The following is a 57,308-nucleotide window of genomic DNA, read 5'->3' as shown; positions in this document are numbered from 1 at the left end:
TCTTCTGAAGGTGCGCGGCGAAGAGACGGGTATGGTCTCCATTCACCCTTATGGCGCGCTGACGCGCGGCTGTGAGGGTGGAGACATGGCTGAGCTGGGCTTGTTGCAGGATGCAGGAGCTGTTGCCTTCACCGATGGCACGCGTGCTATCACAGACGCCAAGCAGATGCGCAATCTGCTGTCCTATTCGCGCTTTCTTGACGCGCTGGTTGTGCAGCACCCGGAAGAACCTTCGCTGGCAAAAGGCGCCTGCGCGACCGCCAGTGCGCTGGCGGTCCGGCTAGGCCTGCCGCAGGTTCCGGCCGCTGCTGAGGCGATCATGATTGCCCGCGATCTTCGTTTGGCCGAGATGACTGGGGCGAGACTGCATTTCGCGCACGTCTCTACGGCCGAAGGGCTGGATCTGATCCGAACAGCAAAAACACGTGGCATCAAAGTAACATGTGACACAGCGCCCCCTTATTTCGCCATGACGGAAGAAGACATTGGGGACTTCCGTACCTACGCGAAGTTCTCCCCACCGCTCCGTGCGGAATCAGACAGGGCAGCGGTTTGTGCGGCTCTTGCCGATGGCACGATTGACGCCGTGGCATCTGATCACGCCCCGGCAGATGCGGACGACAAACGTCTTCCGTTCGCGCAGGCGCGTGCAGGGGGGACAGGTCTTGTCACGCTCCTGGGTGTTACGCTGGGCGCGGGGCTACCTCTGATGGATGCCCTGCGTCTTGTCACCTGTGCTCCTGCCGCTCTTCTGGGCATTTCGGCTGGAACACTGGCAATTGGTCAGGATGCCGATCTCTGCCTGTTCGACCCTGATGCCGTTTGGGAAGTAACGGCTGGCGAACTACCGGGCCGGGCTCAGAATACGCCGTTTGATGGTCAGAAGCTGACAGGACGAGTCCTGCGGACCTTCCGACGAGGCCGCGAGGTTTTCACGGCTGAGGGCTTGGCATGACGCTGTCTCATCCCAACCTGCTGCTTGTCGCGGCAGTCGCGTATGTCTTGGGCAGTATTCCGTTCGGATTGATTTTGACCGCCCTCAGCGGCGGCGGGGACATTCGCCAGATCGGCTCTGGCAATATCGGCGCCACGAACGTTTTACGCACCGGTCGTAAGGGATTGGCTGCGGCTACCCTTCTTCTAGATGCTCTAAAAGGGGCGCTGGCGGTCTTTCTGGCGCTTCGGTTCGGTGGTGGCCCGCCGTCACTCGCCATGGCCGTAGCGGCAGTCTCAGTGGTGGTCGGACACTGTTTCCCCGTCTGGCTGGGATTCAGGGGCGGTAAGGGCGTTGCCACAGGACTCGGGACAATCTGGGTTTTGTGCTGGCCTGTTGGTGTGGCGTGCTGCGTGGTCTGGCTCGCCATAGCGCGGATAAGCCGGATTTCGTCGGCTGGAGCGCTTTCAGCATTTCTTGTCGCGCCGATTTTGATGGTTGTCGTGCTGGGCCGGGGTGCCAGTTCTCCCGTTCCTGTCGCGACGTTTCTCATCGCCCTCCTGATTTGGGTGCGACACTATAGCAATATAGTCCGTCTGCTGACGGGCAACGAACCTCGGGTGAACGCCAAGACAAAATCATCCTGATTTTAAGCAACCGTTAATGAAATTCGGATAGGAGCGAGAACATGACGACGTTTTCTGCTCCACCGTTCCGGTTGTCTGATCAAGAGCGACTCGACGCGATGCGTCTTGCTCGCACGCCGGGCGTGGGTCCGATCAATTTTTCCAGGCTGCTTTGCCAATATGGCAGCCCGACTGCGGCTCTCTCCGCACTTCCTGAACGGATGCGTCATGCTGGGCGTGTGGATCTTCCGGTGATTCCATCGGCTAACCAGATGGCCGATGAAGTTGAAACCCTCCGGAAAATGGGCGGAAATGTTTTGATCCGGGGGGACGCCAATTATCCCCTGATGCTGTCCTTCATCAAAGACGCTCCACCTGTGCTCTTTGTTCAGGGAGATCCAGCTAAACTCTCTCTGCGCTCTGTCGGCATTGTGGGAGCACGCAATGCTTCTGCTGCGGGCATTCGCATGGCCGAAAGCCTCTCTGCCGAGCTGGCGAACTCGAAAATCTGCGTTGTTTCAGGTCTGGCCCGTGGGATCGATTCGGCGGCTCATGAGGCAGCCCTTTATCCCGGCCTGACGGCGGCGGCTGTCGCTGGAGGGCTGGATCACGTGTACCCGCCAGAAAATGCAAAGTTGCAGGCCAGTATTGCCGAACGCGGGTGCCTGGTGACAGAGGCGCCATTGGGGACCGTTCCCCAAGCGCGGCACTTTCCTCGCCGCAATCGGCTGATTGCTGGGATCTCTCTCGGATGCGTTGTTGTGGAAGCCGCACTGCATTCCGGAACGCTGATTACGGCCAGTCTGGCGATCTCATACGACAGAGAAGTCTATGCCGTTCCCGGCTCGCCACTCGATCCGCGGTCTCGCGGCGGCAATGAGCTTTTAAGGCGCGGAGCGACGCTCACGGAAAATGTGCAGGATATTCTTTCTTGCCTCCCTTCCGAGCTCCCGGCTCCCCTTTCACCTCCATGGGTAAAGCAGCCGCATCAACCTGGTATTTTGCAAGGCTTTTCAGAACCTTACACAGCATGGAATGTGAGTGCGGAGGATCACTGGGAAGACCCCGATCTTGTACTGTCTGAGGTGCTTCCGCTTCTCTCCATGACACCGGTAACAGTTGACGAGGTGATGCGCCGCTGCCAGTTCTCCGTTTCGGCAGTACTGTCGACACTGACTGAGCTTGAGCTTGGGGGTGTCGTGGAGTTCGTGCCCGGCGGGCGCGTGGCGTTACAGCCGAACAGGAAGTGACGCGGAAGACCGGAGTGGCAATGACAGACGTTGTGGTAGTCGAGAGCCCATCAAAGGCCAAGACGATCAACAAGTATCTGGGAAGCGGGTTTACCGTTCTTGCTTCCTTCGGCCATGTGCGGGATCTGCCGCCCAAGGACGGGAGCGTACGCCCGGACGAGAACTTTGCCATGAGTTGGCAGACGGACGACCGAGGCGCCAAACAGATTGCGGCCATTGCCAAGGCTCTCAAGGGAGCAAAGAACCTTTATCTGGCCACTGACCCGGATCGCGAAGGTGAAGCAATCTCGTGGCATGTGCGCAGTGTTCTTGAAGAAAAAAAGCTCCTGAAGGGAATCGATGTTCATCGCGTCACCTTCAACGAAATTACGAAATCTGCCGTCACTGCTGCGATGGCTGGCCCGCGTGAGCTGGATCAGCCCCTGATTGACGCTTATCTGGCCCGTCGTGCGCTGGACTATCTGGTGGGCTTTACGCTGTCGCCAGTGCTTTGGCGCAAGCTGCCGGGCAGCAAGAGTGCTGGCCGTGTGCAGTCCGTGGCGCTTCGCCTCATTTGTGAGCGTGAAGCCGAGATTGAGGTTTTCAAGCCGAAGGAATACTGGACCGTTACTGGCGGGTTCAATACTCCGGCGAAAGCAGCTTTTCAGGCGCGCCTTACCCATCTGCGCGGTGACAAACTCGACCAGTTCGATCTCAATAACGAACAGCTGGCCTTTGAAGCTCGCGACATCGTACAGGCAGGTCAGTTCACCGTTCGCTCTGTCGAGCGCAAACGGACGAAGCGCAACCCACCGCCGCCATTCACGACCTCTACGCTTCAGCAGGAAGCCTCCCGCAAGCTTGGCATGAGCGCGCAGACAACGATGCGCACGGCCCAGCAACTTTATGAAGGCGTGGATCTCGGTGGTGAGACGATCGGTCTGATCACCTACATGCGAACCGATGGCGTCACGATGGCCAAAGAGGCAATCGGTGCGATTCGCGGGCATATCGGCAAGGCGTTTGGGGACGAGTACGTGCCGGATTATCCACGCGCCTATTCGACCAAAGCCAAGAATGCGCAGGAAGCGCATGAAGCCGTGCGCCCCACGGATGTGTTCCGCACACCTCAACAGGTCGCTCATGCGCTGTCTCCTGAACAACGGCGGCTGTATGAACTGGTCTGGAAGCGCGCCGTTGCGTCACAGATGCAATCTGCCGAGCTTGATCAGGTTGCAGTCACCCTGGCGGATGCCAGCGGACAAACACTGCTCCGGGCAACGGGTTCGACGATTGCCTTCGATGGCTTCCTGAAGCTTTACATCGAAGGCAAGGACGATTCGAAGGCGGAAGACGACGACGGAAAGCTGCTTCCTGCCATGAAGGAAGGGGACCGCGTCGCGACGACGGCTGTTGATGCTGAACAGCACTTCACCCAGCCGCCGCCGCGCTATTCCGAAGCGTCTCTGGTCAAGAAAATGGAAGAGATCGGCATTGGTCGTCCTTCCACCTATGCCTCTGTTCTGGGTGTCCTGCGGGACCGTAACTACGTTCGACTGGAAGCCAAGCGCTTCCTGCCGGAAGACCGAGGACGCCTTGTCACAGCGTTCCTGACGTCCTTTTTCGAGCGTTATGTCGATACCGGCTTCACAGCGTCTCTCGAAGAACAGTTGGATGACATTTCCGGTGGCCGGGCTGACTGGCACGATGTCATGGCAGCCTTCTGGCATGACTTCTCAGCAGCCGTAGATCAGACAAAAGATCTGAAAATCTCGGACGTCATTGACGCTCTGGACGAAGATCTGGGCGATCACTTCTTCCCACCCAAGGAAGACGGCACTGATCCACGGGTCTGCACATCCTGCGGCACAGGCCGTCTGGGGCTGCGTCTTGGCAAGTTTGGCGCCTTCATCGGCTGCTCCAACTATCCAACCTGCCAGTTCACGCGACGTCTGGTCGCTGATGACGGTGCGGATGAGGGGCTCAAGGACGGTATCAAGGTTCTGGGCCAGCACCCGGACACCAGTGAGGACATCACCATTCGTCGTGGGCCCTATGGACTGTATGTCCAGCAGGGAGAACCCAACCCGGAAGACAAGAAGGCCAAGCCCAAGCGTACAACCATCCCCAAGGGGCTGGACGGCAACAGCATGACCATGGAGCAGGCTCTGGGGCTTCTGTCCCTACCCCGCCTGGTTGGGATGCATCCGGAAACAGGGGAAAAGATCGAAGCTGGCCTTGGACGGTTTGGGCCCTATGTGAAAATGGGTGCGATTTACGGCACGCTGGACAAGGACGATGACGTCCTGACGGTTGGGCTGAACCGGGCAGTCGACAGCCTGGCGAAGAAGCTCGCCTCCATCCGCAACCTGGGAGCACATCCCAAGGACGGTGAGCCGGTCATGATCCGCAAGGGTCGTTTTGGTCCGTATGCGCAGCATGGCCAGTTGATCGCCAATCTCCCCAAAGATCAGGACATGAACGACATCACGCTCGATGCGGCCGTGACGCTTCTAGCGGAGAAGGGTAAGCCTCTGAAGGGTGGAGCCAAGAAGACGACTGCTAAGAAGGCTCCAGCCAAAACGGCAACAAGCAAAAAAACTTCGGATGTGGATGCAACTTCTGGCGAAGAAGCTCCGAAGAAAAAGACGGCCCGTGCCACAACAAAAACTTCAACGGCGCGGAAAACAGCCGGGTCCGCAACAAAAAAGCGGAAAACGGCGGCAGACCCTTCCTCAGACGCCTGAACCGTTACTCTGGAGGGGGTGTGACTCACTTGCACTCCCTCCAACAATGTCATTGGTGTGTCTTTACCGGGGCCGAAGTTTGTGGCGTGGTCAAAAGATGGATGGGGTAACAACTTCCTTCTTTCCGCCTCTCCTCAAGGACCCCTCTTTGCGCCATGCCGCACGTCCCATGATCCTGCTTCTGTCGCATATTCGCGAGACGGCGTGCCGCCCGGTTTTTATCCTCAGCCTTGTCACGCTGGCGCTGGGGGCACCCGTCCGGCCAGTTCTGGCCCAAGGCACGCCGCCAGTAAGCACACCCACTGCTCCTGAGGCTGCACCGGCTTTCTCTGCCGGGGTAACGAGGGATGTTCTCGTGGCAGCTCTCGGGTTTCTGGCCCCTCGGACGCTGGACGCTCACTCCCCCCGCGAATTCTGCATCTGGGGGCTGGACGGTCTGACGGCGATTGATCCTACGATTATCGTGACAACGAACGCTGCCGAGGACCACGATGGTCAGCACACACCTGAGACCGTGACGCTGACGCGCGGTCAGAAGCTGTTCTTCAAGCGCTCCCTTCCCGCCGACAACAACCGCACTGGATGGGCAGATCTTGTAACTGCCGCCATGGACTCTGCCTGGACTCATTCATCCACAATCCGGGAGGCAGGCGATGATGCGCTGCTTCAGGGTTTCTTTGATGAGCTGTTCAACCACATGGACCCCTATTCGCGGTATCTGGGACCAACACCGGCTGTCGCGGACCGAACACGACGTACGGGTCAGAGCGGTACAGTAGGCCTAACACTGGGGCAGCAAGGCCATTCGATCGTCGTGACGGCTGTGAATGCCAACGGGCCCGCCTGGGAGGCTGGGGTGGACATGGGGCAGCGCCTGATCTCGGTGAACGGAAAGTCGACCCACGGTCAGTCTCCGGACACTGTGCAGAGCTGGCTGGAAGGCAACGAACGTACGGCCGTTTCTCTGGCTCTCGCGTCCAAGGGAAAACGTCCGGCAACCTTGAAGATCATGAGAGCGCAGGTTCCGCCTGAAACCGTTTTCGCGTCTACGGTGGATACATACACCCTTCTGAAAATCACTTCCTTTTCGACCCAGACGGCTGAGGAAATCAGTCAGTATCTCGATCAGGTTGTGGAAGACGATACACCCGATGGCTCCAGTTCCGGACAGCCAACCGGCAAAGCAAAGCGCCCTGCCGGGATCATCATCGATCTGCGCGGGGACCGTGGCGGCGTTCTTCAACAGGCTGTTACGGCTGCCGCCCTGTTCCTCGATCATGGCGTAGCAGTCACGACGCATGGCCGCGATCCTCAGGCCAACCACATCTGGGCCGTTCAAGGCGGCGACATGACAAGTGGAGCGCCGATTGTCATTCTCGTGGATGGTCGCACAGCAAGTGCAGCAGAAATTCTTGCGGCAGCCTTGGCGGATCATCGCCGGGCCGTCGTCATTGGTAGCGAGACTCTGGGTAAGGGTCTGGTTCAGGTGATTGGCCAGATGCCCAATGGCGGCGAGCTGTTCGTGACATGGAGCCGCAATCAGGCCCCGCTGGGCTGGCCCATTCAAGGTCTGGGCGTCATGCCTCAGGTTTGCACGTCGCGGGGGAGCGATGACCTTCATACACAGCTTGAAGCTCTGAAAAACGGAAATGCCCCGCAGGCAGGCGCCGTTCAGATGGCTCGGGCAGCGCGCTACCCTGTTCCTGTTGCCAGAATTCTGGACATTCGACGTCATTGCCCGGCAGCGATTGGGACAGACGCAGACATGGACACGGCAAGATTCATGCTATCTTCTGCTTCGGCCTACAAGGCAGCGCTTGAAGCTGTCCCTGACGAAAATACCGCACCTCTGCACTAACTTTTCAGGATATGGACGGAACTTTCATGGGTGCACGTTTAAAAACAGGTCTCTGGGTGCGCGCCGTGATGCGACGGATTTCTTCCGACGGCACGTCCGCCATGGTCCTGAAAAAAGGGGATGAAGATGCCGGAGCCGTCCTGATCGTTCTCAGGGACCGCGACGACAATGTCGCCCTCCTCCGTGAAAATGGTTCGGACTGGATTCGGGCAGACATTCAGGATGCAGCCGGTCTGGAAGACTATCTGGAACGCCAGCGGCGTTATGATCCAGACCTCTGGGTCATTGAACTGGAAGTCCGGAATGTGGCCACGCCGCTGGAACGAACACTCGGTTCGCGTCGCGCAGATCTGGACGTGATGCACTGAACTGTGGGAGGGAGGACACACTGGGCGACGAACATGCCCATTGTGAAACTTTCGCATCACCCATTAAAGGGTTCGGCGCGTTGCCATCGCCTGTAGTTTCGGCAAGAAGACTTTCAAATTGGGTTGGTTGGAGAGAAATGACATGATGCAGCGATCCGTTTTCAGGACCTGGCTTGCCCGGGCCGGGCTCACTGCAGGCGTTTCGATGCTGGTCATGGGGGCCGCAGAGGCGCAGCCGGTCAGGGGACTGTACGTTTCCGGGTCTGGCGGCGCGAGCTTCAACCAGGATCAGACAGTCCGTCTTTCTCCTGTCTTCCCGAGCGGCCGTGACCACTATCAGGCAGGCGTCACGGGACTCGGCAGCGTTGGCTGGGGCCTCGGAAACGGGTTCCGGGTCGAGGTTGAGGGAAATTACCGCAACAATCGTCTCCAGCAGTTCAAGAGCAGCCTGTTCCCGTCTTCTGTCGGCGGTCGCCAGCAGAGCTACGGCGTGATGGCAAATGCCCTGTTTGACATGGATATCGGGCAGTCCTGGGTTTATCCGTATTTCGGCGCAGGCGTAGGCTACGGCTGGCAGTCCATGAACACCTATGTTCATGCACCCAGCGGTGCATTCGACCAGCACGTCACCGGTACGGCAGGAAACTTCGCCTATCAGGGCATCTTCGGTCTGTCCTTCCCTGTTCCCTGGGTAGTTGGTCTCTCTGCCACGACAGAATACCGTTTCTACTCCCTGCTTGGGCCTAACGGTCATCACGCTACGGCGACAGGCGTTTACGGCGGCTGGGATCAGAAGCAGGCTTATGGCTCTTCCACGGGCAACCGCGATACCCGCACGAACTTCAATCACTCGCTGCTCCTCGGCCTGCGCTACGAGTTCAACCCGGCTCCGCCGCCTGCACCACCGGCTCCAGCAGTGATTGCTGCGCCCGCGCCAGCCCCGACACGCACGTATCTGGTCTTCTTTGACTGGGATTCGGCTGCTCTGAGCGAGCGTGCGAAGTCTGTGGTGGCTGAAGCTGCCAAGAACTCCACTTCGACCCAGGTCACGCATATTGAAGTCAGCGGATATACGGACACGTCCGCTGCCCAGCCAGGGGCACGCGGTCAGGCTTACAATCTCGGCCTCTCCAACCGTCGCGCCGAAAGTGTGAAGGCTGAGCTGATCCGTGACGGTGTGGCAGCTGGCCTCATTTCCACGCAGGGCTTTGGCGAGACTCACCCCCTCGTTCCGACAGGCCCGAATGCTCGTGAGCCTCAGAACCGCCGCGTTGAAATCGATTTCAAGTAAGGGTTAGCCTTACGTTTTAAATGGCTTTGAAAGCCGGCGCCCTTGACTGGGTGCCGGCTTTTTTCATGTCTGATCCGGTAAAAATGATACAAAAAAAGCGGGGATAAACCCCGCCTTTTTCGTCACGAAGCTGAAGAGCTTCAGTGCTTGCGACGTGTCGTCTGACGCGTAACTGTCTTCTTTTTCGTGGTGGTTGTAGCAGCCTTCGGCGTCGGTGCCGTAACAGCAGGCTTGGCAACAACAACGCCGGTCGCGTCCACAGTGATGTGTACAACGAGGTGTTCGCGCTTCTTGCCACCACCTGGGATCAGCTCCGCCGTGAACGTGTCTGCACCAGCATAAGCCGTTGCAGGGGTATAGTTCACGTAGGTGTGGCCATCGTAGTTGTAGAGGAAAGCCTTGCCGTGTGACGGCGCAGGATTCACACCGAAGGAGGAATAGCTGCTGCCGAAGGATTTCTGCACGGAGATCGCGCAGAGGCCATCGTCACTGCGAACGGTCATGTCCACGTTCATCGTGCCATCAGCGGCGGTTGTGACCGGCGAGACGTGGCAGACTGCAGAAACCTTCTGGTAGCCGAAGGGGTTCGGCGTCACAGAGCGTTGAACGATCGCCTGCTGTGCGCAGCCGGAAAGAAGCAGGGTAAAGGCAAAGGCCGATCCCAAGGTAATGACGGAACCTCGCAGGCGCACGGTCAACTCCAACGCTCGTGACAGACTTAATGCCGCGCTTCCCGCGACAAGATAGACGTTCGCATGTAGAACAGGACGAGGCGGGGTGAAAGCCTGTCCGTCTCCCTTATGCGCACTTTCAGGGCTTTTTCTGCGGTCGGCGCGATAAATTACAATTGAGAACGCGAACGCCCATTTTCCGCCACGAAATTATGTTGCAGGTAAAGAGCTTGCCGCACGTTTCTCACATGCGGATTCATCTTTCCGCGGGCCGCAAGCCCGGATTATGCTGTCTGTCTGTTTCCGGCCATCAGTCCCGGCCTTGTGGAGTTTGTCGATGCCTTCGTTTTTCCGTCGTTCCTTCGTCCGTCTGGCTGGTGCTGGCCTGGCGTGCACAACACTGTTCGCCGCTCATGCCACGCCAGCTTTCGCAGCTGAGTGCGGCAACTCCCCGGCTCATGAAGCTTTTGACGTCGCGGGCCTGAAGTCCGAACTGATGGTAACGGCTCTCTCCTGCAAGTCGCAGGACCGTTACAACGCGTTCGTGGCCAAGTTCCGCCCGTCCCTTCTGGATGCAGAAAAGCGCCTTGATGGCTATTTCCGCACCACATACGGTCGTCGCGCTCAGGCAGCGCATGATGATTACATCACGCAGCTTGCAGATGTGCAGTCTCTTGGTGGCCTGAAGTCCGGCACGGTGTTCTGTGAACAGCGCACAGCCATGTTCGATGAGATTGATGCACTCGAAACGGGTTCCGACCTGGCTCACTACGCCGAAGCCAAAGATGTCGCCCAGCCTGCGTCCTATGAGAGCTGTGCAGCACCTGCCACTGTTGACCGTCGGCCGCGCCATGGCACAACCAAAAGCACCACGACGCGTCGCACGCACCGCGCCTGATCTGCCGCCGAAAGTCAGTCGTTCTGTTCCATCCGGAAGCGTTCTCTTGACGTTCCGGACTGGGACGGCGACAACGCAGACATGAGCGATCTGTTCGAGTCAGGCAAAGCAGGAAATACCAAGGCGACTGGCGGCCGCAAAGGCGCCGTCAACACGGATTATGGCGCACAGGATATCGAGGTCCTTGAAGGACTGGAGCCTGTTCGTCGTCGCCCTGGAATGTATATCGGTGGCACGGATGATAACGCCTATCATCACCTTGCCTCCGAAATTCTCGATAACGCCATGGATGAAGCCGTAGCCGGCCATGCCAGTAGCATCGAAATGCGACTGGAAGGCCCGCGGACACTCATGGTGCGCGATAATGGTCGCGGCATCCCAACGGACCCTCATCCCAAATTCCCGGATAAATCCGCGCTGGAAGTAATCTTTACGACGCTTCATGCGGGCGGAAAATTCTCTGGCAAGGCGTATGATACGTCTGGCGGCCTGCATGGTGTCGGCAGTTCGGTTGTCAACGCGCTTTCCGACAAGCTTGAAGTGGAAGTCGCCCGGGACCGGGTACTGTATCGGCAGGATTTCTCCCGTGGTGTGCCGCTTGGCCCGTTGGCCGAAGTCGGCAAGGCTCCCAATCGCCGAGGCACCACGGTTCGCTTTTCGCCTGATCCGGAAATCTTCGGGAATCTTCATTTTTCCGCATCCCGCCTGTACCGACTCTGCTGCTCCAAGGCCGCTCTGTTCCGTGGCGTCATCATTCAGTGGAAATGTGATCCGGAGCTGATCAAGGCTGGCGACGAAACACCAGTCGAAGCCACGATCCAGTTTCCGAACGGCCTGGAAGATGCCCTGACGGCAGAACTCGGTGCCAACCCCGATCTATTGACGCCACTTTGGGCCGGAGAAGCCGAGCTTCCTCTGGCAGCCGATGGCCGGACAGGTGGCAAGGTAGAGTGGGCTGTCGCGTTTCTGGAAGCTGGCACATCCACACTCACCTCCTACTGCAACACGATTCCCACGCCGCAGGGCGGCACGCATGAAGCGGGCTTCCGGGCCGCTCTGGTCAAGGGTTTCCGTTCCTGGGGAGACCAGCGCAAGGTCAAACGCGCAGCAGCGATCACAGCTGAAGATGTTCTTGGCGCCGTTGCCGCCAAGCTTTCTGTCTTTATTCGTGACCCGCAGTTTCAGGGCCAGACCAAGGACAAACTGACCAATCAGGAAGCCTCGCGTCTTGTAGAAGGCGCCCTGCGTGACCGAATCGACCATTGGCTCGGCGGAAACCCGCAGCAGGCAGATAATCTTCTGGCGTTCATGGTGGAGCGCGCTGAAGAGCGTTTGCGCCGTCGTGAAGTCAAGGAAACAGCGCGGAAAAGTGCAACCCGCAAACTGCGCCTTCCCGGCAAGCTGACAGACTGCACCCGCGAAAATGCCTCCGAGACCGAACTGTTTCTGGTCGAGGGCGAATCGGCCGGTGGCTCTGCGCGCCAGGCACGTGACCGGGAAACGCAGGCTGTTCTACCACTGCGCGGCAAGATTCTGAACGTCGCCTCCGCCACCGCCGACAAGCTCCGCGGGAATCAGGAACTCCGCGACCTAACGGAAGCTCTTGGCTGCGGTCTGGGGTCGTCTTTCGACATCAGCCGCCTTCGCTACGGCCGCGTCATCATCATGACAGACGCTGACGTCGACGGTGCGCATATCGCCTCCCTTCTGATGACGTTCTTCTATCGCGAAATGCCGGAACTGATCCGTCATGGGCATTTGCATCTGGCTCAGCCGCCGCTGTATCGCCTGACGCATGGGGCAAAGACGGTCTATGCGATGAACGATCAGGACCGTGACAAGCGCATCAAGGCGGACTTCAAGTCCAATGCGAAGGTCGAAGTGTCCCGATTCAAGGGGCTGGGCGAGATGCCTGTGAAGGACCTCAAGCAGACGACGATGGACCCTGCACGCCGGACGCTTCTGCGAGTGGTCGCTCTTCCTGAAGATCGCGCGCTGACAAGCGAACGCGTGGAAAGCCTCATGGGACGCAAGCCGGAACTCCGATTCCGCTTCATTCAGGAGCACGCCCGTTCCGTCGAAGATCTTGACGTCTGAACGTGACCACTGGTGTGCAGCCTGTTGAAAAATACGGACAACTTAAGGCGGTAGGGCTACTGATCGGGGGGATATCTTCCTTCCAGATCGGCGCCACGCTGGCGAAGGGGCTTTTCCCGCTCTTTGGTCCAACCGGAATGGTGGGGCTGCGTGTCTGCATGGCCGCACTCATTCTGCTGGCCATCTGGCGCCCGACTCGCATGACCCTGACACCAGCAGCCCTGAAGCTGCTGCTGCCTTATGGCGCGTCTGTCGCGGTCATGAACTTCTGCTTCTATGTGGCGCTGGTTCGCCTGCCATTGGGAATCGTGGTTGCACTTGAATTCACGGGCCCGCTAACGCTCGCACTTGCTGGATCACGTCGCTGGCTCGACCTGTGCTGGGTACTCTTTGTGATTTCCGGACTGTATCTGCTGCTACGCCCAGAGACGGCATCCGTTGCCGGATCTGCCCATGCTCTGGATATATTCGGAGTCTGTGCAGCACTCCTGAGTGGCTGCGGGTGGATCGTGTACATCCTCACAGGCACCCGCATGGGGAAAATTCTGGATGCGGGGCAAGCGACGACGCTGGGTATGGCCACGGCGGGGATTTTTCTTCTCCCCTGCCTGATCCCCACAATTCCCACCGTCATCACACATCCGTGGCAGGGAGGAGCGGCCCTCAGCGTGGCCGTTCTCTCCTCGGCCGTGCCTTATATTCTTGACATGATGGCCATGCGTCGCCTTCGGCCGAAAGACCTTGGAATTCTGCTGAGCATGGAGCCCATGCTCGGCGCCGTTTCAGGCTGGATCTTTCTGGGCGAAGCGCTGTCGATCACACGATGGGCAGGCGTTCTGTGCATCGTTGTTGCGTCTCTCGGCAACGTTCTCACAGCCCGGAAAGCCACTCTGCACTGACCGTCCGGGCAAAGGATAATCAGACGCTTTCAGCGACCCAGTTCCGGCGTTTGGTGGCTTTGCCAATACCCGGATTAAAGCAGTTGCATGGGTCCAGACTGCGATAGTGTTCGATCATCTCTTCCGGCGCATCGTAAAGATGACCGACGTTATGCTCGGCAGGATAACGGGCACCCCGGGCTTCCAAACCTGGCAGCATGGAGTGCTCCACGGCCATGGCGTTGTAACCCTTTTTCACCACGTAATCCTGATGCATCACGTGGCAGAAGAAGTGGCCGTAGTAGAGTTTGACGATAATCTTGTCTTCAATCTCTTTCGGCAGGGTTTCAAACCACTCCCGGTCATTGCGGCGCAGCGCCACATCAAGAGCAACAATGTCTTCTGCCGTCTTTGAATGAACGGCACGGTAACGGATGGCCGCCCCGGCTGCGGCAAAGCGATGGAGGAAGGCCAGCTTGCCTTCTTCCGGGGTGCAGGCAAAGAAATCGCCAGACGTTTTTGAGTGCCATTCTTCAAGATACGCTTTGACGGGCGCTGCAAGCTCCGCCGATACCTTGAGCATGAGATGATGCTCGAAACGATCCCGGAAATCACACATGCGTGCCGGGAGCTGCTTGGGAATGACCTTGCTGAACGCCTGAAGCAACAGGTCACTCAGGTGGCCTGAAATGCCGGGGATGCGCTGTACGGCAATATCGAACCGGGATTTCAGACCGAAGAACGTGGGCAGGAACCGTGTACCCATGTAGCGAATGATGGCTGTCGTGTCCTTGCCATACACCTCGGCAATATTGAACGCGTCGCGGTGGATATATTCTCCGGCGATTGGCAACTCATCGAAGCTTGTCAGGATATGACGACGCAGATCTTCCAGATCCTGCGTGCTGTTGGTCCCGATGTAGAATACTGCTGGATTCTTATTGGCCTTGAAGGTGTCGAGGCGAACGGCGAACACAACTAGCTTCCCCGCGCATCCAGCGGCTTCATGCCAGCGGCTGGGGTCCGCATTAAAGCGTGCAGGCGTTTCAGCATCCACGTCCCGCACATGCTGGGCATAGCCCGCGTCATGGCCACGCCCTGCGTTCCAGTCGATAGCGCTATCCGGAAGCTGCCCAGCCTGAACGGCAGAAAGAATCTGCTCCGGATCGCCCACGAGGCGGATCCCCAGATGGTTGACGAGATGCAGTTTCCCATCTGCCCCCATCTGACCGAACAGGGCCATTTCCGTGAAAGCCGGGCCGCGCTGCACCAGAGCGCCGCCGGAATTGTTACTCACACCGCCCAGAACGGAGGCACCGATACAGGATGAGCCAATAACCGAGTGAGGCTCGCGGCCAATTTTGGCGAGTTTTTCTTCCAGATCATGCAGGGTCGAGCCAGGAAGACAGACAACCTGCCGCCCCTCACCGATCAGGTGGATGCCATCCAGCCGGTTCGTGCTGATGATGACGATCTCGCGGTCATAATCGTTGCCATCCGGTGTAGAGCCACCGGTCAGGCCGGTGTTAGCGGCCTGCATGATGATGATCTTGCCGCTTTCAGCACAGAGCTTGGCAGCTTTCCACAGTTCAACAAGGTTTCCCGGCTGCAGAACGGCCAGCACATCGCCGAGCCCAAACCGGTATCCTTTACGGAAGCGATAAGTCGCGTTGGGCTTGGTCAGAACATGACGGCGGCCAACGACCGAACGAAGGGCATCAAGGAAAACCGTGTTCCCGCTGGAGCTGGCCGGCATGTCTGTATTCTTCCTTCAACGTTTCTGGCGTTGCTACCGTCAAAGCGCAGCCAGCGGACTCCATGGTTCCAAAATTTACGCCTGTTCAGCGACAGGCTTACAGACACACCCGCAAGAGCGCGCCGTCCATGCCTCAGATCAAGCAATGGGATCACAATTGGGCGACTATTTAATACGCCCGAAAAGACGCTCGATCTCACTACGCGTCAGTTTTAACCAGGTTGGACGGCCGTGCGAACAGGTATTGGCGCGCGGAGTACGCTCCATTTCCCGCAAAAGGGCATCCATTTCTTCCGGTTTCAGGCGTCGGCCCGCGCGAATGCTTCCATGACAGGCCATCCGGGCCAGAATGGCATCCAGACGATTGGAAAAACTATCCGTATTGCCAGCATCAAGGTCCGGATCATTGGCGAGTTCGTCCGCCACATCCCGCAAAAGGCCCTGAACGTCCTTTGTGCCGAGAAGGGCGGGGACTGATCGGAGCAGCACGCTCCCTGCACCAAAGGATTCGAGGTCTATCCCCAATCTGGACAGATCTTCAGACCGTGCCAGTAGAGCCTCAGCATCCCGCCGTGGCAGATCCACGACTTCAGGCAGAAGGAGCGCCTGAGACCGTAGAGTCCCGCTGGCATACTGCTCTCTCAGGCGCTCATGAGTCAGACGTTCATGAGCCGCATGCTGATCCACGAGAACCAGATCCCCATCAGGGGCAACGGCAATAATGTATGTGTCAAAGACCTGAGCCACCGAAGCGCCGAGCGGAAAAGAGGCGTCAAGATGCTCTGGGACAGGTTGGGGCGCACGCGCAGCCGGCGCAAAACCGGCTTCCTGTTCAGCAAACCCCGATCGATCGGGAGCGAATGGCGCTGCCTTTGGCACACTTAAGGGCAACGATGCTGCTGACTCTGCCCGGAACTCATTGAAAGAGGGCAGTTCAACAGGAACGTCTGGCCGCGACGGATAGGAAATTGAAGGACGCGCTGGACGTGACCCAAAGCTGGCGTGGATTCCCCCTCCGCCGCTGGACCCATGGCCGAGGGCCCGACCCAAACCGCCAATGACGAGTGCCCGGACTTCAGCTTCATCGGCAAAGCGCAGTTCCGTCTTGGCAGGATGTACGTTCACATCCAGTCGCTCCAGAGGCACCTTGAGATGAAGAGCCATCACCGGAAAACGCCCCCGCTCAATGACGGGACGATACGCCACACGGATGGCTGTCCGCAGCATGGGATCTGTAACCGGGCGGTGATTGACCATGATAAACTGGCCCGAACCGGTAGCCTTGGTTTTGGCAGGGCCACATGCAAAGCCGGACAGGCGTATATGGCCGCGCTGTTCATCAAGCGGGATCAGCGTGTCGGGTGTTGTCTCCAGAACCGTTGCCGTCCGGGCGATGGGGCTCTGTTCGGGCAGGTCAAACAGGACCTTGTCGTCCAGTGTGACGCGCATGGCGCAATGCGGTGCGCTCAGAGCCAGCCGCCGCATGACCGATTCGGCATGACTGTTTTCAACACGCGGGCTTTTAAGAAATTTGCGTCGCGCAGGGGTGGCGAAGAACAGATCCGTAACCACAATCCGCGTGCCCACCGGGCCGGAGGAGGGGTGCGGCGGCGTAATGACGCCTCCATCGACACGAATGCACCAGGCCGTGTCAGATTCGGCTGTTCGGGATGTAATGGAAAGGCGTGCGCTTGCTCCAATGGATGGCAGGGCTTCTCCACGGAAACCAAGCGTGCGGATCTGAACGAGACGTTCGTCCTGCAATTTGGATGTGCAATGGCGCTGGACAGCCATGTCCAGCTCTTCCGGGGTCATGCCGCAACCATTGTCCGTGACATCGATACGATCTGTACCGCCAGCGCGAAGGGCGACCACAAGGCGCGTGGCGCCAGCATCAATCGCGTTCTCGACAAGCTCTTTCAGAGCCGCAGCCGGCCGTTCAATAACCTCACCCGCCGCGATCAGATCAACAACATGACCTGACAGCCGACGGATGACCGGGCGTACAAGGGAAGGTTTTTCAGACAGGACGGTGACTCACAATCCTGAAGGTCGGGAGAGTGCCGTTTACAGCACGCCCAGAAAGTGGCCGCTCTTTTTCTTGACGGTCGGGGTGGCGCCTGTTGCCGGGTTACGACCCAGAGCCGAGTTCTCACGAATACGACGGTTTTCAGCATCTCCGTCGACCACGGAGCCAGCCTGCCCCCCCCTCCAGAACATCAGGTTATCAACAAAGCCGGCGTCAGCAGCACCGAGTTCGGCATTGTTGGGAGCACCCGAAGCCTTATCCACCTGCCCGACCAGAGCGGACTGGCCGCTGCTGTTTTCGCCGCCAAAGGGGTGCAGCGCTGCATCCGGAGACAGCGTTTCAAGAGCCTGCATCCGCGGGCTTTCGTCCGGGCGGTGCGCATCGGCAGCGCCGGGAAGCTGCATCTTCTCTGAAGGCGGCATGGACAGCGGAGCACGCGTCGTGACGGTATATTCGTCCGGCATGTAGCGTTCCATGCCGAAGGCCCGCTCCAGATCGCTGCCTGAGCAACCAGACAGCATCAGGCCGAATGAAGCAATTGCACCCATCTGTACGCTGAGACGGGCAACTGGAAGACGGTTACGGCGCATTGAGGGACCCTGGGACGCAATCATGATGGGTATAGTCCTACAGTCCGCACAGCGTGGGGGCAAGCTCCCCTTGCTCACTGCGGCTGGCTGTTACGTTCAGCAAGAAGGGAGTCAATCAGCCAGACCGCCACCCCGCACACAATACCGGCATCGGCAATGTTGAAGACATACCATGACCAACCGAAAGCGTGGGCATGCAGAAAGTCCACAACGGCACCATACCGCAAGCGGTCAATGACGTTACCGATGGCACCACCCGCGATGGCCCCGCAGGCCCCCGCGACCAGTGTCCGGCGCGTTTTTGTCATGGTCCAAACCAGCAGGCCCACGGCCAGTAAAGAGACCGTACAGAAGACCAGAGGCCCTTTACTGCGCAGACCACCAAACATTCCAAACGTCACAGCATGGTTCCAGACCATGGTGAAGTTCAGGAATGGGAGGATCTGGACAGACCCTTTCTCCGGCAAATTATAGCCGTAAAGAATCCAGTCCTTGCTGGCCTGATCCAGAACGAGGACCAGAACTAGCAGGGCGAGCCCGAGAACCAGCCGCCCTATACGGCTCATACCTTCCTGCCAAAGGGACATCAGGCACTCACCACACTGACGCAGCGACGGCACAGAGCCGGATGTTCGGCGCTTTCACCAACGTCCGGCAGGACCTTCCAGCAACGGGCGCATTTATGACCCGGCGCACGCTCGACCTGCGGACCGCCATGAGCAGTTTCGCCGGGCAGAAGCTCAATCTCCGCGTGGGACGTGATGAGCAGCTCTGCCCAGTCAATTCCGGTAAGAGACGCTGCTTCTTCCTGTGAGATCGGAAGCGTTACACTGGCTTCCAGAGAGGCGCCAATGACGCCGTCACGACGGGCTGTTTCCAACTCGGTCGTGACAAGACGGCGGTAGGCGCGGATCTCGTCCCAGTTGGCGCCCAGTTCCGGGTTGTTCCACTCGGCATCAGGCTCAAAGAACTGCTCAAGATGAATGCTGCTCTCTTCACCGAAACGGGCGCTCCAGGCTTCTTCCGCTGTGAAGACCAACACGGGTGCCAGCCAGGTGCAGAGCGCACGGTGCAGAGCATCCAGAACCGTGCGGGAGGCGCGGCGCGTCAGATCAGAAGGAGCGTCACAGTAGATCGCGTCCTTACGGATATCGAAATAGAATGCGGACAGATCCGTCGTGCAGAAACCATGCAGGGCCGGATAGACACCCACCCACTGATGCGTTTCGACGGCCGTGCTGATCAGGCCGCGCAGTTCCGAGAGGCGGTGCAGGATATACTGCTCCAGCGGCGGCATTTCAGCATAGGGGACAGTCTCTTCTTCCGTGAAGCCATCGAGCGCGCCCAACAGCCAGCGCAGGGTGTTGCGCAGGCGACGGTACAGTTCGCCTTGCTGCTTCAGGATCTCGTTGCCGATGCGCAGGTCTTCGTTCGTGTCGGAGTTCAGTACCCACAGGCGCAGAATGTCAGCACCCAGTGAGTCCGTGACGTCTGACGGGGCAATGACGTTCCCGAGCGACTTGGACATCTTGCGGCCCTGTTCGTCCAGTACGAAGCCGTTCGTCACAAGGGCTTTGTAGGGGGCGACACCACGTGTGCCGACGCTTTCCAGCAGGGACGACTGGAACCAGCCGCGATGCTGATCAGAGCCTTCCAGATAGACGTCTGCCGGGAAGTTCAGACCTTCCTGCCCCAGAACGAACTGATGCGTGGAGCCAGATTCAAACCACACGTCCACAATATCGAAGACCTGTTCGTAGTCCGCCGGGTCACGGTTTGGACCAAGGAAAACAGCCGGGTCTGTGTCGTACCAGACGTCCGCACCCTTTTCGTGGAAAGCCTTGACGATCCGGTCCATGACGTCTGCATCACGCAGGACTTCACCGCTTCGCTTCTCGACGAAGACGGCAATCGGCACGCCCCAGGCGCGCTGACGGGAGATGCACCAGTCCGGACGCTGCTCGACCATGGATGTCAGGCGGCGACGGGCGGCCTCAGGCACGAAGGTGACAGGATCAAGCGCCTTGAGAGCCTTCTCGCGCAGCTTCGTTTCCCCATCCATCGCGATGAACCATTGAGGTGTGGCGCGGAAGATGATCGGGGCTTTGGAACGCCAGGAATGCGGATAGGAATGACGGATCTTGCTGCGGGCCATAAGGCCGGTCGCAGGTGCGTCGTCATGTTCACCGGACTGACGGGCTTCCGTCAGCAGATCGCAGACCGGGTCAGCGGCCTTGAAAACATGGATGCCTTCGAGATGCGGAACCCATGACGCGTAGCGACCGTCATCCTGCACCAGTTCCGGCACTTCAATGCCGAACTGGCGGCAGACGATAAAGTCATCCTGACCATGAGACGGCGCCATGTGAACAAGGCCCGTACCAGCATCTGTCGTGACGAAATCGCCCGGAAGCATCGGCACGTCATATTCGTAACCACGACCACGCAGCGGATGAGCGGCAATAGCGCCTTCCAGCGCGCTGCCGGGCAGCGTGTAAAGAATGTGATGCGCGCTAATACCGGTTTCGGCGCAGAAGGCCTCGACACGGTCTTCCGCGATCAGCAGGCGCGCGCCCTGCGGGACAACGCTGGCTTCCGTGATCTCATCAGCACGCAGAACCACGTAAGTGATGTCCGGGCCATAAGCGAGCGCACGGTTAGCTGGAATGGTCCACGGCGTTGTGGTCCAGATAACGGCTGAGACGCCATCAAGGGCGTCACCCGGCGTCGGGTCCTTGATGATCGGGAAGGCGACGAAGATCGTGGTGGAATCAACGTCGTGGTATTCGATCTCAGCTTCGGCCAGCGCGGTCTTCTCGACGGGGCTCCACATAACAGGGCGGAGGCCCCGATACAGACCGCCATTCAGCAGGAACTTGCCGATTTCTCCAACAATTTTGGCTTCAGAGCTATAGTCCATCGTGACGTAACGATTGGCCCACTCGGCCTGAACACCGATGCGTTTGAAGTCTTCCGCCTGCTTGCTCACCCACTCCGCGGCGTACTGGCGACACTCTGCACGGAACTGGAGCAGGGGAACCTGATCCTTGTCCTTGCCAGCCTTGCGGTACTGTTCCTCGATCCGCCATTCAATCGGCAGACCATGACAGTCCCAGCCCGGCTGATAGCGGACTTCGAAACCAGACATACGATGCGCACGGTTGATGACGTCTTTCATCACCTTGTTGAGCGCGTGACCAATGTGAATGTGCCCGTTGGCATACGGAGGGCCGTCGTGCAGCGTGAAGACCGGGCGTCCCTTCCCTTCCTCACGGATTTTCCCGTCCAGATCCATGGCTGCCCAGCGGGCAAGCGTCTCGGGCTCACGCTTCGGCAGGCCACCCCGCATAGGGAAGCCGGTGCGCGGCAGGAACACAGTATCGCGGTAGCGATCCTGCTGTTCTTTGAAGGTCGTATCGGACTTGTCGGACATGGGACGGGCCAACTTTGGTCATTCACACAAAATAAGGGGGACCATATGGAGATTGGGCGGGGATGTGGTCAAGTCTTCTGAGGGTAAACCGCGTCATGTTCTGCCAAAAACGCTGTTATTCAGGCCTTCAAGACAATTGAATGACAGGTCTGGTCATGGATTGTTTCAGGGGCAGAAGCATGATCTGTTTTGGCAGAAGATCTGTACGAGGGCATTTTCATGAAGACATTCTGGCTGGCTGCGATCCTGGCGATTGCTCCTTCTCTCGCGGTAGCACAGGCCCCTCGTTGTCCGGCGCCGGCAGCTGTTCCGTCCAAATCTGATCTGCCTCATCTTCTGATGACATCCCAGGACCGCGGTTTTCTGTGGAAAGCCACGAAAGATGGTCATACGTCGTGGCTGTACGGCACTGTTCATGCCTCTCGCGAAGAATGGTTGATGCCTGGGCCGCTCATACGGTCCGCCATCCTGCAAAGCCAGGCTGTTGCGCTTGAACTGAATCTGCAGGATCCCCAGACACTGGCAGCCCTTCGCAAACCTGAAGAACCAGCCAACCGTGAAAAGCTGATTGCTTCAGGGCGGAAGAAAAAACTCGATGCCCTGGCAGATGAACTCTGTATTCCCACGGCAGGCTTTGCCACTACGGCAATCGGCCTTGAAGCGGCCGGGCTTAGCGCGTCAGCTGCGCGTGCAGATGGATATTATCCCGATTATGCCGTCGACTTTGTCCTTCAAGGAATGGCAGGCAGCCTGAAAAAGGAAGTTATCGCTCTCGAAGATGTTCAGACACAGCGTAACCTTCTGATCTCCCCCAAGCTATCCAAAGAAAACGCCTTCATTGATGAAACCATCAAGCAGATTTCCTCGGGGGAAGCGCGGAAAGATGAAGATCAGTTGATTGCGATGTGGGGGCGCAGCGATCTGACGCGACTGAACCAGTACAAACAGTGGTGCAAATGTGAGCGGACACCACAGGAGAAACGCCAGACGTTCCACATAATTGATGAGCGAAATGCAGCGATGGCCCAGAAAATCCTGACCCTTCATGATTCTGGAAAGTCCCTGTTCGTGGCCGTTGGGTCTTTACACATGGCGGGCCCAGAAGGACTTCCTGCGCTCCTGAAAAAGGACGGTTTTGACGTTCAGCAGATCGTGCCCGCACCTTCGGCAAAAACGTCGCTGTAAACAGCGGGCGCTTTGCCTGAACGACTTGGGAAGCTACAGTCCGGCGGCAGTATTTTCTGCATTCGGACAGGGCGGATGGTGACCCCGGCATGAAGCGCGTTTTCAGGAAAATCTTTCCCCGCCCACCCGAACGTGAGGCAGCCCCTCCGCTGCCGTCTCATATCGAGATCATCCGTGAGAAAGCCCTGAAAGGGCACCATCTGGAAATCGTCCAGTGGGGGCAGGTCCTGTTGGAGAGCATTTATGTTCCCAAGGACCCTTTCGGGGCACTGGAATGGTTTACCATTGCCGCAAAGGCCGGGTTCGGACCGGGGCACAATATGCGGGGCCGGTGCTTTCAATTCGGCTGGGGATGCGAAAAAGACCTTCAGGAAGCGGCCCGGTGTTATACAGCAGCGGCTGAAGCTGGAGACGAATGGGGCCGTTATAATCTGGGCATTCTGACCATGCGGGGCATCGGACAGCCGCAGGATCTGCCAAAGGCGCTTCATCTGTTTCGAACAGCGGCGCACAACGACCATGCCAAATCCATGAACCTGTATGCACGTTTTCTGGAAGAAGGCTGGGTCGTACCCCAAGACCGTGCGGCAGCCTTGGACTGGTACCGAAAGTCAGCAGAAGGTGGAGATTACCGGGGGCAGCACAACTATGCGACGGCGCTGGTGGATGCTGGCCAGATTGACGAAGCGCTGGGCTGGTGGCGCAAGGCTGTTGTGGATGCCACGTCTGACATTCTTCTGGCGATGAGCAAGAAGCTGGTCCTTTTGGGGAACAAAAGAGATCAGAAGCTGGAAGAGCGCGTTCAGGAACGCCTGAAAGAAATCGGCATCCGCTCTCAAGGAGAATAATATCCTCCCCGGTGCTGTATTCCCATGTAGCCTGAGCTTGACGCACTCTGAAGTTCAGAGCTCAAAAAGACGTCCTAGCGCCCGAGAAGACGACGCGCCTGTTCGGCATCCTGAACAATCTGAGCCTTGAGTTCCTCAAGCCCCGAGAAGCGCTTTTCATCCCGCAGAAGCGCAATCAGAGCAACGCTCAGGGTTTTGCCGTAAAGGTCTTCCGAGAAATCAAAAAGATGGACTTCAAGGCGGCTTTCCTGTCCATCGTTTATGGTCGGACGCCGGCCGATATTCGCTACTCCGGGAAGGATCCGTCCATCTGGCAGCATCACCTGAACGGCATAAACTCCGCGTGCGGGTTCGAGATGCTGACGAAGGGGGATGTTCGCTGTGGGAAAACCGAGAAGACGTCCCCGCTGATCCCCGTGGATGACCGGCCCGACGATCGACCATGGTCGGCCCAGTTCCAGCGCAGCCCGTTCAGGATACCCTTCCTGAAGCAGGCGGCGAATGCGGCTGGATGAGATAGGGCCGCCCTCATCCACTAACTGCGGTACAATCGTCAGCCCGACACCCTTTGGCGTCAGAAGCGCTTCCAGATCGTCAGTGTTGCCGGTTCTGCGATGACCGAAGGCAAAATCTGCGCCACAGGCGACGTGACGGACACCAAGAGCCCCCAAGAGCACATCATGAACAAAGGATTCTGCGCTTAACCGCGAAAAATCCTTGTCGAAGGGAATCTGGAAAACATGGGCCACGCCCTGCTCTTCCAGCGCCTTGGCGCGGACATCCGGAAGCATGAGGCGACACGGTAGATTCTGAGGGCGAAACAACTCTCTCGGATGCGGATCAAACGTCACAACGGAGAGCGGATGGTCAGGACGCGCTGCACGAAGACTATGCAGCAGGTGCACATGTCCCCGATGAACACCGTCGAAGTTCCCTAGAGCGGCAACCGTGCCGCGGGCGTCCTTCGGAATATCTCGCCAATCAGTGTGCAGGGTCATGCGAGGAGACTGAACTTCTGGGTAACGTCATTCAGATCTGCCGCGTGAAGAACACCCGTGTGCGGAACTGTGTGATCCTGTGGGCGCACGAGCTGACAGACCTGAAGACCAGCTTCTATCGCAGCGTCCAGCTCGGCTCCAATGTCGGAAAGGAAAAGGATATCTTCCGGCTTTAAACCGCAAGCTTCTGCAATTTTTGTATAGGATGCCGCATCTTTCTTCCCGCCTGTGGAAAGATCGAAGAAGCCGTCGAACAGGGACGTCAGGTCACCTTGTTCCGTATAGCCATACAAAAGCTTCTGCGATGGAATGGAGCCCGAAGAGTACACTGCGAGACGCAGGCCGCCCTCAGACCAAGCCTTCAGGGCCGGGGGAACATCCTTGTAGAGATCTGCACGGAGCGTGCCATCTTCAAAACCCTGCCGCCAAGTGATGCCCTGAAGTGTTTTGAGGGAAGCCGCTTTCTCGTCCCTGGCCATCCAGTCCTGACAGACCTTCAACGGATCTTCTCCAGGATGGGAGATGACAATATCTGCTCGTGCGGCCACAACCTGCGGGTTTGTGTGGTCTTCGATCAAATCCGGAAGGGCTTTGGCTGCATAAGGGAACATGACGTCCCGAACGAAAGAGATCGGCAGGGTCGTGCCTTCGATATCAAGCAGGACGAGACGGATCATGTCAGACTTTCAGGAGGAAGTGGAGACGTCTGCGGGGAAACGCTCGGCGATATCATCGCCTGTATATTGCGCGATCCATCCAGTTGTGTCGGTGAAAACGCGCAGAGCGACCACATCCGGGGATGGGCCAGCATCAAACCAGTGCGGAATGCCTTCCGGCACAGAAATCAGGTCTCCAGCCGTGCAGAGAACCGAATAGATCCGGCCGTGAATGTGCAGGACGAAAGCGCCCTGACCATGCACAAAGAACCGAACTTCATCTTCGCTGTGCGTGTGCTCCGAGAGGAACTTTTTGCGTAACTCTGGCAGATTGGGCGTGGACGCGTTGATGCGCACCACGTCTGCACTTCCCGCGCCCGTTTCACCCATGAGGGTGTCGAGATAGGGGCGATATGCGTCCAGAATTTCGTCCGTAGTCGCGTCTTTTGCAGGCGTGACAGGCGGCGTCCAGCGTTCGAAACGGATATTATGCGGACGCAGGGTCTCGGCGATTTCCCCGGGGGTGGTAACGTCGAGAAGGATCGTTTCGGGGCTGTCGTCCCGATAAACAGTCAGTCTGCTCATGGTTCAGCGTGCCTTCTGGAGACGGGCGAGATGGCAGGCAAGCAGGAATTCAAGCCCTTCAAGCCGCGCCAATGCTGTGAACATGTCTTTACCCCAGACATAAACGCCATGACCGCGGATCAGGTAACCCAGACGCATGTCCGACAGTTTCGGAGCAACAACTGTCGAGAGACGGGCGATATCCTGATCGTTGTGGAACAGGGGTAAGTCCAGGCTGGTGTCGTGCGTTGACTGGCCTTCAAAAACCTTCAGCACTTCATAACCCGCGAGGGTGATCGCATCTGTTGGTTCATCCATGGACAGGATGGTGGCCGCAACAGAGTGACCGTGCAGTACAGCCCCGATCGACGGATCATGCGCATAGAGCTGGGTATGGAGCAGGGTTTCCGCACTGGCCCGCTTCGTTGGGTCCAGCGGTACGCCTTCAGGGGTGATCTGGATCACGTCCTGCTCTGTCAGGAAGCCTTTGTGCCCTCCTGACCGCGTGATGGCGATGCGGCCATCTGCCAGACGTACGGACAGGTTGCCAGCTGTAGCTGGAACCCAGCCGCGCTGATCCATCCGCTGGCCTGCCCGGACGATTTGTCCGGCGGCCTCGGTCCATGCCGTATCAGACGTCGTATTCAACATCAGACCTGCGTGCGGTGCGTGTCGCTGTTGGTAGTCGTCTGGCTGTAGCCGGGCGACTGATTGGGGGCCGAGATATGACCCGGCGCCTGATTGGCTTCAGGTGGCGTCATGTTCTCGTCTTCGCCCATGTTCTTCTTGAAGGACTTGATGCCCTTCGCAAAGTCTCCCATCAGGCCGCTGATCTTGCCGCCGCCGCCAAACACGACGAGCAGGACGACCGCCAGGATCAGCCAGTGAACGGGGCTCATGCTGCCCATAATGTAATACTCCGAAAAGCCAAGGCTACACCTTCATGTGGCAAGGCTTGGGCGTTTGTGCAAGCGTTCGCTCAGGACGCATCATCCCGACCAGAGGCCGAAACGAAGCCATAGGTCGGATAGGCCCGGCGCCCCAGGCCGTGAATGGGTGCCCACCAGACCCGGACCAGAGTCCAGTCATGGCTGGGTGAAACATCCGTGATGGGGACATTGCGATCGATGCGTCCTGGTTCCCAGTTAGCATGATCTACAAGGATCGTGTTTGAAGAAATCTGTCTGCGCACGATCGAAACATGCCCACTCGGCACCCGGGACGTTGCCCGGAAGACAAGAACTGAACCCGGAATGGGGGCATGGCTCCGGGCATAATGCCCTGCTGACTGACGCCACCAGGATGCCGCACTGCCCCGCAACTGAAGACCTGTCCGGGACCGGGCATAGGGTGCGCACTGGAGCGGCCCGTTGAAACTGGCACGACTGTATTCGCGACTACCGCCACAGGCTGTGAGTGACAGCAGCAGGCAGAGTGCCAGTTTTTTCATGGGCGGCTCCGGAAAGCGATGATGCGGTCTTCTGCTTCTTCAGTGTCCATTTCCAAGGCTGTCTGCACGACATCCCGGGAGAAACCATTACGCGCAAAGATTCCCATAACGCGAACCGGGTCTTCTTGTGGGCGGTCCGGGCGGCAGAAGGGACCGACGCGACGTTTGCGCGCCAGAACGAGCGCAGCCGCCAGTTCCGCCTCCCGCGCCGTTTCGTCTGATCTTTCACCCAGCGATTCGTTGAGCGCTTCCTGCGTGGTCGTCTGATCAACGCCCTTCGTGGCCAGATGTGCTGCGACAGCCCGGCGAGATCGTCCGGTCCGGGTCAGGTTCAGGGCACGGGAGCGGGCGAATCCGGCGTCATTGACGGCGCCGAGTTCTGTCATGGCGACAATGACGTCTTCCACGGCGGGTCGAAGAGTTCTGATTGTGGCTTCGGCATCTTCTTCAGGCAGCCCGGCATGCACTGCACGCGTGCCCCAGCGCCGAAGACGCCGTTCCAGCGTCTGGCGCAGGCTATGCTCGGTTGTGGCAAAGCGAGCCACGTGGGCCAGGGCCATTTCGCGCAGTGCCTTGAAATCGGGAGCTGTTGGTATGTCCTCCATAGCAGAAGAGTATGCTGCGAAGAGGGCATTTACGGCAAGATCGGATAGGGTCATCATTCGAGCCATGAGCGACTCTCTTTCAGCCCGCCTCGAGGCGGCTGTCTCCGCCCTTCCTGTCCGCTATCCCGGCCCCGGCGGGGCTGTGGCTGTTGTGAAAGATGGCGAGGTTCTCGTCCGTCACACATGGGGCTATGCCAATGCAGAGCGACGCCTGCCGTTCACGCCGGCTTCCCTGTTCCGCATGTGCTCCATCACGAAGCAGTTCACCTGCGGCGTATTGCTGGATCTTTTCCAGGACCCGGCGGAACTGGATGGAGATGTGGACGACCGGTTGCCGCAACTGGATGAGCCGGCGCCAGGCGCGCTTCATCTTGCACACAACCAGTCAGGCCTGCGTGACTACTGGGCTGTGGCGATGTTGCATGGCGCACCAGTCGAAGGATTTTTCGGGGATCGGGAAGGACGTCGCGTTATTGACGGCACGCGTACGCTCCAGTTCCAGCCCGGTACATCTTACTCCTATGTGAACCAGAACTTCCGGCTGCTATCTGACATTCTGGAAGACAGGACAGGGCGGAGTTTCGCTGAACTTCTTCAGACGTCCATTTTCAATCCCGTGGGTATGGAACGGGCCATTCTGGCAGCCGAAACACGCGCCATGCCGGACGGGACTGTTGGATATGAAGGAACCGTGGAGAGCGGTTTTCGCCCGGCTGTCAATAACATCTGGTGGACCGGAGACGCAGGTCTGGGCGCATCGCTTGATGACATGATTGCCTGGGAACGTTTCATTGATGCGACGCGCGATGATCCTGACGGGCTTTACAACCGTCTGACAACGCCGGTGACGTTCCGTGATGGTGAAGCTGCACCTTATGGGTTTGGGCTGCAACGGACATCCCTTTTCGGGCGTGATGTGACAATGCATGGTGGCGCGCTTAGGGGTTGGCGGTCCCACAGACTGCACGTCGCGTCTGAGCGCCTGTCTGTCGTTGTGATGTTCAACCATATGTCGCCTGCACAGGTTGCAGCGGGCCAGATCCTGGCAGCAGCACTGGGTGTTCCCTATGAGCCGGATCGGGCGACACAGCCGCCTCATGAATTGTACGGCACCTTCATTGAACGAGAGACCGGGCTATCCGCGCGAATCGAGCCTGCTCCCGGCGGAGCCAAGCTTCGATATCTGATGGTGCCGGAAATGCTGGAAGGTGTTTCCGCCTCGCGGGCTGAAACACCGAGCGTCCAGATCGTTCGTCAGGGAGACGAAATCCGGATGGAGCGCCCCGGTGAAAACCGCGTGGGCATTCTCACCGCCTGTGACGAAACCGCTGGTGAAGACATCGAAGCACTTGAAGGCGTTTATCGCTGTGAAGAACTGGATGAGGCGGAAGTCACCATCGAGCTGGCAGGTGGCGTCGTCTATGGCGGTTTCTCAGGCTTTCTGGGCAACGGCCGCATGGAGCCGCTTCAGAGGCTGGCACGGGACGTCTGGGTTTTGCCGTGCCCTCGAGCGCTCGATCATACGGCACCAGGCGACTGGACGCTGCTGTTCGAGCGGGATTCTTCAGGCGTCAACACCGTGAAGGTCGGATGCTGGCTGGCGCGGGATCTGGTTTACAGGCGCGCCTGACAACCGTTCTTTCCCCGCAAGGGGTTTGACGGATCGTATTTCTGCCGCACACTATGCGTCTGCGGAATCTTTGGCCCTGCCCCGGGCGACCGGGGCAGGGTTTTCCGATTCTGCAGCTTTCATTCACCCTGATCCAGGATCGACGATCATCATGATCTCCGCCCTCATGCCCAATTACAAACGTGCCGACCTTGCTTTCGAGCAGGGCGAAGGCGTCTGGCTGACGGCATCGGACGGGCGACGATATCTGGATTTCGGGGCTGGCATTGCCGTCTCTTCGCTGGGCCACGGCCACCCGAAGCTGGTGAAGACCATTGCGGATCAGGCCGCGAAGGTCATGCATGTCTCGAACCTTTACCGTATTCCGCAGGCTGAAAAGCTGGCGGATCTTCTGGTGAAGAACTCATTCGCGGACTCTGTGCTGTTCTGCAACTCGGGCGCTGAAGCAAACGAGGGCATGGTGAAGATGATCCGTCGGGCGCAGTTCGAGAACGGCCATCCCGAGCGTACGCGCATTCTTTGCTTTGACGGCGCGTTTCACGGTCGGACATTGGCCATGATTTCTGCAACCGGAAATCCTGCATACCAAAAGGGGTTTGGGCCTGTTGTTGAAGGGTTCGACCATGCACCGTTCAACAATACCAACACGCTGCGCGCAGCTATTACGCCGGAAACTGCCGGTATTATCGTGGAGCCCATTCAGGGTGAAAGCGGCATTAAGCCAGCGTCCGAAGTCTTCATGAAGGCCTTGCGCGCAGTCTGTGACGAGCACGGCATCTATCTGGGCTTCGATGAAGTCCAGACCGGTGTTGGCCGGACAGGAAAGCTGTTTGCGCATGAGTGGTATGGCATCAAGCCGGACGTCATTTCCATTGCCAAGGGCATTGGTGGCGGCTTCCCGCTCGGGGCTGTTCTGGCAACCGAAGAGCTGGCCAAACATCTGACACCTGGCTCGCACGGGACGACATTTGGCGGCAATCCATTGGCTTGTGCGGCAGGAACGACAGTTCTGGAAGAAGTTCTCAGCCCCGGCTTTCTGGAGCATATCTGCACGGTTGGAGAGGCCTTCGAAGGCATGTTGCGGGATGTCGTGAAGCGTTCACCGGACGTTTTTGACGATGTCCGCGGCATGGGTCTGATGCGTGGCCTGCACTGCGTCCCACCTGTTGGAGAGGTGATGCCGCTCGTAACAGCCGCCGGGCTTCTGACCGTTGGTGCGGGCGATAATGTGCTGCGTCTGGTACCTCCGTTGATTGTGACGGAAGAAGACTGTCAGGTCGCCTGCAAGAAATTGATCGAAGCTGCCGAAGCCTACTCGGCCGCCCATAAGAAAGAACAGGAGAAAGTGTCGTGAGTTTGGCAATTGCCCCCCGGACAGCAGGAACGGAACAGCAGATGCCACGGCATTTTCTTGATATTCGCGATTTCAGCGGCGAAGTCATCCGACAGATCATTGATCTGTCGGCCCGCATCAAAGCGCTGCAGAACAATCGTAAAAATCCGCTACATCCGGACCGCCCTCTTGAAGGACGCACTCTGGGACTAATGCTGGCACAGCCCTCCACCCGCACACGTGTTTCATTCGAAGTGGGTATGGGGCAGTTGGGCGGCCAAGTGTCCGTCCTTTCACCGGGAGACATGCAGCTTGGCCGCGGGGAAACTATTGCGGATACGGCCCGCGTTCTGTCGCGCTTTCTGGATGTGATTGTTCTGCGAACCGGTAAGGACGAGAACCTGCGTGAGCTGGCAAAGTGGAGCACGGTTCCGGTCATCAACGGTCTGACGCCAGTCTCTCATCCCATCCAGATTCTGGCAGATGTACTGACATTTGAAGAGCATCGTGGCCCGATTGCGGGAAAGACGCTTGCGTGGATTGGGGACGGCAACAACGTAGCTACTTCCCTGATGGAAGCGGCAGCTCTGCTCAAATTCAATGTTCGTCTGGCAACGCCGGAAGGTTTCGCCCCCAGTGAGCGTTCTGTTGCCTGGGCACGCCAAAATGGTGCCTCCATTGAGGTCTTCCAAAACCCTGCTGAGGCTGTCATGGGCGCAGATGCTGTTCTGACAGACACGTGGGTCAGCATGGGGGACAAAGATCGCGATCAGCGCCTTGCTGCCTTCCGTCCTTATCAGGTGGATGCGGCCCTTATGGCAAAAGCTGCACCAGATGCCCTGTTCCTTCACTGCCTGCCTGCCCATATCGGGGAGGAAGTGACTGCCGAGGTGTTCGAAAGCCCGGCGTCTGTTGTTTTTGACGAGGCGGAAAACCGCCTTCATACGCAAAAGGGCCTGCTTCTCTGGGCTCTTGGAAGAGAGAACGGGTGATCGATACACCGCCATTCCTTGACAGGGGACGCCCCAACGTCCCGAACATGGTCGTTTCAGGAGGGATTGTGCCATTTCATCTGGCACAGTCGCCAGTCCGGGGACGACTGGTTCGGCTAGGAGCGCTGGCAGACGCCATCCTGTCGCGGCATGACCTTCCGGATCCTGTCCTGACAATGGGTGGTCAGGCCCTAGCTCTGGTTGCAGGCATGGCGTCTGCCCTGAAATTCAAAGGGTCTTTCTCCCTTCAGATCAAGGGAGACGGTCCGGTATCCTTGCTGCTGGCAGATGCCACGGACACAGGCGACCTGCGTTTTACAGCCCGGCTTGCGGAAGAGGCTGATCCAGCAGCGCTGCCAGTGTCCCCCAAAGAGTTGCTGGGTAACGGCTACCTCGCCTTCACGATCGACCAGGGGGCGGATATGGACCGCCATCAGGGTATCGTGGAACTGACGGGCGAGACCCTTTCTGAGATGGCCGTCCACTATTTTCAGACCAGCGAACAGCATGACTGCTGGATCCGGCTGTTCTGCCTCAAGACGGTTGACGGCTGGAGCGCCAGTGCTCTGGTACTGGAACGGATCGCAGATGAAGGCGGCATCGAGAATGCCGCTCAGGCAGAGGATGCCTGGGAAACGGCCTGCACGTTTGCCGAAACATTGCAGAACCGGGAGATGTTTGACGAAACACTTGAAAGTGGCGATCTGATCCATCGCCTTTTCGGGACGTTAGACGTTCAGATCGCTACACCACGCGCTCTGGCTTACGGCTGCCGTTGCTCCCGGGCACGACTTGCCTCAGTTCTGGAGCGCTTTGGCGAAGACGATCTGGATCATATGGTGGAAAACGGTGCCATCACGATGAACTGTGAGTTCTGCAATGTCGGCTTCCGTTTCACCCGTGATGAGCTTGGAGAAAAACCTGCATGACGCTTCCACTGCTCGACGGAATCAGGATCGACGGCCTTCCCGTCGAACAGCTTTATCCAGGTTGGATAGCTTTGGAGCGCCACCCGGTTGTTGGCCAGTTCGAAGTTATTCTCTTTCAGGATGAAGACAGCGGGCGACAGGCCTGCTGGTGGATTGAGGATGGAGCGTACAAGGGCAGTCATGTCATGGCGCTTCACCCGGATGTGCAAGACCGCCTTCTGACTGGCATGGACCCGGTATTCTGGCCTCTGGCAGAAGGGGTGCTTGGCGGTGACATCCGGGACGATGCTGTCTCTTTCAGGACTGACCTTCCTTCGACAGCTTTTCGGGAGCTGTCGGGTCTCTGGCTGGGACGACATGCCCCCCATGCCATTTTCATTGCTGCAGGCCATGCCGATAGCGGAGAAGCCCTGACCTGTCCCGATGGGAAGCCTGTGGCAGAAGGGCGTATGAAAGCGCTACTCTCGGCCCGAAGAGGCACAGACGTTCTGGTTGTCTCCTCTCCTTTCTCTGCAATGCCTGTCCGGGCGCAGATTGAGATGAAGCTGGGAGGCGCGACAGCCTATCGCTTCCACGACGCACTGGAAAATTCGGTTTTCTATCTTGTGTGGGACGAAGCGGCACCTGAAAATCGTCCGTCGTTCTACTATCCCAGCGGCCCACTCCTGATTAGCGATAATCCGTCAGGGCCACTGATTCCGGGCTGGATTCTGGAGTGGTTTGCACGACATTCCGAACACGCCGATCTCATCAGAGCTGCGCGTCCTTTCCTTCCGGAAGATTTTGGTGTCGGTCAGGCGTCTTCGCTACGGACGCCCCGCGTTCCTCAGGCGGCTGCGGCGGTTATGAAACAGGCTGATTCTGAGCCAGAAAAGCCTTCTGATAATAGTCCGGAAGTGACGGAAATTCAGGAATCGGAGCCTGTTCAACGTCGGTCTTTTTTGCCGGAGCTTCCGTTGGAGCCGCCTCCGGTATTACAGTCCCCGCACAAGAAGGGACTGTTCGGGCGTTTCAAGAGCCTATTGGGCCGCGACGACCACTAAGATCATGGGGAATAGCGTGATGGGTGTACGGTACTGGTTCGGAGCTGTCGCTCTGGGATTGTCTCTGGGTCTTGCGGGTTGCGCCAATGAAGAGCCGGCGCAGACTTTCCCTCCCGCAGATTACAGCTATCTGCCGCAACTGCACTTGAATGTAGCGACGATCAACATTCAGGACGAAGCCGTTCCAGCCCCAGGCTCCCTGAGTTCGAAAGCGCCTACGCCACCCGATCAGGCCCTGAAACAAATGGCTAATCAGCGACTGGTTGCAAGTGGCCAGCAGGGTCAGGCAGCTTTCATCATTAAACAGGCCTATATCTCCTCCGAGGGCGAGAATGCGATCTCCGGCGCCCTCGATGTGCAGTTGAACATTGCCGATGCGGAAAATCTGCACACGGGCTATGTCCATGCACGGATCAGCCGAAAGCTCGACACGGGCACCAAAAGCGCTACATCCCGTGCCTCTCTTTATGCCCTGACCAATCAGATGATGCAGGACATGAATGTTGAGCTTGAGTTTCAGGTCCGCAAAAAGCTCATGAGCTGGATGACGGATGCGGTAGGGAATCCATTGGTTGATGGCGGCGTGAAGCAACAGGCTCTTGATGGATCAGGCAGCCCCACACCTGCGACGCCCGCAAAGCCTGTCCCACAGGACGTTCCGGCCGTAATCACAAGTACGCCAAGCGTTGCCGCCCCCATTCAGCCCAGCATTCCAGATGCAATTTTCCCGACGGGCGCAGGGGATGACAGCACAGCCCCTGTAACAGCGGCACCGAAGCAGAAGTCTCCTCCTGCAGGCGTTCTGCAACTTCCATCCAATGGAAAGGCCAGCGATTCAGCAGGGTAAATAGCGCTCATCGCTAAATGATGATCGAAAGTTCTCTGGCATTGCGACCTCTACCCGTCCTATGGGGGTCTGATATCTTTTATTCCGGATATGTTTGTTTTCCGAATATGACCCTACCCTTATGCTGGAGAACAGTGTGCCTTCGACGGAACCGACCGTGACCCGCCCTCTTCGCCGCAGTTTTGTCAAAGGCCTGCTTGGGTCCACATCCTTCTGGATGGTTGGGGGCCATGCCCACTGGGCTGAAGCCCTGGCTGAAGAATCCAAACAGCCATACCACCCTTCCTTCTTCACACCTGACGAGTACCGCCTGCTGGAATCCGCTACGGAACGGCTTTTTCCACAGGATCAGCATGGACCAGGTGCGCGCGCCTTGGGTGTTGCAGAATTCATAGATCGTCAGATGGAAACACCCTACGCACAGGGAGACAACTGGTACATGTCAGCCCCTTTCGTGCAGGGACCAGCTAATCTCGGCTATCAGCTCCCGTTTGTACCGCGCGATTTGTATCGCAAAGGCCTTCAGGGACTGGAAGCCTATACCCGCCAGCAACATGGAAAATCCTTCCCGGATCTTCCAGTCGCAGAGCAGGAGGCCATCCTGACGGCACTGGAAGGCGGCTCTTTGTCATTGGGCGATGTTCCAGGCCGGGTTTTCTTCGAGCAACTTCGGACCAATACTCTTGAGGGTGTTTTCTCTGATCCCCTTTATGGGGGTAACAAAGGGCTAGGCGGGTGGCTGATGCTGGGCTTCCCGGGGGCCCGGGCCGATTTCATGGACTGGGTCAATCAGGATGGCGCCGCCTATCCGTTTGGCCCTGTTTCCATCTCAGGCGAAACGGCCTGAGGGGCTTAAATCATGACAAAAAAACACGTAGATGCCATCGTGGTCGGAGCTGGCTGGGCTGGTGCGATCATGGCGAAAGAGCTGACCGAGGCCGGGCTGTCCGTCATCATGCTGGAACGCGGTTCCGAACGTACGACACCCGTAGAAGGCGCTTACCCGGAGTCCATCGATGAGCTTCGAGGGGCAATTCGCAAACGCCTCTTCCAGAACCTTTCTCAGACGACAGTCACAGTCCGCAATACTATTGATCAAACTGCACTGCCCTATCGTCAGTTAGCAGCATTCCTGCCGGGCGAAGGTGTTGGGGGAGCGGGGCTTCACTGGTCAGGCGTCCATTTTCGCGCTTCGCCAGAAGATCTCAGGCTTCGTAGTTCCGTAGTAGAGCATTACGGCGAGAAGTTCATTCCTGAGGACATGAACCTTCAGGATTACGGCGTGACCTACGCGGAGCTGGAACCTTTTTTCGACAAGGCCGAAAAGGTTTTCGGAACATCTGGCGAAGCCTATCGGGTCAACGGCAAAATTGTCGGAAACGGTAATATCTTTGATGGAGACCGGTCGGATAATTTTCCGCTCCCGGCCATGAAAGACACCTTCACAGCCTCTACCTTTCGGGACGCGGCTTCCCAGGTAGGCTATCATCCCTATTCTCTGCCCGCAGCCAATGCATCCCGCCAGTATACGAACCCGTATGGCTGCCAGATGGGGCCCTGCAATTTTTGCGGATATTGCAGCGGGTACGACTGCTACCTCTACTCAAAAGCATCCCCGAACGTGAACGTTCTGCCTGCTCTCCGGCAGGACCCTCGGTTCACTCTTATTTCCGATGCGCACGTTCTTCGTGTCGACTTGGACAGCACCAAGAGCAAGGCAACCGGTGTCACGTATCTGGAGACGAAAACGCAGAAAGAAGTGTCGCTCTCCGCTGATCTCGTCATTCTGAGTGCGTTTCAGTTTCATAACGTCCATCTGATGCTCCTCTCGGGCATCGGAAAGCCGTATGATCCTGTTCAGAACACAGGTACCGTTGGGCGGAACTTCGTTTACCAGACAATTACTTCGTCGCGCATCTGGCTTCCGCCGTCCAAATATACCAACCAGTTCATTGGTGCAGGTGGCGTTGGTGTCGCATTTGATGACTTCAACAGCATGAATTTTGATCATGGCCCGCTTGGCTTCATCGGAGGGTCTCCGGTGTGGGTCAATCAGGCCGGTACGAAACCCATTGCCGCAGCCATCGGGACAGGCGGCGGGGGCACACCACGATGGGGCTCAGCGTATAAAGGCGCTCTCATCGACAGTTATAAGCACTCTATCGGGGTGGATGCACATGGCAGCAACATGGCCTATCGAGATGTTTATCTAGACCTGGACCCGACATGGAAAGACGCCTACGGCCTGCCTTTGCTTCGCATGACCTTCACGTGGAAAGATAACGATATCCGCATGAACCAGTACGTTGTCAGCAAGATCGAACCACTGGCAAAAGCCATGGGCGCCACGAAGACCAATCTCGTTCATCTCAACGCTGGCCAACCCTTTGACACGCGCCACTATCAGACCACTCATCTCGGCGGCGGCGCAGTTATGGGAACCGATCCCAAGACAAGCGCGCTCAACCGCTACCTTCAAAGCTGGGATGTTTCGAACGTGTTTGTCATCGGCTCCAATGCTTTTCCTCAGGGGATGGGATATAACCCCACAGGCACCGTTGCAGCATTGGCATATTGGGCGGCCTACCACATCCGTACAACCTATCTGAAATCTCCTGGTCCATTGGTGAAGGCATGAAATTTTTTCCTTTTCTGGCCTTTACCAGCAGCGTCCTGTTCTTCAGTTACGATGCCGCAGCCAATGATGAAAAATCTGCCCTGATCGAAGAAGGCCGTTATCTTGCCGCCGCTTCTGATTGCGCAGCCTGCCATTCAATCCACGGGAAACCGGAATATTCCGGAGGAGTATCATTTTCTCTTCCGATCGGTATAGTTCATTCCACGAACATTACCCCCGATATGGAGCACGGGATCGGCAAATATTCAGAGGCCGAATTTGGGAAAGCCCTGCGAGAAGGCATTCGCCGAGATGGTGCAACGCTTTATCCCGCAATGCCCTATCCATCCTATGCCCGCCTGACAGATCATGACGTCCACGCGCTCTACACTTATTTCCACGACGGTGTTGAGGCATCATCCGTCGCAACACCGGAAAATGGTATTCGCTGGCCACTTTCCATGCGTTGGCCGCTGACATTCTGGCGCTGGATGTTCTCCCCTGCCCCAGTCAAGGCTCAAGCCAAGACGCTTCAGGCATTTACAGATCCACAGATAGCCCGCGGAGCTTATCTGGTGGAAGGTCCAGCACATTGTGGAGCCTGTCACTCGCCACGTGGCCTTGCAATGCAGGAAAAAGCTCTTACAGCAGCCGATAGCGAGGCCTTTCTGTCAGGTGGAGTAGCCGTCGATGGATGGGTCCCAACCTCTCTTCGTCAGGAAAATCGGACTGGGCTAGGTCGATGGAGCGAAGAGGACATCGTCGCGTTTCTTAAAACCGGACGAAACATGCAGGGAGAAAGTTTTGGTGCCATGACGTCTGCCATTGTTCATGGCACGCAGCATCTTTCTGCCGCAGATCTTCTAGCGATGGCCAAATATCTGCGCACTCTCCAGCCTTACGACAAAACGCAGAAAAACTGGGTCTATGACCCCGCATCCACCAATGCTCTGCGTAGAGCGGATGTTTCCGCGCGAGGGGCCAAAGTCTATATCGATAATTGTGCAGCCTGCCACAGAACAGACGGAAAGGGATATCCTGCCGTCTTTCCGCCGCTTGCGGGTAACCCTGTTGTCATGGGAGAAAATCCGGCGTCGCTCGTTCACATCATTCAAAGCGGGGCAACATTACCGAAGACCGAGACAGCCCCTTCTGCCTTTACGATGCCGGATTTCATGCATCGCCTCAGCGATCAGCAGATCGCAGATGTCACAACATTTATCCGTCATGCATGGGGAAACAACGCACCTGCTGTCAGCCAAGAGGACGTTGTGAATCTGAAAAAAGACATGCCGCCGCGCAATATGGTGGACGGCGAAATTTCATTGAACTGAGTCTACGTAACGAGGGGATCATCCAATTCATGTCCCCTCGTCTGCCTTAAGGCAGGAAACGATACATAACGCATCCGGAATAACCAGAGCCACCCGGTGATTTCGTTCCATCTGCAGATGTAGAGTAGGAGCCACCGCCGCCAGCGCCAAAATGGGTAGCGCTACGGCCGCCCTGGTTTCCACACCGACCACCGCCGCCCCAAGGACCGTTACCGCCGTAGCCTGCAAAAGTGCTTGAATTCGTTTGACCGTCCCCCCCCGAGGTTCCGATCTGATTCCAGACAGTTCCTCCTGACGCTACGCCTCCTTCGCCCCCAGCAGAGCCCATCGTACTGTAAAAATAACCGCCCTGACCGCCGCCAGCCTGTAGCAGGGTTTGACCATTATAACTGACAAGAGAGGTACCACCCGTCTGCTCCGGTCCACCACCTGCACCCACTGTCACGTTCAGCGTGCTACCAGTTGTCAGATTAACGCCATAAATACCCGAAGCATCTCCGCCACTGCCGCCGCCACCGCCAGAAAATGATCCGTTTAGTGTCATTGAATTAGACGATGCGCCGCCACCGCCGCCGCCCACAACACGCAGTTCCACACGAGACGCCCACACTGGAATAGAAAGCGACGTATTGGTTGTGACAAGCTCCATCGGCTGCATAGCAGCGCGAAGCAAAGTCTGTGTTGCCAATTCAGGAATGGTTGGCCAGAAAACCTTCCCTGCCTGAGGCTGCACACCTGCAAGAGACGTAACCCCCTGAGGCACATTCAGAGTATACAGCGCAACGACTGCCCCACCTTTAGGAGCCGTTGGGGTATCCGTCGAAACGACAAAAGAGAGGCCCGCCCGTCTCCGTGTTGGTAAAGCATTTCCGTCATTATTTACGCCTGCCTGCGTCTGCGCGGGGTTTGAGGCATTGAAAAACGGCAGGACGGTGTCGTCGACATCCTGTTCAGCGCAAAGAGCGAAAACAGTATAAGTCGCGCCTGTTCCTGGAACAGGCACCCTCACATCCTCATCAGTTGAATACTGGCATGTTGTAGGCGTTGCATCCGCCTCATAGCCCCCACCAGCGCCGCCCAAAAATGCAGCATCCATGGCACCGGATGTCGTGATGGAGCCTGCCCCGATTGTTACAGACAGATCTGAAAGAGAGGGTTTGCAGATCAAACCCGAAGCAGCTGTCACGTCGCGCCCGTAGAGCATGTCAGACAGGTGACCGAGCGCGGCCTTTCCATACCTTCCTACGCGCAGCAGATCCGTATCCATTGGAATTGATCCTGCGTATACAATTGCCCGATCCATTATTTGCTCACCTTGACCCAGCCTGTCACGCCGCTGGCTGCTGTTTTTTCGATTGCCTGATAAATTACGTGGGCATCAGCCGCATGCCCCAGCGCCGTTTCCACGAAGAACTGTCCGCCCTGTCGGCTACCGTATCGCAACCCTGCGCCCCCATATCCATATCCCCCACCTTCCGCCGGCATCGCGGATGATGCCAATGCATGGCAATCCGCTGCATTCAGGGGTTCAAAAATGGTGGGAGCGACACCTGTAACCGACAATAGAGCGTTGAAAACAGCCTCGCGGGTGTTTTTTTGTGCCACCAGTGATAACACAATGCGGGCGCGATAATCTCTGTCCTGCTCTGATGTGCGGCGCGCTAAACCGTCTGGTCCAAAATAATCAGCAGCCAGCATATCCAGAAAAGGGCCACTCATCGTCATCAGGCGCGTCTGCTGCTGACACTCCTCCAGCAATGTCCATATCCCAGCCAAAACGGCTGAAAATCCTCTCAGAACAGCGACAAGAACTGGGGCAGTTTCGTCCTCCAGATCCTGAGGAACAGCCGGGAACCAGCCAACAGGCAGGAGACTTCTCAATCTTGATGCAAAATCATCGATGGATCCGGGAATAACCCTCGTATCCAAAAGAATTTTTCCATCCGTCGCTCGAAGGACCGCTTTCTGGCTGTCGTACAATCTAGCCATACTTCAACCTCCAGTCTGTTCTGGAGTCATCAGCGGGATACGATAATCCGTTCCATTGACGCTGATATGCAAAAAGCCCCCCCCCACTGTCGCAGGCAGAGTGCCTGCAACATTCGTCACTGGGGAAGAAATTTGCAACTGTCCTCCCTCTTCCGGAAACAAACCAAGGTTTGACGATCCGTTTTCGCCACTTTGCACATATAGACCAGCGGCCTGAGTGCCTGCCCCGGGTTGGACCTGCAAAGTGTTGTTGGGTGCCGCAGCACTTGCGACTGAAAAGAGTGTCTGTCCTTCGATATTGCTGAACAGAATTCCATTATCGACAAAGTCCTGTCGTACGCCCTTCGAACGCTCTGTCACGGTAGAGCGGACAAATGCTCCAACATTCCCTCCCGAAACCCCACTAACGACTTCTGGTGTGTGCCACTCCAGAGCATGATTACGCGCAAGAGACAGGGCGGAGGCATATCCATTATCTGTCCCGTTGGTGCCGCTTAAAGCAGTTGCGCCGAAAACAATACCAACCTGCCAGGCGTTAGGGTTTGAAACAAAAACGACCCCTGCAGCAGCATCGGAAGTACCCGTGGTTTGACCGCCACCAGCACCGAGCTGAATGCCATAAACACCACCACCGACATTGGGGGCATACGGCGTAGACTGACCAATAGCTAACCCACCAAAATTGACCGCTTCAAGTTCCATGACGAACGTCGGTTGATAATTCACACCAGCCAGACGCCACGCCTCTCCATAATAAGCATAGGCTGTGGTCGTCGTGGGTGCAGATGTGTCATCAGCGACGCCCCATGACGCAATGCCGATCGTGCTTGGTTGAAACCCCAAAGTGTCTGGTGCCGTTTTTGCATCGGATGTCCGGGACGCTGCGACAAAGGCACTGTTTCCAAATTGGGCCACCGAAGCGCATTGCGCATCCTGCAACGCCCACGGACCAATCGAGGTGGCGCCCATTGTCTGGGACAACCACTCATTTTTGGATGCTGCCTCCCGATCGCTCAGCCCCGGATTAGCTGCAGCATCCCCAATCAGAACGCGATCAGCAAAACGACTGATCCTTGCCCCTTTGTCCTGATAGAATGCCCCACTTGGCTGGGACACGGCTGGAGTACCTGCAATCTGGGAAGCCGTTGCGGTAACGGTTTGATGGCCGCTGGAATCTGCCAGCACCAGAACTTCATCGCCCGTCAACGTTTCAAGCCGCGGGTATGTATTAAAAACAGGCATAGCCTTCCTTCTGCCCCGATACCGTTGGCAGGGGGCCTGTCTGGTCAGTTCTGAAGAACGTTGATCTGAATTGTGCCGACTGTCAGAGCCTGCTCGCCATTCGCAGCAATATCGGCTTGTCCACCATTCAGGCGGAGATCCAGAACAGAAGTAACCGTTACGCCCGCCCCGACATATGCCAGATACGAAAGGCGGCTATAGGCATAACCTGAACCGACCCCCGTGCCTGCGATATCTTCGCTCAGGGCCTTCTCAATCGCACTTGCGGCTTGCTGAACCACCACTGACATTGGCACGACGACTGTCATGGTCACGTTAACCGCGAGCGTCTGGGGCGGTCTGACCGCAAAACCCACACCCAAGGCCCGAACAGCATCCACAGCCTCATAAACCTGGGTCAGAAGCACATCCGAAGGCGAGCCACTTCCGTCATTCACAACAACCGTAAAATACCCGGTCTGCACAGTTCCATCAGCAGCAACGCCATCTCGCAGCGAACTCGATAATCCTGTCTGAACACCAGCAACCGCATTCCCGACGGCTGCTCTAGACGCCGAGGCTTTTGCTGCCAGCCATAGAGGAAAGCGCGCACGAAGCTGCGCGTCTGTTTCCTGATCCGCACCGTTGAGAAAGGCGGCTGGGTTGGTAACGGTATCAATGCCGGAAATAGCTGTGCCCATCAGACAGAGCGCACCAACAGACACATTGCCACTTGACCCCGCAACCTGACATTGCACCGGAACCGATATGCTCTGCATATCCGTCTGCCGAACATACCCACCAGCAACGTCGGACCAGACAGGCAGATTACTGTCTTTAATCACTGAAAATGAGAGGCCAGAAACAGTGCGAACAATCGCTCCTGGTACAATGACTGCCGATTGCTGGGATGGCGAAAATGACATCATCGTCACCATCCCAGTAGATGCAGTTCCCGGCAAACGCGTCATTCCGAAATCTTCGACAAAACTATCGCAATCCTCAGCGGAGGAAGTTGCCAGACGTGTGCGAAGCAAGGTCTGTAAAACAAGATACTGCAGCCATAACCCTATGCCACCGACGCCTTCCATCAGTGCCCGGACGGGCGACCCAACGGAGGCATCCAGAAGCTGCGCACAGGAAGACTGCGCCGTCGCCACGGCGGTAGAAACCGTCGTAGCAAACGAGCGAAGAGAAAGAGACATTACGTCCTCCGGAAGCGCAGAACATAGCTCCACGCTTCTTGTTTAGGCGGAAAAATCCAGTGTTTGCTGTTGTCCTGTGTCAGCATCGACATAGGAAATATGGCAAAGACAAATACCGTCAGCGCCAGCACTCACAGTCACATCAACGGCATGACCGGGATCAACTCCCGGATCCTTTAAAACTTGTACCCGAATGGCAGCCTGCATGACGGACGGGATAACAACCTCCCCAACCATACTTTGCAGGCCCACCCCATATTCCGGCTGCCAGATATAATCACCAGGATTGGTCAACAAACGCCTTAAGAGCCGCTGACGTGTTTCTTCAGCTCCGGAAATGACCTGTAAGCCACCTTTACCCAGAAGCAGATCTCCCCCACACAAATGACTGATGGAACTCATCCAACAGGTCTCCCTGTCATCTGGCTGCCCATCAAATGTATGTGCTGCGCCAACGAGTGCTGATCCGTTTGAATATCGCCACCGGAAACCATCAGGCCAGTTGCCGAAAATACAGCCGTTAAGCCGCCTACACTCAGCGAGATACCATTCTCTGCGATATGTAGCCGCGAGTTTCCTGCCCCTAAAATGACCCCGTCAGCACCAATCTGACACCAGCCTGCCTGAGAATTTACGTCACCAGTTTGGCTGGTCATTTCTTTTGGCGGAGCACCACATCCTGCCCTGATCAACATGGTTCCAGGTTGAATAGCCTGACCATCCAGGGGAGAAACGGGCGCGGTCACGACTGTATCAAACACAGCTCCAATAGCAATCAGATGCTCACCATCACCTTCAAGTGGTAACAGAGCAACGTGGGTCCCGGGTTCCGATGGACAGGATACACGCAGATTTCCGGCCTGCACGCCCGCCACATCTGGTATCCACCCCGTTTCCACATTATCGGGCTGAATACGAACCTTGATGGCATGGTTCACAGGGTCAACTGCTGACACAATTCCAAGAACAGCATGCGCACTTCTGTTTGCAAAAGCAGCAGCTACCATTCGCGTATCACTCATGCCCCACTTCCCCGGTTACGCAAAACTACATGCTGAATAAATCCATCATTCACGGAAAAACGGGAGACAACCTGATCCACGCCCAGCGTCTGCTCCGTGGGTCCCAATGAAATCTTTATAAATTGCCGTGGTCGCAGCCCAATAATACCCGGCATTGAAATCCGGGCAGACATTGCGTGGGCAGAAATACGTTCATACTTCCCACGGGCCAGCCGTCGCAGATCTTCCAGACGACGGCCCGGCACACGAAAGCTATGAAGTGCCATCACCCCCGGTGGTGCATCCTGAAAGAATGTTTTGCCATCATAATAGACATGCGTGCTGCTCCGCTGTCGAGAATCCCACGACGCCATATGCACCACAATGCCCGATAGCAATTGAAGATCTCGTGCAATATCTGTCTCAAATACGGCATTTCGAACATCAATAATTTCAGCCGTTGCTGCATTCACCCTAAACGGCTGACAGACGAGCGTTTTTCCATCAGCATAAAGGTCGCACAATGCGTCTCTCGCAACTGTAAAGGCCAGATCTGCGGCCGTCTGAAAGCGATGCTGGGATAGTAGAGCCCCTCTTTTATGCTCTATTTGCCAAAACTGACCCATCATATGGTCAGAGCCATCATCAGGAAGAGCAATCCGGGTCTCAAGTGCCGCGCTTTTGGCAATATCCTGCAACAGATCAGAGCCCGTATGGTTCAACCAGGAATCCTGCACCCGAAGGTCTATAAGGGCAGCAAGAGCGTCCCGACACTCCATTTCGACCAGAGAATGCTCGTCAATACTCCGAACATGATCAACACGCCCGTGGAACAAGACAGTCCAGGGTCCTGAAGAAATTTTAAGGTCCCTGATTTCAACAGAAATCCATGGGCTTGAAAGTTCACCTTGTTCAAACCAGAACAATGCCTGTCTGACCGACTGTCTTTTTTTTGCGAACGTCAAAACTGCCGTATCGCAAGACTCATATCTGTTGGAGTCCAGTTCAAAACTTTTGAGCGCAAGATCCGGATTTTCTATTCCATCCCATAAAATACGAACTTCAATCTGCCGTGCCGTCATCCTCCGGCCTCATCAGGAAGCCCAGATGAAAAAGTGAGGTCTTCCACCGGAATTTTCAGAGGCTGAACTGTTTCAATTCTGCTTAAATCTGGATCTGAAAGCCCATTACTCTGAGCAATTCTCCACCACTGGCAAGCATCACCCAGTTCGCGCGCCGCAACATGAAAAAGCGAAATATCAGCAGCCGTTACAACAATATCTTTCATAATTCCTCACGCCTGCATCACCGGCAACTGCGTAGAAGCGCCTTGAGAGTCACTGATATAAGCCAGAGAACGATTCACCAGACCGCCAGTATCCGATGCCGCACTGTGCAAACCCGCGTTCCCGGCAACCACTCCCAGAGAAGACGTGTCCGCGATCGCTATACTTTCCAGATTTCTTCCCGTGCTATCCATGATGGACATCAATCCACTCCCTGCGGCCGTAAGCTGCTGGGATATGGCCGCCACGCTGGACGGAGTGGCCGCAAGATTCACACCACTCTGGCTCAGAACATTTGCCGTACCCAGTGCATCAACGACTCTGGCCGCGCTTCCACCCGTTCCCACTAAAGTGGCCAACGGCATAAGCTGCCCAACGATGGAATTAACTTGCCCAGTCCCAGTAAAAATATCTTCCGAAATTTGCGAAACCATATCCGACACAGTGTTAAGACCTCTCTCGGTATCATTTCCGAGAATGCCTGAGAGTGACGTTTGATCTGTCGCTGAACCCCTGGTTTCTGCAGGCCTTTCCAACGTAAGTTCATATGAACAGACGGCCCCCTTCGCTTCATATGAATAAACAAAGCGAGCAATCCAGACATCACTTTCTATGCCTGCCGCGGAGAACGCTACAGGTTGGCCTGCAATGCGCATCCGCTCCACAGCCTGTGCCCGAGCCTGTGCATTCGGCCCTAAAAATCGCCCCCGTAATTCCAGTCGGCCAGGATCGTTTCCAAGCGTATCAACAACACGCCCACCTCCCGGCAGCCTGTGCACGACCATCATCTGATGGCCGCCAACCTCAAGTCGATCAGGAACTTCAATGCCGCTCAGAACAAGTGAACCAAGCGTAACTGGAGCAGATGCGCCTAAACGACCAATGGAACCAATGACGTTTTCAATTGCAGAGAGCGTTACACCCATTGCAGCTCTCCTCTAAAATCATCCAATTCCAATGCTGCGTCCAGGATATTGGGGAAATTGAATTTCATCGACGCCTCCCATTGCGCGGCGCGCGGCAAGACGCGCCATTTTTCCAGAATCGCAGGCTTGTCTGCGCTTGCCCTTATCGAAAGGCGGCATTTCTAGCCTGGAAAAATGAGACGGGTGGGTTGAGTAATTTTCTTCGAATTCAGGCTGCCGTACCTGATTCATTTTTTCGAACGATATTGGTAGGAATTGGGGCGGGACTGCTGAACAATTTTCCAGCCTTGGCATGCTTGTCTTTACGGCTGGAATAGCCCTGGTATCAATTGCTCGGTGCCGTATTTCAGGACGAAATATACGTCCAGAAACTGACATATCTCGAGGAAAAACACGAAGTATAGAGTTACCATGCGATACGCGCATGTTTTCGGAAAAAGAACCTGCCGCCACCGAATTTTCGCGCGCTTTTCTCAGCTTAACAGAAGAATTTTTGACGCCGACTGCCTGCATATTATTACGGATTTTCTGCAAGATAGACCCGCCAGACTTCTGCGATTTAGTCTGCAAAAAATGTATGGGATTTTCTCGCCGTGCCCGTATTTCAAAAAACTGGTTTTGATTTCGTCCAAATCTGAAAGCACGTTCCGATTTGTTCTCGAAATGCGTTTCGGGACTGCCCTCCGCAAAAATAGGGCTCTTAACTGACGCCCGTCGTGGCATCGAATAAGGCCCCAAATTTTGTTTAAAAGCGATACTTCTTTTTTGGTAGTTCTTCACAAACCTGATCGCGGGAATAACAGACTTTCCTGCCCCTTCGGAAGACTGACGCAAGGCATTCCGAGACAATAACCTTCCAGATGAAAGAATATTTCTCCACAATTTATTCGTAGGCATGCCTATTCCCGGTACTGTCTCTGGTCCCAGTCAAAGACATGACCTTCCCGCTCTGCCGTCACAACACACGCAGCCATCCGCCTTGCACGAGACCATGACTTTAATAAATTCCAGGGCACCCCATGATCCAGCAGATACAACATCTCCTGAAACGCAGAGTGCCCACTTAGTTTTTTGCTGTAGAGACCACCATGTCTTCATCATTTTCCTGATGAAAGCAGGGATAAAGCGCTGCAATACCAATCTTCCCGATACGTCGCGCCAGATCACGAATTTCTTCTTTCGTGCCTGGCATCTGCACCGGAACACTGTCGATAGCCATGACCGAACAGATCATTTCCGCATAGCCCAACCATGCAGCAGCCGAAGCACCAGTCACAGCAGAGCCTGCCGCCTCAATCAGATCCAGCATATCCGCAGGATCGATCTCTTTCAGAGAAAGACATCGTCCATCAGCAAGACGAACTTCTTTCGGAAGCATACTCATGAAATCTTTGCCCTCGTCGATGCAAAGAACTGCACCATTTGATGAACCATCTGATCCGACTGCCAGGCATCATTTTTCAACTTGATGGACACGTTCGTGTATTCCCACGTACTTGTCGTGCCATCAGGCTCTGTCACGTACTGGTAAATTGTACCGCTCCCAACTGTTCCAGCATTCCAGTAAGCAGCTTCAATAGCAGCAACCAGATTGTCCAGCGCCGCACTCGCACGTGCGATCTGAAACGAACCACGCCAGCCATTCGGAACATTGAACTCGACCGGCATACCATTAAGCGGACTTGCTCGCAGAGCATGCGTCTCCTGTGATGCCCCGAAAGACGTGACATCACGCAAATCAACCCGCTGGCCGTTCCAAAGAACTGTAATCCGGCAGTCACGACCAATACTGTAAGGATTTGCCATGCTCAGACGCTCCCGCCCGCAGTCGTCACCGTCACGGAGGTGCCGCCCTGCAAATTCACCACAAATTTTTCATTGATGCCCTGGTACCGCACAGCCACGTCAGCCTGCACATATCCCAACGCAGTCCGCGACTGAGGATTATTCGAACTATCGCAAACAACGCGGTAAGGCAGTTCAGCGTTCTGAACGCCTAGAATGCCCTGAGACAACAGAGATGACAGGAAGCCCAGCAGGGTCGAACGAATGTCGGAAAAGAGCGTATCATTCACCACCTGTCCGACATACGCTCCCATGCCACCAGCAAGGGATGACGCAATATAATTGGTCAGACGGGTATAATTGTCTCCATTCACCGTCGCTTTACTCGACGTGTTATGTCCGCACCGTACTGCCCAGTAAGTCCCGCCCGGCGCCGGATTGCAGATAACATCGATCCCGGCCGTAAATAGTGTGGACAATTCGGCCATGGAATAGGTTGCACTGCTCCCCCCTAACCCTGCCTTTTGGCTTCCGACAATACCCGAAAGTGCTTTGTTCAGGCTCGACTGTTCAGGTGAAAGTGCAGAAAGAATGCCTGCAGCAAATGCCTGAGGGCTGACAAGCATCATGCCATTGACGTCATCGTTCCACCAGATCCAGTCACCAAACATCAACTTTACAGCCGAAGAATCCAGACCACTGGCGGCTTTGACGGACACTGCATTGCTTACACTGTCATATGCAGGGCTTGCCGCCACCATATAGACCCCTTCACCGAGGCCAAATGCCGCCTGCGACGAATAGGACGCGCTATCTGTCACGCCATGAAGGGTGGCAACAGCACATCCCTGCCCCCTCAGGGCATACATACCCGTCCGAACAATATCGTCTTTCCCAAGAAAAGCTGCCGTATCGGGCGCCCCACCATCCAGTCCGCCAGACAACGTAACGCTTCCAGAAACTGGATCAGGAACTGCATCTGGCAAATGGATCGTCACCAGAGCTGACAGATCCTGCGCGACAGCGGCTTCCAGGATGTTCCATGTCGCACCTGAATAACTTGCCGCTCCAAGAGCCGGATGCGAAACTGCCAGCCCATAACCTGCCCCCGTTGCAGTCAGGGTCACAACGATAGCATTACCACCAGTTCCGGTATGAACAGCACTGAGTGTAACGCCTCCCAAAGAGGCCGTTGCGTTTGCATCCGTTCCATCTGTTACGCGCACGACAACAAACGATGACGCCCCTTGCAGAGCCGCAATATTGACAGCCAGCCCTGCATCCGTCGCTTTGTTCTGCTTACTCCCAAACGCAGAGAGATAATCACTCATGCCACCCACTGGCACCGGAAGCCCTACCGGGCCCCATCCTGCCGTTCCAACGATACCCAGTTTCGATGACGAGGCACCCGTCAGTCCCAGCGACTGTGGCTGCGCAATCTGTACATACAGGTTAGGAACCGTAAGCGCAGTCGTATTCAGCGTACCCGCCTGATAAACCAGAGACATCCGCCGATATTTCCTCCGAGAAATACAATATATTGTTCTGATAAACGAACAATTAATTCTTCTCTATTATATTGATTTATTTTTAATGGCTTTGACAGACGACAGTCCCAAATTGATTGACCATCATTCCCGGATATGAATTCTGAGCTGCCTGAGAAGTTTGTACAGCCTGCATGGCCTCAAGAGCATGCAGAACCACACCATTATCAAAAGCAGGCTCGATTACGCCGAAACTGCTAGTTTGATCACCAGCAGAAACAGCACCGGCCCCAAACATCATGTCAGACGACCACTGAACCTGAAGGGTGTCAAAAACCAGATCGTACAAATAATCCCGTCGATACAATGCCTGATTTTGCATCGTATCAACGTCCTCAACACTTACGAACCTAAGCTGCGCCTGCCGACCATCCAACGTGGAAATCCAGCTCTTCTCAGCCAGTTCCGTATCCAGAAACTGTCCAAGCGTATCCCGAACACCAGAATCAGCCGTCCAGAGCGAAACCCTATATCGCTGATTCTGTCGGCGGTTCACCCTTACGGACTGGCCATACCCAACAACGCTTCCGAATAAGTTATGCCCCGGAACCTGAACAGAATTTCCATCTGCAAGACCTTTTGGGAGTTGCCCGGCTAAAGCCAAAGCCACAGTTTCAGGAGTGTCCTGCTCAGTCACGGCATAGGCAGCAGAAATCTGAGTTTTCCCTGCGTCGTACCAAACACCGACAACACCTGAAGGCACCCCCTCAGACGGAAAGGCAATGCAAACAGCTTGCGCACTCTGCTTCACTGACACCGTGGGCAGAACGCGCGCCTGAACCTGCCAGGGGCGCCCCAAAGGCTCTGGCACAACAATACCTTTCTGAGGTGCCAGTGTGACCGTCAGGAAATCCGTATTATTCCGAATATTTTGAGCTGCAAATATATCACTCGGCAAAAGCCACCCGCGACGAACGATCGTCTGCCGCCCCGTTACAGACGGCTTTTCGAGGCCTTCTGGATATAAAATTCCCGCACACACATAAGCCAGAGCCAATCCGACCTGAGAAGCATCCGCCATTTTTCTCTCCTCAGACCTGTTGCAGAGACATGGTGCAACGCAAACCCCAGTCCGACATCTCGGCAGCGTTAATCGTGTACGTCGTATCCAGGTCCGTCGTGACCGTCATATAGGGTTGCAACACGATGCCCGGCAGCCGCGGTAAATACATGACAAACTGCCCAGGCTTGGCTGAACCCGGAATGCCACTCCCAGACCCCTCCCCTTTAGACCGCAAAACAATCGCAGCAGGACATTCCTCCACGATGTTCCCTTGCGTCCCAGAAACGCCACTGATCTCTACAGTCCGATTACATGCCACACATAGCGGAGGCCAAAGGTCATCCACGGCCGCAACAAAAAACGTATTTCCCCCGCAAGTCAGAATATCTCCGACCACAGTATCTTCACGGCAATCCGTAAGCACATATTCCATAACCCCACCCCAATTGGGAGATCGGGAGAATGTAAAGTCAGCACTCGAATCAAAAGCGAGCATCGGGTGGGCATAAATATTTTGCATGGGAGACAACGGATTATCCGGCCGGTATTGCTCTCCGGAGCAACCTAAAATCCCTGCCGCTTTTGCATACCCTCGACAAAGTCTGGACGCGATCTGTTCCGCCCGCATCATGCCCCCTTCAGATGATGACCAATCGGCCATCCTGCAATTCCAAACCGCCTGTCACCCCAAGAAACGCGCATAAACGCCGACGCCATAACGTCAGAAGCATCACGCGATCACGCACTTCATGACCGTTGTGGTACCAACTCGCAGCCTGTGCCGTGTCCAGATTTTCAGACGCCCCCAAAAGAGCCGTTTCCAACGGGTAAAGCTGTGAAAGGTACAAACGCACCTGCTGCAGTTCTGCGCCAGACAAGCTGTTAATCCGCCATTCCAACGCTCCCTCAACCTGAAAGAAGCGCCAGGATTCCTGCCCTGTCTCCCGCGATCCAATTGCCGGATACCCGCAGAATCGCCGAACATCGACCTTTTCGCCGTCCGTCAATGGGCCCGAGGAAAGGCTTGCAGTCCCAGACATATAATCCTCCTCCACCAGAAGAACCCCCATGGAATCATGGGGGTTCGAAATCAGCTTAGAAGGTCATGCCAAGCGCATCTGTGCCCAGGCTCTCAATGATAACACCACGCTTGAGATAGCTGTTCGTCGCCGTGGGAATAACGTTCGTATCTGCCGTCACATCCGTCGGTAGCGCGAAACCCCCAATCCAGTACCAGGACTGAGCGATAATCTGACGCAGTCGATCCAGTGGCTCACGCGTCACCATTGCAACCCCATCCACCATCTCAATCAGTGCGCGATCAGCGTCTGGGATGTCCGAATGGCCGGTCAGCGCACAGTCACCCTCGATCAGAGCCCCCTGGCCCAACAGCAGAGCACGATGAATAGGACCAGCACCAAGAGAAAGCTGCTGAGGGGCCTCTGTCGTCGGAATAAACCGAACACCCAGTAGCTCAATCACCTGTCCGGAACGATACTCTTCCGAACCATACGCTCCCCGATAAAGATGCTTGAAATCATCGTCACGGAACAGCGATAGAAGCTGAATATCATCCAGATAACAATGATATGCTCCATTGATCATAGGAACGTTGTTACGGCGAAGCGTCGCAACACCAGCCAGAACCTGCTGAATACCCAGCGTATCCGCGAGACCGTTTGCACTCGCCGTCTGTAGAGCTGCCGTCGTCAGACGGCCATTCGGACGGATCACCTTAGGTGCCGTTGCCGCAACCACCGGCTGCCCAACACCACCATCTGCAACAGATACACTACTGGAGAACGTCATCTGCCCGGAGACTCCGCCCGGCGCCGTAGAAACATTGGTCGCGTCAGCTACCACGCGAACAAGCGTGTACACATCCGAACCAACAGTCACAGTCATGCCATTACTGGATCCAATCAGAGTAACCTGACCATTAACGATGACGGACTGAAATCCTCGAATATCATCGACCTGGATGGTGTCGCCTTCAGCATCAAGCGCAACATTAACGCGCGTATTACCACCCAGATAACCACCTACTCCATTCTGAGCTCCACCAAACAGCGTATTGCGTGCAAGCCGGTCCAGAGACTGCATAGCCTGAACACCATTCGTGTTGGCATTTGCAAGAAACTGTGAGGCAATCCCTACACCGCTCGTCACCATATTCAGATCAATCGTGTCGCCATACTGATTGATCGAAAGAGTATATTGCTCAACAGACCAGCCAGCAGGACTCATTCCATTATCAAAGTTGGTATTGCCCGTTGGATTCAGCGGTGTCGTAACAGGAGCCTTCAGACTCTTACGCGTCTTGGTAAGAGTCTCACCAATAGCGTTGGGAAAAATCTCGCGATCAGCAACCTGTCGAAACCCCAGTCGAGATTTGAGGCCGTTTTCAAACTCCCTTGCCAGAAAACCCTGCTGAATAGCGGCCTGAAGCTGAACTGGAAAATTTTCGATGCTCATGAATGTCATTCCGTAAATATTTATGAAAAATTCCGGCACATTTGGCCGGTCAAATATTTAATTCACTGTCGCGCTATCAGGCCCGGGCCAGAAACTGCCACTTGCGCGCTTCGTAATCAGCTTCAGTAGCTGCGCGCGCATCAAAAGGTTCAATGCCGCCAGGCTTCGGTGCCGGGTACCCAATCGTTGTGCCGCTCGAATAGCCGGGACGCACAATTTCTTCGAACAAATACGCACGTTCCTGTCGCGCCTGTTCCAAAGCCTCCGTCACCCCCACAACAGCGCCATCCTCATCTCGGCTGACACCGCCCATATCAATCAGACGAACAACATCTTCAGGATTATACGCGCCCAAACGAACAGCCTCTGACCGCAGAGCCGCAACCATGATTTCACGGTCACTTTCCTGCTTCACACACGATACAATTTCCTCATGCGATCGCTGCAGATCTTCCTGCCGAGCAACAGCATCCGCCATTTCCCGACGAACGGATTTGACCTCATCCTGCGCTTGAGCAAGCGCCTGACGCAGGGCCTCCACACCCTCAATAGTTTCTTCAGACACGGATATTTTCCCTCCGTTCAACGTCACGCCTCATCCGGCGCAACCCACTGTTCAAGCACACGCCATTCTGCCCCGGGGTCAGAATTTCCAGACGCCGTCGCATACATTCTGACAGCCGTCTCTCGACTTAGAATCCCGTTGGAAACAGCCGTCACCAGCCCCTGTGCCAGCGACAGAAGCTCCGGATCCGTTGCCGGGAACCAGGCAGGCCACCTCAATGCCATGCGACAATAAGGGAGGTCTTTCACCAAAACCCCACCCAACCGCAGACCGTTTTCCAGCACACAGGAAAAACGGCAGGCCATTCGGTAAACAGCCAAAAGCCCATTCTCGCCATAAGAATGCCGCAGCCGATCCACCAGCCAGATCAGAGGCTGGCACATCATTTCCATGGCCTTGCCAGACTGCACGCCTGAAATCCGATCGCCATGCGCCCGGTTGCCGTGCAGTTGCTCCAAGGCAATTTGCCGCAGTTCCCGATAGTGCTCGAGCACTGCCCCTGCGGCATTGCCGTTAATTTCCAGAAGCTTGGCATCCCCTTCAGGAGGCAACGTCAGAGCCGATGACGCTCCGCCTTGGTGAGCCACACCATCCGAAAAACCTCCAGTTTTCAAAACCAGCGTCGGATCAGAGCCATATTTCAGACCTCGCCCAGCCTGAGACAGAAGGTAATCCGCCTCAATGACCGTATCGATCGCCCGTTCAAAAGTGCACTCCCCTTCCGGGTCACGCCCATGTACCCCCCCTAGATTGCGGATCCAGATAATCGGCACAAAACCCAGCCCATGGCGCACGGACCGGCTTTCATCCCGAACTCCACCGTCCATCCCGACGAGCCAGGGTACGGAAACTGCGCAATCCATTGGTGTCCAAATCCGCTGCCACCAGAACTGCGCTCCCAGTAAATCTTCACCAATTGGATAACCCTGCGCAGCAAGATCCCGGCCTCGAACAAGAAACCGCTCCTCAACACGCAAAAGCTCGCCACTGGCATCATCCCAGGCCGGCGTCAGATAAGCCGTATCGAGAACTGAAAGCTTCGGCACGCCGGCCGACACCTCAAAAAGAACCACCACAGAGCCAATGGAACCACACGTTGCAGCTTCCATCATCAGTGATGCTAAACGCGTCTGTGCGGCGAAAACACTCATGGCCTCCGCAACCCGCACATCATCCGTAATCAGACTGGGCCAGTGCGTATCGCCAAAAAGTAACGAGACGGATTCATCGACAACCGTTCGGCACAAATTGCTCCGGACAGAAGGTCGTCTATTCGAAAGCGGAATGTATTCCCCCGCCCCCGATCGCTCCAACGAGAACGGATGCGGCAAAGCATCATATTGTGTACCGTCCAGAACGCGCTTTAACGCCAGCAGGCGTGCTGTGCGCGCAGACGCACCCGCCGGCACGGCATACCGCCGTTGCAGGGACAACCAGTCCATGAATTCTCCAATGCTAAAGCCCGCCTGCAGCCCAAAGGCTTGGTCAGCGCGCCAACGAAAATCCCGACGGACTCCAGCCCGCCATACTGCTGCTGCCAGACAGCATCAGTTCACTCAGTCCCCAGACCATCGCATCCGCCCGATCCGGAGACCGGGGACCGCGATACCCACTGACTGAGAAATGACAGAGTTGGTCCTCAAGTGCTTCAAAACGCCCATGATGAACCACCTTGCCAATCTCATAGAGCGCCGCCACAGGCTCAGCCCGCGCAGCCTTGCCTCTGGCAGCCGTCACCAACCGAACCGGCGCAGTCGCGCGCACACTTCGAATGGTGTTTTCTACCAGAGCACCGCCAAAATTCCTCTCGGCGACAATCCGCTCAGCCCGCCAGTCATCCAACGCATGCAACGCCCGTGCCGCCCACCCTGCCGGACTGTCTCTGGCAGAGAGATCTTCCAGAACATGTCCGACACCATCAGCATCCACGCCGCAGACAACAATTCCGATTTCATCAGATCGATAGTCTTCCGGACCAGATGCTCCCGAAGGATCAACCGACACCAGAATACGCCGCATGCGTGACGCAATATCCATCCGCGTCTGAGCCGCAACCGCCGCTTCACGCTGAAACGATTCAATCCGCCAAAGAGCCCCTTCAACCGCGACCTGATACTCACCATGAAGAAATCGCCGCCGCTCCCGCTCCGGCAATGCTTCCAACGCCGCAAGATAATCATCTCCCAGATTATCCCGATTGGAATGCGGATTCAGAATCATCGTGCCGTACAAGGAACGATCCAAGATTGGTTGTCCCGATTTTGGCTCTATTCCCAATTCAAACAGCGCGTACAGCCAATGCCCCACACTAGGCGGATTGGCATCAATGTATTCGCGGTTCACCAGGTCACATTTCTGAGCCAGACGCGTCAGCAACATATTCCGTGCGCCATAACTGATCTGACTGGCTTCGTTCAGATAGACCGTCGCGAATTCGAGACCCAGAATTTTCTCAGTGCGCTGTTCATCGTCCAATCCTCCGAACAGAATTGTAGATCCATTGGGAAACGTCACGACACAGTCCTGCCGATCCAGCTTCCACCGGACCTGCGGAAAACAGAACTGCATAACCTTCGGAAATGTGTCCCGCAGAACAGATGCCTTAAGGGCCGTTAATCTATGACGAAAAATACCGTGCCGACTGTTCGAAACCTTCAACGCCCTGATAACAACAGCTCGAATCAGCACAAACGTTTTGCCAGAGCGTGAGCCGCCCCTCAGTAAAATATGCCGGGCAGACCCTCCCAACAAACGAACAGCCTCACTCTGTGCATCATTCAGTCTAAAGGGCTCTGTCGTCATGGCTAATGCAAATGGAAATAGCGCTAGCCTGGGCGTCAATATGTCCGGCTTTGAAACGAGAGGGTCGATGTGCCTTCAGAAGAAAGGCCATCAAACCATCACTATATTTTTTCCTGACGAGCGGACTTCCCGTTTCCGGATCACAAACAACCCTTCCGCCATACGTAATGGGCTCGTCATATCCTTCAACAGCGCGACGCCGAGCCTCAGCCTCCAAGGCGTCTGCGGCTTCCTCCAAAGCATCATCCCAAAGAGATGCAAACTGGGGATCCGTTTCTTTCCAGTGATACAGAGTGCTTCTCTGAACATTTGCAAAGCGGCCAGCCGCAGAAATATTTCCGTTGGCGGCAAGATGCGTCAGAAACTGCTCCTTGCGCTGACGAGATCGCCCGTAGCTTGTCCGTTGCTTCGCACTATGTGCCTCGCTCATCTGTCCATTCCCTTTTTGACCCTGAGCGTCAATCGAGCCGCAGCCCTGCTTCACGTCGGCTTTTCATTGACCATTCACTCAGCCAAGCCTCGTGTTTTTTCCCAACATGCCTGGGCTTTCTTTTTGGCAAATGTGTTTTGGGAACTTCCTGTAATCGCAACCGCTGCTCTCGCCGTGCCAAGACTTCCAACCGACTTCTGGTCGCCTCGCCTACGCACCCAATAGCCCTTAAAGAGAGCGTCTTGCGTCGGCAGGGAATGGCACGACAACGCACATCAAGCCGTGTGAGTCCTGCCTCCACCAATTCATGCCATTCAAGAGAGCAATCTGCCCGATGAATCGCTTCCTCAGCATTCACAACCGGACATGCAATGACATCCAAACCATCGGTAAGAATAACAATCATGACTTGTCGACCGGAAAGAACAACTGATCCCGGAGAAATCTTAAATCGTTCCAACACCAGAAAATCTTCCAAATAAAAAAGGCCAAACCCAATAAGAGTTTGACCTTTTGAAATAAAATATCTTCAATGTATCTTTCTTATGAAATAATTGCTTTCGATGTTCAACAATTTTTCTGAAAAATTTTAATATTATTATTAGTTTTTATTTTTCATGCTGTCATACGCATGCGA

The 57,308-nt window shown here is 56.3% G+C and carries 57 protein-coding genes (1 of these 57 running past the window's edge); 21 read left to right on the top strand and 36 right to left on the bottom strand.

The features are described 5' to 3' along the window. The 7 genes from ABF979_RS05375 to ABF979_RS05345 form a co-directional block, all read left to right on the top strand. Positions 1 to 955: the 3' portion of a dihydroorotase gene (locus ABF979_RS05375; RefSeq protein ID WP_415558322.1), read on the top strand. 320 nt of this gene lie to the left of the window's left edge; 955 of the gene's 1,275 nt are visible here — the last part of the coding sequence; its start codon lies beyond the left edge, outside the window; the stop codon is at positions 953 to 955. Continuing rightward, positions 952 to 1,581, top strand: a complete 630-nt coding sequence (gene plsY, locus ABF979_RS05370; RefSeq protein ID WP_415558320.1) for a glycerol-3-phosphate 1-O-acyltransferase PlsY — start codon at positions 952 to 954, stop codon at positions 1,579 to 1,581. Before ABF979_RS05375 ends, plsY begins: the two co-directional genes overlap by 4 nt. Before the next feature lie 41 nt (positions 1,582 to 1,622). Then, positions 1,623 to 2,810, top strand: coding sequence for a DNA-processing protein DprA (dprA, locus tag ABF979_RS05365; RefSeq protein WP_415558318.1), 1,188 nt, complete (start codon positions 1,623 to 1,625; stop codon positions 2,808 to 2,810). A 20-nt stretch (positions 2,811 to 2,830) separates the two neighbouring features. Then, positions 2,831 to 5,536 (top strand): type I DNA topoisomerase, encoded by a 2,706-nt coding sequence (gene topA / locus ABF979_RS05360; protein ID WP_415558316.1) that lies wholly within the window; start codon positions 2,831 to 2,833, stop codon positions 5,534 to 5,536. Positions 5,537 to 5,705: 169 nt separating this feature from the next. Then, positions 5,706 to 7,394, top strand: a complete 1,689-nt coding sequence (locus tag ABF979_RS05355; protein ID WP_415558356.1) for a S41 family peptidase — start codon at positions 5,706 to 5,708, stop codon at positions 7,392 to 7,394. A 26-nt stretch (positions 7,395 to 7,420) separates the two neighbouring features. Then, positions 7,421 to 7,762: a DUF1491 family protein gene (locus tag ABF979_RS05350; RefSeq protein ID WP_415558314.1), complete on the top strand. Its 342-nt coding sequence runs from the start codon at positions 7,421 to 7,423 to the stop codon at positions 7,760 to 7,762. A gap of 142 nt (positions 7,763 to 7,904) precedes the next feature. After that, positions 7,905 to 9,053 (top strand): OmpA family protein, encoded by a 1,149-nt coding sequence (locus ABF979_RS05345; protein WP_415558312.1) that lies wholly within the window; start codon positions 7,905 to 7,907, stop codon positions 9,051 to 9,053. Between the two features lie 140 nt (positions 9,054 to 9,193). On the opposite strand, the gene ABF979_RS05340 is transcribed toward ABF979_RS05345, so the two are convergent. After that, positions 9,194 to 9,745, bottom strand: a complete 552-nt coding sequence (locus ABF979_RS05340; RefSeq protein WP_415558311.1) for a hypothetical protein — start codon at positions 9,743 to 9,745, stop codon at positions 9,194 to 9,196. 316 nt (positions 9,746 to 10,061) lie between these two features. On the opposite strand from ABF979_RS05340, the gene ABF979_RS05335 reads away from it, so the two are divergent. From ABF979_RS05335 to ABF979_RS05325, 3 genes are all read left to right on the top strand, one after another. Continuing rightward, the gene (locus ABF979_RS05335) at positions 10,062 to 10,622 is read left to right on the top strand and encodes a hypothetical protein (protein WP_249203008.1); all 561 of its coding nucleotides are present in this window, start codon (positions 10,062 to 10,064) and stop codon (positions 10,620 to 10,622) included. Between the two features lie 81 nt (positions 10,623 to 10,703). After that, positions 10,704 to 12,719: a DNA topoisomerase IV subunit B gene (gene parE / locus ABF979_RS05330; RefSeq protein WP_046900259.1), complete on the top strand. Its 2,016-nt coding sequence runs from the start codon at positions 10,704 to 10,706 to the stop codon at positions 12,717 to 12,719. 2 nt (positions 12,720 to 12,721) lie between these two features. After that, entirely contained in the window at positions 12,722 to 13,618 is an 897-nt protein-coding gene (locus tag ABF979_RS05325; RefSeq protein ID WP_415558309.1) for an EamA family transporter, read from the top strand. 19 nt (positions 13,619 to 13,637) lie between these two features. Here the strand turns inward: ABF979_RS05325 and dld are convergent, their stop codons facing one another. The 5 genes from dld to ileS all read right to left on the bottom strand — a co-directional run bounded on the left by dld (position 13,638) and on the right by ileS (position 21,405). Continuing rightward, a complete protein-coding gene (dld, locus tag ABF979_RS05320; protein ID WP_415558307.1) occupies positions 13,638 to 15,353 on the bottom strand; it encodes a D-lactate dehydrogenase in 1,716 nt (571 codons plus the stop codon). 165 nt (positions 15,354 to 15,518) lie between these two features. Beyond that, positions 15,519 to 17,381: a DNA mismatch repair endonuclease MutL gene (gene mutL, locus ABF979_RS05315; protein WP_415558354.1), complete on the bottom strand. Its 1,863-nt coding sequence runs from the start codon at positions 17,379 to 17,381 to the stop codon at positions 15,519 to 15,521. Positions 17,382 to 17,420: 39 nt separating this feature from the next. Beyond that, positions 17,421 to 17,996 (bottom strand): DUF3035 domain-containing protein, encoded by a 576-nt coding sequence (locus ABF979_RS05310; protein ID WP_415558305.1) that lies wholly within the window; start codon positions 17,994 to 17,996, stop codon positions 17,421 to 17,423. A gap of 50 nt (positions 17,997 to 18,046) precedes the next feature. Beyond that, complete coding sequence (lspA, locus tag ABF979_RS05305; protein WP_415558303.1) at positions 18,047 to 18,559, bottom strand: signal peptidase II; 513 nt, start codon at positions 18,557 to 18,559, stop codon at positions 18,047 to 18,049. Beyond that, entirely contained in the window at positions 18,559 to 21,405 is a 2,847-nt protein-coding gene (ileS, locus tag ABF979_RS05300; protein WP_415558301.1) for an isoleucine--tRNA ligase, read from the bottom strand. The genes lspA and ileS overlap by 1 nt, the downstream gene beginning before the upstream one ends. Positions 21,406 to 21,624: 219 nt before the next feature. On the opposite strand from ileS, the gene ABF979_RS05295 reads away from it, so the two are divergent. Beyond that, the gene (locus ABF979_RS05295) at positions 21,625 to 22,590 is read left to right on the top strand and encodes a TraB/GumN family protein (RefSeq protein WP_415558299.1); all 966 of its coding nucleotides are present in this window, start codon (positions 21,625 to 21,627) and stop codon (positions 22,588 to 22,590) included. An 89-nt stretch (positions 22,591 to 22,679) separates the two neighbouring features. Continuing rightward, entirely contained in the window at positions 22,680 to 23,438 is a 759-nt protein-coding gene (locus ABF979_RS05290; protein ID WP_415558298.1) for a tetratricopeptide repeat protein, read from the top strand. Positions 23,439 to 23,512: 74 nt separating this feature from the next. Here the strand turns inward: ABF979_RS05290 and ABF979_RS05285 are convergent, their stop codons facing one another. From ABF979_RS05285 to ABF979_RS05255, 7 genes are all read right to left on the bottom strand, one after another. Then, complete coding sequence (locus ABF979_RS05285; protein WP_415558296.1) at positions 23,513 to 24,436, bottom strand: bifunctional riboflavin kinase/FAD synthetase; 924 nt, start codon at positions 24,434 to 24,436, stop codon at positions 23,513 to 23,515. After that, positions 24,433 to 25,113 (bottom strand): acireductone synthase, encoded by a 681-nt coding sequence (gene mtnC / locus ABF979_RS05280; protein WP_415558294.1) that lies wholly within the window; start codon positions 25,111 to 25,113, stop codon positions 24,433 to 24,435. Before mtnC ends, ABF979_RS05285 begins: the two co-directional genes overlap by 4 nt. 9 nt (positions 25,114 to 25,122) lie before the next feature. Further along, complete coding sequence (locus ABF979_RS05275) at positions 25,123 to 25,677, bottom strand: 1,2-dihydroxy-3-keto-5-methylthiopentene dioxygenase (protein WP_215751074.1); 555 nt, start codon at positions 25,675 to 25,677, stop codon at positions 25,123 to 25,125. A gap of 3 nt (positions 25,678 to 25,680) precedes the next feature. After that, positions 25,681 to 26,307, bottom strand: a complete 627-nt coding sequence (locus ABF979_RS05270) for a methylthioribulose 1-phosphate dehydratase (RefSeq protein WP_064274250.1) — start codon at positions 26,305 to 26,307, stop codon at positions 25,681 to 25,683. Beyond that, positions 26,307 to 26,564, bottom strand: coding sequence for a twin-arginine translocase TatA/TatE family subunit (locus tag ABF979_RS05265; protein WP_046900273.1), 258 nt, complete (start codon positions 26,562 to 26,564; stop codon positions 26,307 to 26,309). Before ABF979_RS05265 ends, ABF979_RS05270 begins: the two co-directional genes overlap by 1 nt. A 71-nt stretch (positions 26,565 to 26,635) precedes the next feature. Next, positions 26,636 to 27,106, bottom strand: coding sequence for a CHAP domain-containing protein (locus ABF979_RS05260; protein ID WP_215751076.1), 471 nt, complete (start codon positions 27,104 to 27,106; stop codon positions 26,636 to 26,638). Further along, entirely contained in the window at positions 27,103 to 27,711 is a 609-nt protein-coding gene (locus tag ABF979_RS05255) for a regulatory protein RecX (RefSeq protein WP_046900930.1), read from the bottom strand. Before ABF979_RS05255 ends, ABF979_RS05260 begins: the two co-directional genes overlap by 4 nt. Before the next feature lie 64 nt (positions 27,712 to 27,775). On the opposite strand from ABF979_RS05255, the gene ABF979_RS05250 reads away from it, so the two are divergent. The 9 genes from ABF979_RS05250 (at position 27,776) to ABF979_RS05210 (ending at position 38,436) form a co-directional block, all read left to right on the top strand. After that, on the top strand, positions 27,776 to 29,341 hold the full coding sequence (locus ABF979_RS05250) for a D-aminopeptidase (RefSeq protein ID WP_415558291.1): 1,566 nt from the start codon (positions 27,776 to 27,778) through the stop codon (positions 29,339 to 29,341). 151 nt (positions 29,342 to 29,492) lie between these two features. Beyond that, positions 29,493 to 30,695: an aspartate aminotransferase family protein gene (locus ABF979_RS05245; RefSeq protein ID WP_415558289.1), complete on the top strand. Its 1,203-nt coding sequence runs from the start codon at positions 29,493 to 29,495 to the stop codon at positions 30,693 to 30,695. A gap of 41 nt (positions 30,696 to 30,736) precedes the next feature. Then, a complete protein-coding gene (gene argF / locus ABF979_RS05240; RefSeq protein WP_415558352.1) occupies positions 30,737 to 31,666 on the top strand; it encodes an ornithine carbamoyltransferase in 930 nt (309 codons plus the stop codon). 47 nt (positions 31,667 to 31,713) lie between these two features. Continuing rightward, positions 31,714 to 32,595, top strand: coding sequence for an Hsp33 family molecular chaperone HslO (locus ABF979_RS05235; protein WP_415558350.1), 882 nt, complete (start codon positions 31,714 to 31,716; stop codon positions 32,593 to 32,595). After that, entirely contained in the window at positions 32,592 to 33,638 is a 1,047-nt protein-coding gene (locus ABF979_RS05230) for a hypothetical protein (protein WP_415558288.1), read from the top strand. Before ABF979_RS05235 ends, ABF979_RS05230 begins: the two co-directional genes overlap by 4 nt. A gap of 19 nt (positions 33,639 to 33,657) precedes the next feature. After that, positions 33,658 to 34,485 (top strand): hypothetical protein, encoded by an 828-nt coding sequence (locus ABF979_RS05225; protein WP_415558286.1) that lies wholly within the window; start codon positions 33,658 to 33,660, stop codon positions 34,483 to 34,485. A gap of 121 nt (positions 34,486 to 34,606) precedes the next feature. Beyond that, positions 34,607 to 35,332 (top strand): gluconate 2-dehydrogenase subunit 3 family protein, encoded by a 726-nt coding sequence (locus tag ABF979_RS05220; protein ID WP_415558284.1) that lies wholly within the window; start codon positions 34,607 to 34,609, stop codon positions 35,330 to 35,332. Positions 35,333 to 35,344: 12 nt separating this feature from the next. Further along, on the top strand, positions 35,345 to 37,123 hold the full coding sequence (locus tag ABF979_RS05215; protein ID WP_415558282.1) for a GMC family oxidoreductase: 1,779 nt from the start codon (positions 35,345 to 35,347) through the stop codon (positions 37,121 to 37,123). Beyond that, entirely contained in the window at positions 37,120 to 38,436 is a 1,317-nt protein-coding gene (locus ABF979_RS05210; protein ID WP_415558280.1) for a c-type cytochrome, read from the top strand. Before ABF979_RS05215 ends, ABF979_RS05210 begins: the two co-directional genes overlap by 4 nt. A 46-nt stretch (positions 38,437 to 38,482) precedes the next feature. On the opposite strand, the gene ABF979_RS05205 is transcribed toward ABF979_RS05210, so the two are convergent. The 23 genes from ABF979_RS05205 to ABF979_RS05095 form a co-directional block, all read right to left on the bottom strand. Next, positions 38,483 to 39,703, bottom strand: a complete 1,221-nt coding sequence (locus ABF979_RS05205) for a hypothetical protein (protein WP_415558278.1) — start codon at positions 39,701 to 39,703, stop codon at positions 38,483 to 38,485. A gap of 35 nt (positions 39,704 to 39,738) precedes the next feature. Continuing rightward, positions 39,739 to 40,425, bottom strand: a complete 687-nt coding sequence (locus tag ABF979_RS05200; RefSeq protein ID WP_415558276.1) for a hypothetical protein — start codon at positions 40,423 to 40,425, stop codon at positions 39,739 to 39,741. Between the two features lie 3 nt (positions 40,426 to 40,428). Beyond that, positions 40,429 to 41,667 (bottom strand): hypothetical protein, encoded by a 1,239-nt coding sequence (locus tag ABF979_RS05195; RefSeq protein WP_415558274.1) that lies wholly within the window; start codon positions 41,665 to 41,667, stop codon positions 40,429 to 40,431. Between the two features lie 44 nt (positions 41,668 to 41,711). Beyond that, positions 41,712 to 42,851 carry a baseplate J/gp47 family protein gene (locus ABF979_RS05190; RefSeq protein WP_415558272.1) on the bottom strand — a complete coding sequence of 380 codons (1,140 nt, stop codon included), beginning with the start codon at positions 42,849 to 42,851 and terminating at the stop codon, positions 41,712 to 41,714. 42 nt (positions 42,852 to 42,893) lie between these two features. Next, the gene (locus ABF979_RS05185; protein WP_415558348.1) at positions 42,894 to 43,214 is read right to left on the bottom strand and encodes a phage tail protein; all 321 of its coding nucleotides are present in this window, start codon (positions 43,212 to 43,214) and stop codon (positions 42,894 to 42,896) included. Beyond that, a complete protein-coding gene (locus tag ABF979_RS05180) occupies positions 43,207 to 43,257 on the bottom strand; it encodes a VanZ family protein (RefSeq protein WP_371822783.1) in 51 nt (16 codons plus the stop codon). Before ABF979_RS05180 ends, ABF979_RS05185 begins: the two co-directional genes overlap by 8 nt. Further along, positions 43,250 to 43,873 carry a phage baseplate assembly protein V gene (locus tag ABF979_RS05175; protein WP_202208055.1) on the bottom strand — a complete coding sequence of 208 codons (624 nt, stop codon included), beginning with the start codon at positions 43,871 to 43,873 and terminating at the stop codon, positions 43,250 to 43,252. The genes ABF979_RS05180 and ABF979_RS05175 overlap by 8 nt, the downstream gene beginning before the upstream one ends. Continuing rightward, a complete protein-coding gene (locus ABF979_RS05170; RefSeq protein ID WP_415558270.1) occupies positions 43,870 to 44,688 on the bottom strand; it encodes a hypothetical protein in 819 nt (272 codons plus the stop codon). The genes ABF979_RS05175 and ABF979_RS05170 overlap by 4 nt, the downstream gene beginning before the upstream one ends. 242 nt (positions 44,689 to 44,930) lie before the next feature. Continuing rightward, entirely contained in the window at positions 44,931 to 45,140 is a 210-nt protein-coding gene (locus ABF979_RS05165; RefSeq protein ID WP_215751089.1) for a hypothetical protein, read from the bottom strand. A 6-nt stretch (positions 45,141 to 45,146) separates the two neighbouring features. Further along, positions 45,147 to 46,064, bottom strand: coding sequence for a hypothetical protein (locus ABF979_RS05160; RefSeq protein ID WP_415558267.1), 918 nt, complete (start codon positions 46,062 to 46,064; stop codon positions 45,147 to 45,149). An 18-nt stretch (positions 46,065 to 46,082) separates the two neighbouring features. Next, a complete protein-coding gene (locus ABF979_RS05155; RefSeq protein WP_415558265.1) occupies positions 46,083 to 46,961 on the bottom strand; it encodes a hypothetical protein in 879 nt (292 codons plus the stop codon). Between the two features lie 166 nt (positions 46,962 to 47,127). After that, positions 47,128 to 47,448 (bottom strand): hypothetical protein, encoded by a 321-nt coding sequence (locus ABF979_RS05150; protein ID WP_415558263.1) that lies wholly within the window; start codon positions 47,446 to 47,448, stop codon positions 47,128 to 47,130. Continuing rightward, positions 47,445 to 47,870 (bottom strand): hypothetical protein, encoded by a 426-nt coding sequence (locus ABF979_RS05145; protein ID WP_415558261.1) that lies wholly within the window; start codon positions 47,868 to 47,870, stop codon positions 47,445 to 47,447. The genes ABF979_RS05150 and ABF979_RS05145 overlap by 4 nt, the downstream gene beginning before the upstream one ends. A 2-nt stretch (positions 47,871 to 47,872) precedes the next feature. Beyond that, complete coding sequence (locus ABF979_RS05140; RefSeq protein ID WP_415558260.1) at positions 47,873 to 49,357, bottom strand: phage tail protein; 1,485 nt, start codon at positions 49,355 to 49,357, stop codon at positions 47,873 to 47,875. Positions 49,358 to 49,439: 82 nt separating this feature from the next. Next, positions 49,440 to 50,417 (bottom strand): hypothetical protein, encoded by a 978-nt coding sequence (locus tag ABF979_RS05135; RefSeq protein WP_415558258.1) that lies wholly within the window; start codon positions 50,415 to 50,417, stop codon positions 49,440 to 49,442. Between the two features lie 10 nt (positions 50,418 to 50,427). After that, positions 50,428 to 51,060 carry a hypothetical protein gene (locus ABF979_RS05130; protein WP_415558256.1) on the bottom strand — a complete coding sequence of 211 codons (633 nt, stop codon included), beginning with the start codon at positions 51,058 to 51,060 and terminating at the stop codon, positions 50,428 to 50,430. Further along, positions 51,038 to 51,439, bottom strand: a complete 402-nt coding sequence (locus ABF979_RS05125; protein ID WP_064274306.1) for a hypothetical protein — start codon at positions 51,437 to 51,439, stop codon at positions 51,038 to 51,040. Before ABF979_RS05125 ends, ABF979_RS05130 begins: the two co-directional genes overlap by 23 nt. Before the next feature lie 55 nt (positions 51,440 to 51,494). Further along, the gene (locus ABF979_RS05120; protein ID WP_415558254.1) at positions 51,495 to 52,874 is read right to left on the bottom strand and encodes a DUF4043 domain-containing protein; all 1,380 of its coding nucleotides are present in this window, start codon (positions 52,872 to 52,874) and stop codon (positions 51,495 to 51,497) included. A gap of 76 nt (positions 52,875 to 52,950) precedes the next feature. Then, positions 52,951 to 53,439, bottom strand: a complete 489-nt coding sequence (locus tag ABF979_RS05115) for a hypothetical protein (RefSeq protein WP_415558252.1) — start codon at positions 53,437 to 53,439, stop codon at positions 52,951 to 52,953. Positions 53,440 to 53,462: 23 nt separating this feature from the next. Next, positions 53,463 to 54,881 (bottom strand): portal protein, encoded by a 1,419-nt coding sequence (locus tag ABF979_RS05110; RefSeq protein WP_415558250.1) that lies wholly within the window; start codon positions 54,879 to 54,881, stop codon positions 53,463 to 53,465. A gap of 43 nt (positions 54,882 to 54,924) precedes the next feature. Further along, positions 54,925 to 56,241 carry a phage terminase large subunit gene (locus tag ABF979_RS05105; RefSeq protein WP_415558248.1) on the bottom strand — a complete coding sequence of 439 codons (1,317 nt, stop codon included), beginning with the start codon at positions 56,239 to 56,241 and terminating at the stop codon, positions 54,925 to 54,927. After that, positions 56,222 to 56,671: a hypothetical protein gene (locus ABF979_RS05100; protein WP_415558246.1), complete on the bottom strand. Its 450-nt coding sequence runs from the start codon at positions 56,669 to 56,671 to the stop codon at positions 56,222 to 56,224. Before ABF979_RS05100 ends, ABF979_RS05105 begins: the two co-directional genes overlap by 20 nt. A gap of 28 nt (positions 56,672 to 56,699) precedes the next feature. After that, positions 56,700 to 57,149 (bottom strand): hypothetical protein, encoded by a 450-nt coding sequence (locus ABF979_RS05095; protein ID WP_415558244.1) that lies wholly within the window; start codon positions 57,147 to 57,149, stop codon positions 56,700 to 56,702. Positions 57,150 to 57,308 lie beyond the last annotated feature (159 nt).

It is taken from the genome of Gluconobacter sp. (genome assembly GCF_047723935.1).
Classification (GTDB): Bacteria; Pseudomonadota; Alphaproteobacteria; order Acetobacterales; family Acetobacteraceae; genus Gluconobacter.
This window is presented reverse-complemented; position numbering and strand designations above follow the sequence as displayed.

Bases quoted from the DNA above. Each gene is read 5' to 3' on its own strand.
- plsY (WP_415558320.1), top strand. From the start codon at position 952: ATGACGCTGTCTCATCCCAACCTGCTGCTTGTCGCGGCAGTCGCGTAT.
- dprA (WP_415558318.1), top strand. From the start codon at position 1,623: ATGACGACGTTTTCTGCTCCACCGTTCCGGTTGTCTGATCAAGAGCGA.
- topA (WP_415558316.1), top strand. From the start codon at position 2,831: ATGACAGACGTTGTGGTAGTCGAGAGCCCATCAAAGGCCAAGACGATC.
- ABF979_RS05355 (WP_415558356.1), top strand. From the start codon at position 5,706: ATGATCCTGCTTCTGTCGCATATTCGCGAGACGGCGTGCCGCCCGGTT.
- ABF979_RS05350 (WP_415558314.1), top strand. From the start codon at position 7,421: ATGGGTGCACGTTTAAAAACAGGTCTCTGGGTGCGCGCCGTGATGCGA.
- ABF979_RS05345 (WP_415558312.1), top strand. From the start codon at position 7,905: ATGATGCAGCGATCCGTTTTCAGGACCTGGCTTGCCCGGGCCGGGCTC.
- ABF979_RS05335 (WP_249203008.1), top strand. From the start codon at position 10,062: ATGCCTTCGTTTTTCCGTCGTTCCTTCGTCCGTCTGGCTGGTGCTGGC.
- parE (WP_046900259.1), top strand. From the start codon at position 10,704: ATGAGCGATCTGTTCGAGTCAGGCAAAGCAGGAAATACCAAGGCGACT.
- dld (WP_415558307.1), bottom strand. From the start codon at position 15,353: ATGCCGGCCAGCTCCAGCGGGAACACGGTTTTCCTTGATGCCCTTCGT.
- ABF979_RS05310 (WP_415558305.1), bottom strand. From the start codon at position 17,996: ATGATTGCGTCCCAGGGTCCCTCAATGCGCCGTAACCGTCTTCCAGTT.
- lspA (WP_415558303.1), bottom strand. From the start codon at position 18,559: ATGTCCCTTTGGCAGGAAGGTATGAGCCGTATAGGGCGGCTGGTTCTC.
- ileS (WP_415558301.1), bottom strand. From the start codon at position 21,405: ATGTCCGACAAGTCCGATACGACCTTCAAAGAACAGCAGGATCGCTAC.
- ABF979_RS05295 (WP_415558299.1), top strand. From the start codon at position 21,625: ATGAAGACATTCTGGCTGGCTGCGATCCTGGCGATTGCTCCTTCTCTC.
- ABF979_RS05290 (WP_415558298.1), top strand. From the start codon at position 22,680: ATGAAGCGCGTTTTCAGGAAAATCTTTCCCCGCCCACCCGAACGTGAG.
- ABF979_RS05285 (WP_415558296.1), bottom strand. From the start codon at position 24,436: ATGACCCTGCACACTGATTGGCGAGATATTCCGAAGGACGCCCGCGGC.
- mtnC (WP_415558294.1), bottom strand. From the start codon at position 25,113: ATGATCCGTCTCGTCCTGCTTGATATCGAAGGCACGACCCTGCCGATC.
- ABF979_RS05275 (WP_215751074.1), bottom strand. From the start codon at position 25,677: ATGAGCAGACTGACTGTTTATCGGGACGACAGCCCCGAAACGATCCTT.
- ABF979_RS05270 (WP_064274250.1), bottom strand. From the start codon at position 26,307: ATGTTGAATACGACGTCTGATACGGCATGGACCGAGGCCGCCGGACAA.
- ABF979_RS05265 (WP_046900273.1), bottom strand. From the start codon at position 26,564: ATGGGCAGCATGAGCCCCGTTCACTGGCTGATCCTGGCGGTCGTCCTG.
- ABF979_RS05260 (WP_215751076.1), bottom strand. From the start codon at position 27,106: ATGAAAAAACTGGCACTCTGCCTGCTGCTGTCACTCACAGCCTGTGGC.
- ABF979_RS05255 (WP_046900930.1), bottom strand. From the start codon at position 27,711: ATGGAGGACATACCAACAGCTCCCGATTTCAAGGCACTGCGCGAAATG.
- ABF979_RS05250 (WP_415558291.1), top strand. From the start codon at position 27,776: ATGAGCGACTCTCTTTCAGCCCGCCTCGAGGCGGCTGTCTCCGCCCTT.
- ABF979_RS05245 (WP_415558289.1), top strand. From the start codon at position 29,493: ATGATCTCCGCCCTCATGCCCAATTACAAACGTGCCGACCTTGCTTTC.
- argF (WP_415558352.1), top strand. From the start codon at position 30,737: ATGCCACGGCATTTTCTTGATATTCGCGATTTCAGCGGCGAAGTCATC.
- ABF979_RS05235 (WP_415558350.1), top strand. From the start codon at position 31,714: ATGGTCGTTTCAGGAGGGATTGTGCCATTTCATCTGGCACAGTCGCCA.
- ABF979_RS05230 (WP_415558288.1), top strand. From the start codon at position 32,592: ATGACGCTTCCACTGCTCGACGGAATCAGGATCGACGGCCTTCCCGTC.
- ABF979_RS05225 (WP_415558286.1), top strand. From the start codon at position 33,658: ATGGGTGTACGGTACTGGTTCGGAGCTGTCGCTCTGGGATTGTCTCTG.
- ABF979_RS05220 (WP_415558284.1), top strand. From the start codon at position 34,607: ATGCTGGAGAACAGTGTGCCTTCGACGGAACCGACCGTGACCCGCCCT.
- ABF979_RS05215 (WP_415558282.1), top strand. From the start codon at position 35,345: ATGACAAAAAAACACGTAGATGCCATCGTGGTCGGAGCTGGCTGGGCT.
- ABF979_RS05210 (WP_415558280.1), top strand. From the start codon at position 37,120: ATGAAATTTTTTCCTTTTCTGGCCTTTACCAGCAGCGTCCTGTTCTTC.
- ABF979_RS05205 (WP_415558278.1), bottom strand. From the start codon at position 39,703: ATGGATACGGATCTGCTGCGCGTAGGAAGGTATGGAAAGGCCGCGCTC.
- ABF979_RS05200 (WP_415558276.1), bottom strand. From the start codon at position 40,425: ATGGCTAGATTGTACGACAGCCAGAAAGCGGTCCTTCGAGCGACGGAT.
- ABF979_RS05195 (WP_415558274.1), bottom strand. From the start codon at position 41,667: ATGCCTGTTTTTAATACATACCCGCGGCTTGAAACGTTGACGGGCGAT.
- ABF979_RS05190 (WP_415558272.1), bottom strand. From the start codon at position 42,851: ATGTCTCTTTCTCTTCGCTCGTTTGCTACGACGGTTTCTACCGCCGTG.
- ABF979_RS05175 (WP_202208055.1), bottom strand. From the start codon at position 43,873: ATGAGTGATACGCGAATGGTAGCTGCTGCTTTTGCAAACAGAAGTGCG.
- ABF979_RS05165 (WP_215751089.1), bottom strand. From the start codon at position 45,140: ATGAAAGATATTGTTGTAACGGCTGCTGATATTTCGCTTTTTCATGTT.
- ABF979_RS05160 (WP_415558267.1), bottom strand. From the start codon at position 46,064: ATGGGTGTAACGCTCTCTGCAATTGAAAACGTCATTGGTTCCATTGGT.
- ABF979_RS05155 (WP_415558265.1), bottom strand. From the start codon at position 46,961: ATGCCTACGAATAAATTGTGGAGAAATATTCTTTCATCTGGAAGGTTA.
- ABF979_RS05150 (WP_415558263.1), bottom strand. From the start codon at position 47,448: ATGAGTATGCTTCCGAAAGAAGTTCGTCTTGCTGATGGACGATGTCTT.
- ABF979_RS05145 (WP_415558261.1), bottom strand. From the start codon at position 47,870: ATGGCAAATCCTTACAGTATTGGTCGTGACTGCCGGATTACAGTTCTT.
- ABF979_RS05140 (WP_415558260.1), bottom strand. From the start codon at position 49,357: ATGTCTCTGGTTTATCAGGCGGGTACGCTGAATACGACTGCGCTTACG.
- ABF979_RS05135 (WP_415558258.1), bottom strand. From the start codon at position 50,417: ATGGCGGATGCTTCTCAGGTCGGATTGGCTCTGGCTTATGTGTGTGCG.
- ABF979_RS05130 (WP_415558256.1), bottom strand. From the start codon at position 51,060: ATGGCCGATTGGTCATCATCTGAAGGGGGCATGATGCGGGCGGAACAG.
- ABF979_RS05125 (WP_064274306.1), bottom strand. From the start codon at position 51,439: ATGTCTGGGACTGCAAGCCTTTCCTCGGGCCCATTGACGGACGGCGAA.
- ABF979_RS05120 (WP_415558254.1), bottom strand. From the start codon at position 52,874: ATGAGCATCGAAAATTTTCCAGTTCAGCTTCAGGCCGCTATTCAGCAG.
- ABF979_RS05110 (WP_415558250.1), bottom strand. From the start codon at position 54,881: ATGGACTGGTTGTCCCTGCAACGGCGGTATGCCGTGCCGGCGGGTGCG.
- ABF979_RS05105 (WP_415558248.1), bottom strand. From the start codon at position 56,241: ATGACGACAGAGCCCTTTAGACTGAATGATGCACAGAGTGAGGCTGTT.
- ABF979_RS05100 (WP_415558246.1), bottom strand. From the start codon at position 56,671: ATGAGCGAGGCACATAGTGCGAAGCAACGGACAAGCTACGGGCGATCT.